This window comes from Trinickia sp., assembly GCF_051953405.1.
In the GTDB taxonomy this organism is placed as follows: Bacteria; Pseudomonadota; Gammaproteobacteria; order Burkholderiales; family Burkholderiaceae; genus Trinickia.
On sequence record NZ_JBQCIV010000055.1, the window covers coordinates 1 to 47,063 of the forward strand.

Annotated in this window: 41 protein-coding genes; 30 read left to right on the forward strand and 11 right to left on the reverse strand. The window is 63.3% G+C overall.

Annotated features, from left to right (window positions below; genetic code table 11):
- Positions 1 to 83: 83 nt before the first annotated feature.
- Complete coding sequence (locus ACTHN9_RS08940) at positions 84 to 653, reverse strand: LysR family transcriptional regulator (protein WP_440536400.1); 570 nt, start codon at positions 651 to 653, stop codon at positions 84 to 86.
- Positions 654 to 774: 121 nt separating this feature from the next.
- On the opposite strand from ACTHN9_RS08940, the gene ACTHN9_RS08945 reads away from it, so the two are divergent.
- Positions 775 to 1,617, forward strand: a complete 843-nt coding sequence (locus ACTHN9_RS08945; RefSeq protein WP_440536401.1) for an NAD(P)H-binding protein — start codon at positions 775 to 777, stop codon at positions 1,615 to 1,617.
- Positions 1,618 to 1,741: 124 nt separating this feature from the next.
- The gene (locus tag ACTHN9_RS08950) at positions 1,742 to 2,410 is read left to right on the forward strand and encodes an HAD-IA family hydrolase (RefSeq protein ID WP_440536402.1); all 669 of its coding nucleotides are present in this window, start codon (positions 1,742 to 1,744) and stop codon (positions 2,408 to 2,410) included.
- Between the two features lie 118 nt (positions 2,411 to 2,528).
- Here ACTHN9_RS08950 and ACTHN9_RS08955 read toward each other — a convergent pair whose 3' ends face one another.
- Entirely contained in the window at positions 2,529 to 2,801 is a 273-nt protein-coding gene (locus ACTHN9_RS08955; RefSeq protein ID WP_440536403.1) for a hypothetical protein, read from the reverse strand.
- Between the two features lie 193 nt (positions 2,802 to 2,994).
- Between ACTHN9_RS08955 and ACTHN9_RS08960 the strand changes: the two genes are divergently transcribed.
- The 9 genes from ACTHN9_RS08960 (at position 2,995) to ACTHN9_RS09000 (ending at position 14,483) form a co-directional block, all read left to right on the forward strand.
- Complete coding sequence (locus ACTHN9_RS08960; protein WP_440536404.1) at positions 2,995 to 3,588, forward strand: recombinase family protein; 594 nt, start codon at positions 2,995 to 2,997, stop codon at positions 3,586 to 3,588.
- Between the two features lie 44 nt (positions 3,589 to 3,632).
- Entirely contained in the window at positions 3,633 to 4,616 is a 984-nt protein-coding gene (locus tag ACTHN9_RS08965; RefSeq protein WP_440536405.1) for a chemotaxis protein CheB, read from the forward strand.
- Between the two features lie 264 nt (positions 4,617 to 4,880).
- Positions 4,881 to 5,447, forward strand: coding sequence for a GNAT family N-acetyltransferase (locus ACTHN9_RS08970; protein ID WP_440536406.1), 567 nt, complete (start codon positions 4,881 to 4,883; stop codon positions 5,445 to 5,447).
- Between the two features lie 81 nt (positions 5,448 to 5,528).
- Positions 5,529 to 6,503: a LysR family transcriptional regulator gene (locus ACTHN9_RS08975; protein WP_440536407.1), complete on the forward strand. Its 975-nt coding sequence runs from the start codon at positions 5,529 to 5,531 to the stop codon at positions 6,501 to 6,503.
- Positions 6,504 to 6,566: 63 nt separating this feature from the next.
- Entirely contained in the window at positions 6,567 to 7,835 is a 1,269-nt protein-coding gene (locus ACTHN9_RS08980; RefSeq protein WP_440536408.1) for a DUF445 domain-containing protein, read from the forward strand.
- Positions 7,836 to 8,256: 421 nt separating this feature from the next.
- Positions 8,257 to 9,429 (forward strand): hypothetical protein, encoded by a 1,173-nt coding sequence (locus ACTHN9_RS08985; protein WP_440536438.1) that lies wholly within the window; start codon positions 8,257 to 8,259, stop codon positions 9,427 to 9,429.
- Positions 9,430 to 10,090: 661 nt separating this feature from the next.
- Entirely contained in the window at positions 10,091 to 11,263 is a 1,173-nt protein-coding gene (locus ACTHN9_RS08990; RefSeq protein WP_440536409.1) for a hypothetical protein, read from the forward strand.
- A gap of 367 nt (positions 11,264 to 11,630) precedes the next feature.
- Positions 11,631 to 12,875, forward strand: coding sequence for an MFS transporter (locus tag ACTHN9_RS08995; protein WP_440536410.1), 1,245 nt, complete (start codon positions 11,631 to 11,633; stop codon positions 12,873 to 12,875).
- Positions 12,876 to 12,989: 114 nt separating this feature from the next.
- Positions 12,990 to 14,483, forward strand: a complete 1,494-nt coding sequence (locus ACTHN9_RS09000) for a DHA2 family efflux MFS transporter permease subunit (RefSeq protein WP_440536411.1) — start codon at positions 12,990 to 12,992, stop codon at positions 14,481 to 14,483.
- Here the strand turns inward: ACTHN9_RS09000 and pbpC are convergent.
- The 4 genes from pbpC to ACTHN9_RS09020 all read right to left on the reverse strand — a co-directional run bounded on the left by pbpC (position 14,477) and on the right by ACTHN9_RS09020 (position 25,431).
- Positions 14,477 to 16,837 (reverse strand): penicillin-binding protein 1C, encoded by a 2,361-nt coding sequence (pbpC, locus tag ACTHN9_RS09005; protein WP_440536412.1) that lies wholly within the window; start codon positions 16,835 to 16,837, stop codon positions 14,477 to 14,479. The two genes, ACTHN9_RS09000 and pbpC, sit on opposite strands and share 7 nt — an antisense overlap.
- A 12-nt stretch (positions 16,838 to 16,849) precedes the next feature.
- Entirely contained in the window at positions 16,850 to 22,888 is a 6,039-nt protein-coding gene (locus ACTHN9_RS09010; protein WP_440536413.1) for an alpha-2-macroglobulin family protein, read from the reverse strand.
- Positions 22,889 to 22,988: 100 nt separating this feature from the next.
- Complete coding sequence (locus ACTHN9_RS09015; protein WP_440536414.1) at positions 22,989 to 24,374, reverse strand: MFS transporter; 1,386 nt, start codon at positions 24,372 to 24,374, stop codon at positions 22,989 to 22,991.
- A gap of 43 nt (positions 24,375 to 24,417) precedes the next feature.
- A complete protein-coding gene (locus ACTHN9_RS09020; protein ID WP_440536415.1) occupies positions 24,418 to 25,431 on the reverse strand; it encodes a succinylglutamate desuccinylase/aspartoacylase family protein in 1,014 nt (337 codons plus the stop codon).
- Between the two features lie 162 nt (positions 25,432 to 25,593).
- Here ACTHN9_RS09020 and ACTHN9_RS09025 point away from each other — a divergent pair, with 162 nt between their 5' ends.
- The 5 genes from ACTHN9_RS09025 (at position 25,594) to ACTHN9_RS09045 (ending at position 29,742) form a co-directional block, all read left to right on the forward strand.
- Positions 25,594 to 26,559: an MBL fold metallo-hydrolase gene (locus tag ACTHN9_RS09025; protein ID WP_440536416.1), complete on the forward strand. Its 966-nt coding sequence runs from the start codon at positions 25,594 to 25,596 to the stop codon at positions 26,557 to 26,559.
- 84 nt (positions 26,560 to 26,643) lie between these two features.
- Positions 26,644 to 27,591, forward strand: coding sequence for a LysR family transcriptional regulator (locus tag ACTHN9_RS09030; protein WP_440536417.1), 948 nt, complete (start codon positions 26,644 to 26,646; stop codon positions 27,589 to 27,591).
- 79 nt (positions 27,592 to 27,670) lie between these two features.
- Complete coding sequence (locus ACTHN9_RS09035) at positions 27,671 to 28,009, forward strand: nucleotidyltransferase domain-containing protein (RefSeq protein ID WP_440536418.1); 339 nt, start codon at positions 27,671 to 27,673, stop codon at positions 28,007 to 28,009.
- Entirely contained in the window at positions 28,006 to 28,413 is a 408-nt protein-coding gene (locus tag ACTHN9_RS09040; RefSeq protein ID WP_440536419.1) for a HEPN domain-containing protein, read from the forward strand. Before ACTHN9_RS09035 ends, ACTHN9_RS09040 begins: the two co-directional genes overlap by 4 nt.
- Positions 28,414 to 28,545: 132 nt before the next feature.
- The gene (locus ACTHN9_RS09045) at positions 28,546 to 29,742 is read left to right on the forward strand and encodes a cytochrome P450 (RefSeq protein WP_440536420.1); all 1,197 of its coding nucleotides are present in this window, start codon (positions 28,546 to 28,548) and stop codon (positions 29,740 to 29,742) included.
- Between the two features lie 14 nt (positions 29,743 to 29,756).
- Here the strand turns inward: ACTHN9_RS09045 and ACTHN9_RS09050 are convergent, their stop codons facing one another.
- Positions 29,757 to 32,132 carry a sensor histidine kinase gene (locus ACTHN9_RS09050; protein ID WP_440536421.1) on the reverse strand — a complete coding sequence of 792 codons (2,376 nt, stop codon included), beginning with the start codon at positions 32,130 to 32,132 and terminating at the stop codon, positions 29,757 to 29,759.
- A complete protein-coding gene (locus ACTHN9_RS09055; RefSeq protein ID WP_440536422.1) occupies positions 32,116 to 32,943 on the reverse strand; it encodes a response regulator in 828 nt (275 codons plus the stop codon). The genes ACTHN9_RS09050 and ACTHN9_RS09055 overlap by 17 nt, the downstream gene beginning before the upstream one ends.
- A 250-nt stretch (positions 32,944 to 33,193) precedes the next feature.
- Between ACTHN9_RS09055 and ACTHN9_RS09060 the strand changes: the two genes are divergently transcribed.
- The 10 genes from ACTHN9_RS09060 to ACTHN9_RS09105 all read left to right on the forward strand — a co-directional run bounded on the left by ACTHN9_RS09060 (position 33,194) and on the right by ACTHN9_RS09105 (position 41,953).
- Positions 33,194 to 33,535, forward strand: coding sequence for a hypothetical protein (locus ACTHN9_RS09060; protein WP_440536423.1), 342 nt, complete (start codon positions 33,194 to 33,196; stop codon positions 33,533 to 33,535).
- 304 nt (positions 33,536 to 33,839) lie between these two features.
- Positions 33,840 to 34,610: a GntR family transcriptional regulator gene (locus tag ACTHN9_RS09065; protein ID WP_440536424.1), complete on the forward strand. Its 771-nt coding sequence runs from the start codon at positions 33,840 to 33,842 to the stop codon at positions 34,608 to 34,610.
- Entirely contained in the window at positions 34,607 to 36,346 is a 1,740-nt protein-coding gene (locus ACTHN9_RS09070) for a fumarate reductase/succinate dehydrogenase flavoprotein subunit (protein ID WP_440536425.1), read from the forward strand. The genes ACTHN9_RS09065 and ACTHN9_RS09070 overlap by 4 nt, the downstream gene beginning before the upstream one ends.
- Positions 36,347 to 36,375: 29 nt before the next feature.
- Positions 36,376 to 36,621 carry a 4Fe-4S dicluster domain-containing protein gene (locus tag ACTHN9_RS09075; protein ID WP_440536426.1) on the forward strand — a complete coding sequence of 82 codons (246 nt, stop codon included), beginning with the start codon at positions 36,376 to 36,378 and terminating at the stop codon, positions 36,619 to 36,621.
- A gap of 51 nt (positions 36,622 to 36,672) precedes the next feature.
- Positions 36,673 to 38,100, forward strand: a complete 1,428-nt coding sequence (locus ACTHN9_RS09080; RefSeq protein ID WP_440536427.1) for an ABC transporter substrate-binding protein — start codon at positions 36,673 to 36,675, stop codon at positions 38,098 to 38,100.
- A gap of 41 nt (positions 38,101 to 38,141) precedes the next feature.
- Positions 38,142 to 39,008, forward strand: a complete 867-nt coding sequence (locus ACTHN9_RS09085) for an ABC transporter permease (protein ID WP_440536428.1) — start codon at positions 38,142 to 38,144, stop codon at positions 39,006 to 39,008.
- Complete coding sequence (locus ACTHN9_RS09090; RefSeq protein ID WP_440536429.1) at positions 39,005 to 39,793, forward strand: ABC transporter ATP-binding protein; 789 nt, start codon at positions 39,005 to 39,007, stop codon at positions 39,791 to 39,793. Before ACTHN9_RS09085 ends, ACTHN9_RS09090 begins: the two co-directional genes overlap by 4 nt.
- Before the next feature lie 55 nt (positions 39,794 to 39,848).
- Positions 39,849 to 40,847 carry a HEAT repeat domain-containing protein gene (locus ACTHN9_RS09095; RefSeq protein WP_440536430.1) on the forward strand — a complete coding sequence of 333 codons (999 nt, stop codon included), beginning with the start codon at positions 39,849 to 39,851 and terminating at the stop codon, positions 40,845 to 40,847.
- On the forward strand, positions 40,844 to 41,134 hold the full coding sequence (locus ACTHN9_RS09100) for a DUF971 domain-containing protein (RefSeq protein WP_440536431.1): 291 nt from the start codon (positions 40,844 to 40,846) through the stop codon (positions 41,132 to 41,134). The genes ACTHN9_RS09095 and ACTHN9_RS09100 overlap by 4 nt, the downstream gene beginning before the upstream one ends.
- Before the next feature lie 114 nt (positions 41,135 to 41,248).
- A complete protein-coding gene (locus tag ACTHN9_RS09105; RefSeq protein ID WP_440536432.1) occupies positions 41,249 to 41,953 on the forward strand; it encodes a glutathione S-transferase N-terminal domain-containing protein in 705 nt (234 codons plus the stop codon).
- Positions 41,954 to 42,055: 102 nt separating this feature from the next.
- On the opposite strand, the gene ACTHN9_RS09110 is transcribed toward ACTHN9_RS09105, so the two are convergent.
- Positions 42,056 to 42,301 (reverse strand): hypothetical protein, encoded by a 246-nt coding sequence (locus tag ACTHN9_RS09110; protein ID WP_440536433.1) that lies wholly within the window; start codon positions 42,299 to 42,301, stop codon positions 42,056 to 42,058.
- A 434-nt stretch (positions 42,302 to 42,735) separates the two neighbouring features.
- On the opposite strand from ACTHN9_RS09110, the gene ACTHN9_RS09115 reads away from it, so the two are divergent.
- The gene (locus tag ACTHN9_RS09115) at positions 42,736 to 43,014 is read left to right on the forward strand and encodes a type II toxin-antitoxin system RelE/ParE family toxin (protein ID WP_440536434.1); all 279 of its coding nucleotides are present in this window, start codon (positions 42,736 to 42,738) and stop codon (positions 43,012 to 43,014) included.
- A 12-nt stretch (positions 43,015 to 43,026) separates the two neighbouring features.
- On the forward strand, positions 43,027 to 43,338 hold the full coding sequence (locus ACTHN9_RS09120; RefSeq protein ID WP_440536435.1) for a HigA family addiction module antitoxin: 312 nt from the start codon (positions 43,027 to 43,029) through the stop codon (positions 43,336 to 43,338).
- Between the two features lie 31 nt (positions 43,339 to 43,369).
- Here ACTHN9_RS09120 and ACTHN9_RS09125 read toward each other — a convergent pair whose 3' ends face one another.
- Complete coding sequence (locus ACTHN9_RS09125) at positions 43,370 to 43,687, reverse strand: YnfA family protein (protein WP_440536436.1); 318 nt, start codon at positions 43,685 to 43,687, stop codon at positions 43,370 to 43,372.
- Positions 43,688 to 43,869: 182 nt separating this feature from the next.
- Between ACTHN9_RS09125 and ACTHN9_RS09130 the strand changes: the two genes are divergently transcribed.
- Positions 43,870 to 44,253, forward strand: a complete 384-nt coding sequence (locus tag ACTHN9_RS09130) for a hypothetical protein (protein WP_440536437.1) — start codon at positions 43,870 to 43,872, stop codon at positions 44,251 to 44,253.
- A gap of 29 nt (positions 44,254 to 44,282) precedes the next feature.
- Here the strand turns inward: ACTHN9_RS09130 and prpR are convergent, their stop codons facing one another.
- On the reverse strand, positions 44,283 to 46,229 hold the full coding sequence (prpR, locus tag ACTHN9_RS09135; RefSeq protein WP_440536439.1) for a propionate catabolism operon regulatory protein PrpR: 1,947 nt from the start codon (positions 46,227 to 46,229) through the stop codon (positions 44,283 to 44,285).
- Positions 46,230 to 46,489: 260 nt separating this feature from the next.
- Here prpR and ACTHN9_RS09140 point away from each other — a divergent pair.
- On the forward strand, positions 46,490 to 47,063 hold a 574-nt coding region (locus ACTHN9_RS09140), incomplete at its 3' end, for an isocitrate lyase/phosphoenolpyruvate mutase family protein (RefSeq protein ID WP_440536440.1).

Here is a 47,063-nt window from a genome sequence, read left to right on the forward strand (position 1 = left end):
GAATTGCGCAGCTACAGCCCCAAAGCTGGTCTGCCCGCGCAGGTATGTCTTGACTACCCGCAGCTTGAATTCCTCGTCGTATTTCAACATGAACAACGCCCCAAAGGTTGGATTGATGTCCAACTTTTGGGGTGCACTTCATACGCGGGGCTCGCATACACCGCTAGCCGAACTTCGAACAACGGCGTGGCGCGCATTGTCGAATCGGCGCCCGGGTCGGGGCGGATTTCGATGTCCGCCGCGATGTCGCCTGTCTTATATTCGCCGCCGAGCAATTGCAACTCCACCCGCACGTCGGGATACCGCGCCAGGAAATCGCCGAGCACCGGCGCCAGAGCGAAACGCGCGAACGGCACCGACGTGGCGACGCGCAGCAACCCGCGCGGCTGCGCGTGCATCGCACCGATCGCCAAATCCGCTTGTTCGGCCTCCTCCAGCATCCGCATGCAACGCTCGAGATAGAGTTCGCCCGCTTCCGTCAGCATGAGACTGCGCGTGGTGCGCTCGATCAGGCGGACGCCCAACCGCGCTTCGAGCCGCGAGAGCGCCCGGCTGACGCTCGATTTCGGCACGCCCAAGCGCTCGGCCGCCACCGTAAAGCTGTGCGCCTCGCAAATCCGCACGAAAAACTGCAACTCGTTTAAGTCGATCACGCTCGCCCTCGCCGATTGTTCCACACAGGCAACAGACTGTTCGATTCCTTCCAATTGTTGCTCATGATAGCCATTCTTTCGGGCGGACGTTCGATCATCCACCACTCGAAGGAGAACAACGATGTATCTGGTAACCGGTGCAAACGGAACCGTGGGCAGTCAAGTCGTAGCGCAATTGCTGGATGCCGGGCATCGAGTACGCGCCTATGTGCGCAGCCCGTCGAAGCTCGCGGCATGGGGGGAACGCGTCGACGTTGCCGTGGGCGACTACGAGACGCCCGACGCGTTTTCGGCCGCGCTCGAAGGCGTGGAAGGCGTCTTTCTGATGAACATCGGCAGTGCCGAGGCGTTCGGGGCGCTCGCCGCTCGCGCTGCGCAGCGGCAGGTGGCACGCGCGGTCATGTTGTCCACCACGATGGTCGAGGTCTTGCCCGACACGATGCTCGGCCGCGTCCATCGGCAAAAGGAAGAGATCCTGACGGCGGCTGGCCTGGACGCGCGATTCGTGCGGCCGACCGGCTTCATGTCGAACAGTTACCTATGGGTACCGAGTATCCGAGCCGACGGGATCGTCCCGAATCCGATGGGCACAGGACGCGCCGCGCCGGTCGCCCCCGAAGACATCGCCGTCGCCGCCGTCCGTGCGCTGATCGATCCCGCCTTGCGAGGACAGGCGCTCACGGTGACCGGCGGCGAGACGATCAGCCTGCCGGAGCAAGTGGCCTTGCTCGCGCAAGCGATCGAGCGGCCCCTGCGCTGCGTCGACATCACGCTCGACGAGGCTGTGGACAATCTGACGCGCGCCGGCGTGCCTCAACCGATCGCCGCTTCCATCGTCAAATCGTACGAAGCGGTGAAGGAAGGCCGCGCCGCGACGAAGACCGACACGGTCGAACGCCTGCTGGGACGACAGCCGCTTCGATTCGAACAATGGCTCGACCTGCATATCGATCGATTCAAATAGATCGGTGTAGAGGCGATGCATGTAACGCAGCTAAATACCGGCGTAAGCAGCGTTTAATCCGCAAAGGCAACGTGCTGCGTAGAATCGATCGTATTCGCAGACATGGCCAACGTAGAGGTTCCCAGTGACGACGGACGTTTCCTCGCCCCCTTCCTATCCGAAAGCCGTTCTTTTCGACTTGCTGACTGCGCTTCTCGATTCATGGACGCTGTGGAATCGCGCGGCCGGCTCCGACGCAATGGGGCGTGCGTGGCGCGCGGCGTACCTTCGGCTGACCTATGGCTGCGGCGGCTATGTCGATTACGAAACGCTCGTGGCTAACGCCGCCGAACAAGTCGGGCTGCCGATAACGGCCGCTCGTACGTTGAACGAAACCTGGCTCGAACTGGCGCCTTGGAGCGGTGCCATCGCCGCATTGGACGCGCTACGGCCGCACTGCAAGCTCGCGGTCGTCACGAACTGCTCCGAGCGGCTCGGCCAGCTTGCGGCGTCGATTCTCCCCGTCAGTTGGGACGTCGTGGTCACAGCCGAACGAGCCGGTACGTATAAGCCCGACCCGCGCCCCTATGCGCTGGCGCTCTTGGAATTGGACGTCGCCGCCAAGGACGCATGCTTCGTCGCGGGATCGAGCTACGACATGTTCGGGACGGCCGCGTGCGGCCTACGCACCTACTGGCACAATCGCGTCGGGCTCGCACCGGTGGCGGGCGCACCAATGGCGCAGTTCGAATCGTCGACACTCGATGCGCTTGCACCCTGGGCCAGCCGGTTCGGCGCTGCTACCCATGCTTGATCCGGTAGCAAAGATGACGCTCGATACGTCATTGGCCATCGTCGGCCCGCAGCACGGAATCGTTGCCTTTCTATGACGCGCACGAGCGGTGGCGTCTACCGCCCGTGTACCCCTCGCTTCACGCTTCGTCGATCGCACCATCCAGTGTCAACAGCGAGCATGCCGTTACCGTCACGTCCAACGGCGCGCCGCTAAGCACGGCAGCGAGATTGGCCAGACTTTCCTCGTCGCAGTCGGCCACATCGACAGTCATGCATTCGTTTCCTGTCGCCGCGTCCACCTTCACCGCCCAACCGTACACGCGCGCGCCGCTTTTCGCGAGAGTTCGCCATACCGCAATGATCTTCAATCGCCCGGCTGGCGCACGAATCGAAAGCCGTTGAACATTCATTTCAGTTGCCCATTGTTATGACTGTCGAGACGCAGGTCGTGGCAACATGCCACGTAACGAAGCGTAAGTCAGACGTAACGCGATGAGTAGGCTCGCCGTTTGTGCGTACCGGCCTATTTACGGACGAACCGCCGCAATGCTAGCTATAAGCGCAAGACGCGAGCCCGATCTCGGTAACCCTGGAGGCGAACGATTGTCGAAGCCGTATTTCTATTTCAATCTGGCGACGAGCGGCGTCCTGCCCGAGCAGGACTTGGCTAGGCTCGATGCAGCCGGCTATACGATCGATCTACGGCGCGTCGTGGTGGAAAGCACCCCCCATTCGACACCGGCCATGGAACGCCCCGCGCTCGTGAACATGCTCCGGCGCATGCGCGCGCAGGACACGCTTGTCGTGTCGAAACTGGTTTTTTTGGGCAGGAGTGTGCGCGACGTACTCTCGACGATCGAGCGGTGCCGAGATGCCGGGCTGCGCGTTCACTGCGAAGAGACCGGTCCCGCGAATCTCGCTAGCGCAGCGGCCCCGATTGCCGTGAAGACGCTGGCGGCCGTCGCCGAGCTGGAACGATACAGCGCGAGCGCGCGAACGCGCGCGTTTCTGAGCCAAGCGCAGGGCGAAGGTCGTCCGCTCGGCAGGCCGCCTTCCCTCACGGCACAACAGCGCGCCCGCGTGCTCGAGCGTCTCGCCCGGGGCGTGGCGGTCAGCGACGTGGCCAGGCAGTTTCATACCTCGCGTCAAACGATCATTCGAATTCGCGACAAAGCACGAGGGCAGTCCGGTTCTTGAGGCGGGCGCGGTTCTTGCGCACTTGGCGCATAAAGGACCGCACAGTGACTACTCGAGATACGATCGTTTTAGGGGCATCCGCGGGCGGTGTCGATGCGCTGACCGCCATTGCCGCCGTCTTCCCGGAGCGGTTCCCCGCCGCCGTTTTCGTCGTACTGCATGCGGGCGCCCACCCAAGCATCCTGCCCGAAATATTGCAGGGCGCCGGCCGATTGCCGGCACACCACGCGCGCAACGGCGAGCGCATTGCGAACGGCAATATCTACGTTGCCCCGTCCGACTTGCATATGGTGATCGAAGGCAACGTCATTCGAACGATTCGAGGTCCAAAACAAAACTTCGCGCGGCCATCGATCGATCCGCTCTTTCGCAGCGCCGCCGTCCAACGCGGTACACGCGTGATCGGGGCCATATTGACGGGGCACCTCGATGATGGAACGGCAGGCCTGGCGGCCGTTCGAGCTTGTGGGGGCATGACGATGGTTCAGGATCCGGCCAACGCACACGCGCCCGACATGCCGCGCAATGCTATGCACGGAACACCGCCCGATTACGTCTTGCCGATCGGCAAACTGGCCTCGACGATCGCAGCGCTGGCGGGCAGCGCCGTTCCGAATTCGGCGGCTGCACACGCCAAGTTAGTGGCCGAAAACGACGTGATGCTGAAGTCGTCCCCAATCGAAGCAATGACGGCGCTCGGCACGCCTACAGGCCTTACTTGTCCGGAATGCGGCGGCGCATTGTGGCGCATCGATCAGCCGCCGCCTGCGCGGTACCGGTGCCACACCGGGCACGCGTTCGGTTCCGAAACGCTCGGCGCGGCCTGCGCTCATGCCATCGACCGCGCGCTTTGGCAAGCGCTGCGCGCGCTACATGAAAAGAAAGCGCTCAATACCGAACGCGCCGAGTATCACATGAGCCGAGGCGAGCAAAAAAACGCGCAGTATTACGCGGCGCGAGCGAACGACGCCCATCAAGCTTCCCAGTCATTGGAGCAGTTGCTATATAAAGCAGACCAATCGCCGTAAGCCGGCCCCCAAAAATCGTCGCACAACGTACTGGCCGCGATTCGCCCGGAACTGCGCATCGGCTTGCGCAAGGCGATTTGCATGGCGCTTAAGGGCCAGCAGCGCGTCGACGTGCCGCCTGTCAGATTCGATCATGAGGGCCGTTCGATTGCGGTATGAGCGATTGCGCGCACCGTCCACGCCCGCAGCGTGACGTCGCCCGCAGCGTTGACGCCGCGTTTGCGGCGAGCTACGCTCTCGCCGCCCCCTCTATGCGCGATCGTCATGACGTCCATTCTCTCGCCGCGGCTCAGCCACCGTCTCGCTACGCAGCGCCTCTCGCTCGAGCCGGTCAGTGTCGATTGCTCGTATCAACTACTCGAGTACCAGCTCGATAATCGCGCGCACCTCCAGCCTTGGGAGCCCCTGCGCCGCAGCGAGTTCTTCACGCTCGACGCGGTGGCGGCTCGCACCCGAACGATGGCGGACAGTATGGCGTCGGGCCAGGCGCTGCATTGGCTGCTGTTCGAAGGCGATACCGTCATCGGCGAGTGCAATTACACGAACATCGTGAGAGGCCCCTTTCTCGCCTGCCATCTTGGCTATTCGATCGATCATCGGCGCCAAGGCCGCGGTTTGATGCGCGAAGCGTTGACGACCTCGATCGAGTATGTCTTCGATCGTGTGGGGCTGCATCGAATCATGGCCAGCTATCGCCCCGAAAACGCACGCAGCGAGCGGCTATTGAATTCGCTCGGATTCGAGCGCGAGGGATTCGCACGCGCCTATTTGAAAATCAACGGCGCATGGGCCGATCACGTGCTGACGGCACTGATTAATCCGGAACTCTGAACGGGCGCATTTCACGAAAGGGCTTGAATCTATCCTAGCGGGCGGACTATGCTTTCCCGTTGGTCATCCGAGGGAGCGAGCATGGACCGCATTCAAGCAATGGAAGTCTTTACCCGCGTCGTCGATGCGAATAGTTTCACGCGCGCGGCCGAGACGCTCGGCATGCCGCGCGCATCGGTCACGACGATCATTCAAAACCTTGAGGCGTTTCTCGGCGTACGGCTCATGCACCGCACGACGCGCCGCCTCTCGCTCACGCCCGACGGCGCAGCGTACTACGAGCATTGCGTCAAGATCATCGGCGAGATCGCCGAAGCCGACGCCAGCTTCCAGGCCGGCAACCGCAAGCCGAACGGTCTGCTGCGCGTGCATATGCCGAGTGCGCTCGGGCGGCGTATCGTCATCCCGGCGTTGTCGACGTTTCACCAGCGCTATCCCGACGTGACGCTCGATCTAGGGCTCTCGGATCGTCCGGTCGATCCGATCGAGGAAGGCGTCGATTGCATGATCCGCGTGGGCCCGCTCGAGGATTCGTCGATGGTGGCGCGCCGCATCGGCATGCTCAAGCGCGTCACTTGCGCGTCGCCGAGTTATCTCGCCAAGCGCGGCGAACCGAAAACGATCGAGGAACTCGCGGGGCACTATGCCGTGAATTTCCGGGCCGCCCACGGCGGCCGCCCGATTCCCTGGGTGTTCATGGTGGACGGTGAGCCGGTCGAGGTCAAGATGGAAAGCTTGCTGACCGTCAACGACGCCGACGCGTATGTAACGTGCGCGATCGAAGGCTTCGGCATGATCCAGCCGACGCTGTTCATGGCGTTGCCCTATCTGATCGACGGCTCGCTCAAGGAAGTCCTCGCGGGATGCAATCCGAAACCGAAGCCGATTTCGATCGTTTATCCGCACAATCGGCATCTTTCGGCGAAGGTTCGCGCGTTCGCCGAATGGATCGCCGAATTGTTCGATTCGATGCCCGCGCTCGAAGATGTCTCTCGCGCGCGCGATGAAGCGGCTGAGAAGCCGGGACGGCCGTGGCGCGATGCGGTAACGGCGTAAGCGTTTTTGAATTGGGGTGGCTAGCGCAAGGCACGGCTCATTTCCGCCTCGGATATCACACGCATGTCGCTCTCATCGCGCCTCTCGTCCCATCCATCAGACGGCAAGCTGCGCGCCTACGCGCGCATGAAGCGTCTCGCCACCGCCTTGCTCGCGGCGATGGCCGGAATCGACGTCGTCTCGCGCCTTTTCGAGCCACGCTACCCCATGCTGGGATTCGTGCGCGCCTCTGCCGAAGCCGCCATGGTCGGCGGCATCGCCGATTGGTTCGCCGTCACCGCCCTATTTCGACATCCGCTGCATTTGCCGCTGCCGCACACGGCCATCATTCCCCGCAACAAGGATCGCATCGGCGAGAACCTGGCGAAGTTCGTCGAAACGAACTTTCTTGCGCCCGAGCTCATCGCCAGCAAGCTAGAACGCGTCGACTTCGCGATTCAGGCCGCGCACTGGCTCGCCGTCCCCGAACGCGGCCGGCAAATCGCTCAATGGACGCTCGATTTTCTGCCGAGCCTGCTCGCAGCCATCGACGACGACGACGTGCGCCGCTTCATCCACCAGAACGTCGCCCAGCGCGTGCGCGACATCGATACTCCGCTCGTCGTCGGCACGATCGCCGATACGCTGCTCGAGGACAACCGCCACCAAGCCGTCGTCACCGAACTGCTCGAACAACTTGCGCGACTTTTCGAGGAACACAAACCGCTCATTCGGCAACGTGTCCGCGACAGCACGGCGTGGATTTGGAAAAAGCTATCGATCGACGAAAAGGTCTCCGACAATCTGATCGCCGTCGTCGACGACACACTCAGAGAACTCAGCGAAAATCCCGATCACGCATGGCGCGTCGGCTTCGACGAAGCGATCCGGCATTTCGTGATTCAGTTGCGGACATCGCCCGACTATCTCGCCAAATGGGAAGCGCTCAAGCATCGCTTCGTCGAGCACCCGGCCCTGAAAGCGTACTTGGCCACGATCTGGCGAGACATCAAGACGAGCATCGAGCAGGACGCCGCCGCCCCTCGCTCCTATATCAAGACGCGTATCGAAGACGCGATCGCCGGCATAGCGAAAGGTTTGCTCGAAGACGCCGCGATGCGCGAAAAACTCAACGCGTGGTTGCGAGAAACCATGCTAGCGGTCGTCGCGGGGCAACGACACGCGATTGCTCGGCTGATTTCGGAAACGGTTCATCATTGGGATGCCGCTACCGTCACGCAAAAAATCGAACTCGAAGTGGGGCGAGACCTTCAGTTCGTTCGCATCAATGGCACGGTGATCGGCGGGATTGTCGGGCTCTTGCTGCATGCGATCGATGTTTTGTTGTTTTAATGGCGCGATCTTCTGTCCGCTCGCGTCAAATGCGTCACCATTGGCGCAATTGTCGGACTCTTGCTGCATAGGATCGACATTTTGCATCTTAATTTATAAGTTGCCACACGCTATCGACGCCGCGCGCACGAATCTTCTATCTCATCTAGAACATTAGATCATGCCTCACCCGCGGCATAACGCCGAGCGCCCCGCCCTCATTTTTTGGCGATTATTTTTCAATCGGCTAAACCAACGTACTTAACATTTGTTTTCCCGCACCCCACTTTTTTTTCGCAAAAAGAACATCGAAGCTACGCCTCGCCGCGCAAGCGATACAGCAAAGCGCTTTTATCAAATCAACTTTCAAGTATTCGAGCGGCGAGACCAATCGGATTTCAATCGATTCGATTCAACGATCAACTATCAGAACACGGGTGATATCTTGCACAAGATCAGTTCGGGATTGCTTGCGATCGGCGCCGCTCTGGCGCTCGCAGGCTGCGGGGGAGGCGGTGGCGGGGGCTCGTCCACCGTCGGAGCGAATAGCAACGCCGCGAGCGCCGCACCGGTTCTCGCCACGGCGACACCGGTGGCCGACGGCGCGCCGCTCGGCGCCGAGAATTGGCAAGCCGGTTCGACCGCAACGGGCGGTCAAGGACAAGCCGTCGGCGGCCTCAACTGCGCCGCGGCCGGCAACACTTACAGCTACACGCACGTGTCCATCTACCAGAACGGCACGCTGCTCGCCCTGCCCGCGAACATCGGCACAATGGCGCCGACTGTGGCGGCGCCCAGAGGCTGCGTCTATCCGCTGAACACCGTCGACGAAAGCGGCAAGATCCGCATGGACACGACGAGCAATGCCTCGTACACGCTCGGCCAATTCTTCGCGATCTGGGGCCAGCCGCTTAGCCCAACGAACGTGGCCGGCTTGCAAGGAACGCCCATCACTGCCTATGTCAACAGCGGCGGGACGCTGTCGAAGTACACGGGCGACCTCGCCAGTCTCGTGCTGCCGCCGCACGGCGAAGTGACGATCATGATCGGCGCGCCGCTCGCGCAAATCCCCACCTACACATGGAGCGATCCGCCGCCCTTCGATCCGAACCCGGTCACGCTGGTCTATCTGGGCTCGGTCGGAACCACGTCGTACTGGCCTGACGGAAACGCCCCGGCAGGCGGCTCCGGTGCGGATGTCGACGGCCTCGCCTGTTCGCCGAATATGGTCACGAACTACCACGTGCACGCACATTTGGCCATTATTTACAACGGACAATGGCTGACGTTGCCGGAGCATATCGGCATGACTTCGTCGTGCTACTACGAAATGCACACGCACGACCACACCGGCATCATCCATATCGAAGCGCCGGACGTGAAGCCCTATACGCTCGGCCAATTCTTCGACATCTGGGGCGAGCCGCTCACGAGCACGAACGTAGCGGGCTTGTCGGGCAACGTGGTGGCCTATATCAACGACAACGGCGAGGCCCGCCGCTATATGGGCGACCTGCGTACGATCGCGCTGACGTCGCATCGCGACATCACGCTGCAAATCGGTACGCCTGCGGTCAGCACATTGGCAACCTATTCTTGGTATGAGCCGCAGTAAGCCGGTTCACCGGTAACGCATCGCCAACGATACTGCCGTCTCTCGGGACTCCGTCGCGATTACGCGATCGCTGCGGAGTCCCGATCGCTTATCTCCTTCTGCTTGACGCACGATTCGTGCGCTTGTCGATCGTCCTTTCCTACTTGCCGGTCAATCGGGCACGTGCGCGCAGATTCAACCCGTTGTATGCGCAAGCATCTGGCACAAGTTGCCGATAACCATACCGGCCGAAATTATTTTCTTTTTTTTCGAACGGGAACGCACCGCTTCGCGCGCCCCATACAATCTCGCCGTTTTATTTTTCTTGCCGCGCAAAAACGTCACCGTTAGGCTTTAGCACGCAAGAGAAACAACGAACGTCTATTCCCTTATCCACCGGCGCTTACGCGTGCGGCGAGACCAATCGTTCCGACGCTAGGCGGCGGGACTTCGAGCGATGCGATCGGCCCGCGCCCGAGAGGCGCGAGAAGCCCGTCGATGCCGGCATGTTCCGCCATTCGATCGGATGGCCTCACACGCCGCGCACATCGCGACGACAACGGCAAGGTCGATCACCGCACGAGTTTGCTAGCCCGTTCGACTTCGGGCTCGGCGATCCCGCGGCCGCCCTTCGCCTTTTCGTTTATTCGATTCAACGATCGATTAACAGGACAGGGGCAATATGTTGCATAAGATCCATTCAGGTTTTCTAGCGATCGGTGTCGTCCTAGCGCTGGCCGGCTGCGGTGGCGGAGGCGGAGGCGGTTCCTCCGGTGCCGGTTCCGGCAGCAGCGCGGGCAGCACCGCGCCGACCTTAGCGGCGGCGTCGCCCGTCGCCGATGGCGCGACGCTCGGTGCCGAAAATTGGCAAGCCGGTTCGACCGCAACGGGCGGTCAAGGGCAAGCCGTCGGCAGCCTCAACTGCGCCACGGCCGGCAACACCTATAGCTACACGCATCTGTCCATCTATCAGAACGGAACGTTGCTCGCCCTGCCCGCCAACATCGGGACCGTGCAACCGACGCTGGCCGCACCGACCGGCTGCGTCTACCCGCTCAATACGGTCGACGAAAGCGGCAAGATTCGCATGGATACGACGAGCAACGCCTCGTACACGCTCGGCCAATTCTTCGCGATCTGGGGCCAGCCGCTTAGCCAAACGAACGTGGCCGGCCTGCAGGGAACGCCGATCACCGTTTATGTGAACGACGGGGGCACGCTGTCGAAGTACACCGGCGACCTTGCCAGTCTCGTGCTGCCGCCGCACGGCGAAGTGACGATCATGATCGGCACGCCGCTCGCGCAAATTCCCACCTATACGTGGAGCGATCCCCCGCCCTTCGATCCGAATCCGATCACGCTCGTCTATTTGGGTACGGTAGGCACAACGTCAGCCTGGCCCGACGGCAGCACCGCGACGGGCGGCTCGGGCGCCGATGTCGACGGGTTGACTTGTTCGCCTAACATGTCGGTCCTCTTCCATGTGCATGCGCATCTGGCCATCGTCAACAATGGGCAATGGCTGCAGTTACCCCAGCACATCGGCATTACATCGTCTTGCGACTATGAAATGCACACGCACGACCACACCGGCATCATCCATATCGAAGCGCCGAACGTGAAGCCCTATACCCTCGGCCAATTCTTCGACATTTGGGGAGAGCCGCTCACGAACTCGAACGTGGCCGGGTTGACGGGCAATGTCGTGGCCTATATCAACGACAACGGCGAGGCCCGTCGATACATGGGCGACCTGCGCGCTATCACGCTGACGTCCCATCGCGACATCACGTTGCAAATCGGTACGCCCGCGGTCAGCACGCTGGCCACCTACTCCTGGTACGAGCCGCAGTAAGCCGGTTCACGTGCGACGATAGAAAGATACGTCGTCCCCCTCGCACTCCTTGGTTACGGCCCGCTCCCGTCACCCGGGAGTGCGAAGCGTTTTGCGGCTCCGCCGCCGTTTTTTGCGATGCCGCATTTCAGCGTGCCGGTCCCCTTCGCCCACTCTCCACCATCCGACCGGCGGCCCTCGAACGCCTTTGTCGACCCCGAAAGCAGGCCGCGCGAATCTGAGCGAAAATCGAGCGACGTAATTAGTCCGCTGCCAGAATTCGTTGCCGGAACCCACCCATGCCTGTCATGCCGCTGGTTCGCCCTCTTGCCCGTCGCGCTGCGCGCTTGCTGTCCGCGGCCGAGCCGAACGCCGCACCGGAGAGCGCATGAGCGAGCGCGCAGTCGGCGTGTTCCGATCGCTCCGGTTCTTCAACTATCGGGTTTGGGCGGCCGGCGCGATCGTCTCCAACATCGGCACCTGGATGCAGCGCACAGCGCAAGACTGGCTCGTCTTGACATCGCTTACGCAACACAGCGCGTCGGCGGTCAGCATCGTCATGTCGCTGCAATTCGGGCCGCAATTGTTACTGCTGCCCGTAAGCGGCTATGCCGCCGATCATCTCGATCGGCGCCGCCTGCTGATGTTCACGCAAGCGGCGCAAGGCGCCCTCGCGCTCGGCCTCGGTATCCTCACGATCGCGGGCCTCGTCAAGCTCTGGCACGTCTACCTGTTCGCCTTCCTCTTCGGATGCGCCACCGCGCTCGACTCCCCGGTGCGTCAAACATTCGTGTCGGAACTCGTCGGCGATCCCGAACTGCCCAATGCCGTCGCCTTGAATTCCACGTCGTTCAATCTCGCACGGATGGTGGGCCCCGCGGTAGCCGGGTTCGTCATCGCATCGGTCGATACGGGGTGGGCTTTCGTATTGAACGGTCTGTCGTTTGCGGCAGTCCTGGTCTCGCTCGGCTTCATGCGCAAGCACGAACTGCGCAGCGGACCTCGCGCCACGCACGTCCGCGGCGGATTCGCCGCCGGTTTTCGCTACGTCTGGGCGCGCCCCGATTTGAAGGCGACCGTGATCATGCTGTTCCTCATCGGGACCTTCGGCCTGAACTTTCCCATCTTCATTTCGACGATGGCCGTCAGCGTCTTTCATGTGGACGCGAGCCGTTACGGTGCACTGTCCTCGATGATGGCCATCGGCACCGTCACTGGCGCCCTCTCCAGCGCCCATGCGGGCCGGCCGCGCTTTCGCTCGCTCTTGATCTCGTCGGCGGTCTTCGGGGCCGGCTGCGCGGTGGCCGCCATCGCGCCGACCTATTGGGCGTTCGGGGCAGCGCTCGTGGCGATCGGCATCGCGACGCTCATGTTCCTGACGACAACCAATAGCCTCATGCAACTTTCGACCGAGCCGGCGATGCGCGGCCGCGTCATGGCGATTCGCCTCGCGGTCGCGCTCGGCGGCACGCCGATCGGTGCGCCGATCGTCGGATGGGTCGCCGATCATGCCGGGCCGCGCTGGGCTATTCTCGTTGCGGCGGCGTCCGGTTTGGCGGCGGCCGTCGTGGCGGCCCGCGCACTGGCGGCGGAACGCGGCCGGGTTAGTCCGGCAGTCGGAACGGAAGAATGAGTTCGCCCACTTGCACGGAATGAAACGATCGATACTCAAGTTGCATACAAAGCAACAATTCTATTAAATGGACATCCGCCCGGTTTTAAAAAGAACGTAAAAGACACCGCCAACATGACCAGCCAACTAGAAACCGACATAGCACGCGATGCGCCTCCGAGAGCGGCGCACCCACCACGCGGCGAAACGCCTTCCCAGCACGGCGGTCCGGCCGGCAAGCGCTCGCTTGGCCCGCTGCCGTACGTCGTGGCAGCGACCTTCTTCATGGAGTACCTCGACACGACCATCATCGCGACGGCTTTGCCGCAGATGGCGCACGCCTTTGCGATAAGTCCGAACGCGCTGAGCCTCGGCATGAGCGCCTATATGATCGCGCTGGCCATCTTCATTCCGGCCAGCGGCTGGGTGGCCGATCGCTTCGGGTCGCGCAGCGTCTTTTTTTCCGCGATCGTTACGTTCACGATCGCCTCCGTCCTGTGCGGGCTTTCGCAAAACGTCGTCGAGTTCACGGCGGCGCGTGTGCTGCAGGGCATGGGCGGTGCGCTGATGGTGCCCGTCGGCCGCCTGATCGTCGTGCGCAGCACCGAAAAAAGCCGCCTCATGCAAGCGATCTCGACGATCACCTGGCCCGGCATCGTGGCGCCCGTCATCGGCCCGCCGCTCGGCGGATTCATCACCACCTACGCGTCATGGCGCTGGATCTTTCTGTTGAACGTACCGGTTTGTCTTGCTGTGCTATGCGCGGTCTTTGCGTGGGTACCGAATCTTCGCGGCGAACAGCGCAAGCCGCTCGATCTCGTGGGCCTGGCTCTGAGCGGATTGACGCTCACCGCGATCCTGTATGGTGCGGATTGGGCGAGCCAGCCCGGGACGAACCCGCTCGTCGGACTGTCGCTCGTCGCAGTGGGCGTGGCCGTCGGCGTCCTTGCGTTTCGGCACGCACGGAAGCATCGACATCCGTTGATCGATATTTCGACGCTGAAAATCCCCACGTTTTCGGTCACGGTCGTCACCGGCTCGATCACGCGGATCGGCATCGGCGCGGTGCCCTACCTCATGCCGCTGCTGTTTCAGATCGGCTTCGGGCTGTCGGCCTTTCAATCCGGTTTGCTGCTGCTCGCGAGCGCGGTCGGCAATCTCGGCATGAAGGCGCTCACCACGTCGATCTTGCAACGCTTCGGGTTCAAGCGCGTGGCGATCATCGATTGCACGATCTGCGCAGCGGCGACGATCGCATGCGGGCTGCTGACGCCCGCCGTTCCGCTCGCGTGGACGCTGTTCGTCGTCCTTGTGTACGGGATCACGCGCTCGATGCAGTTCTCCACGATGGCGACGCTCGCTTACGCGGATGTACCTTCGCCGCAAATGAGCGCGGCCAATACGCTATGGAATGCGGGCGCGCAAATGGCCACCGGGCTCGGCATCGCGTTCGGCGCACTGGCGTTGCGCGCCGCCGCGGCACTGAACGGCGAGATGGCCTCCCACCCGTTCACGCTCGGCGATTTCCGTCTAGCGTTTCTGAGCGCGGGCCTCTTGACCCTCGTCTCGATCGGCGGATACGTCGGCTTGGCGAGCAATGCGGGCGACAAGCTTCGTACCGCTCACTGATTCGAACCGGAACCTGCCGCACGTGCCGACCCATGTGCCGGCGATTTCGCCGGCCGCTCGTGTGCCGCCTGTTTGACGGGCGAACCGGGAGGCGCACCAGCGGGTGCGGCGGCGGTACGCGCCGTCGCGCCGCGCACTTCGAAACGCACGGTAGCGACGCTCGCGCCCTGCGCATCCGCGAGTTCGAGTACGTGATGCCCCGGCCACGGCAACCACAGCACGCGCTCGTCATGCCCGAGCGGCTTGCCGTCCAAACGCCACTCGGTGCGTGTCGAGGCCCCGCCCGCGCGCTCGAATACGATGCGTTGGCGGGCCGCGGGAATGTCCGGGTCCAGCGCAAATACCGTCCCGTCCGTGGGCGAGCCGATGCCCGGGGCCGCGCTTGCGACGTTTTGCGCATGGGGCGGCGCGTAGGCCGTCGCACGTGCCGATGCGCCGTTCGCATCCGCCGCGAGGTGCACCGTCGGCATCTCGGTGCCCTTGAGGAACCACTCGTTGCGCGCGGGCTCGACGTTCCCGTCGAACGCGACCCGCGTTTCGACGACACCGGGCGGCATCGCGGGCGGCACGCTCGGCACGTGTCGATGCAGATACTCGACGATGGATGCCCAGATCGGCGACGCCCCCGTCACGCCCGAGACGTCCCACATCGCGTCGCCTTCCGCATTGCCCACCCATACGCCAACCGTGTAGCGCGACGTGAAACCGATCGTCCAGTTGTCGCGCATATCGTTGCTCGTACCCGTCTTCACCGCCGAGAAAAAGCGCGTGGCCAGCGGGCTGTCGAAGCCGAAGGTGCGCGTTCTGGCATTGTTGTCGGATAGGACGGTCGTAATGATGTACGTGGCTGCGGCACTGAATACGCGGTGCGAGGCATTCGCATCGGCATGGCCAGCCGTACCGGCCGGGCGCGGCAGATCGTGCGTCGCGGTGGCGACGCCGCCGTTGGCCAACGCGCGGTAAGCATTCGTCAGCGACAGCAGCGTGATGTCCGGGCTGCCCAGCGCAAGCGAATAGCCGTAGTAATCGCCGTTTTGCGCAAGCGGCAAACCGAGGGCCTTCAACGTTTTCGCGAATCGGTGCGGCGTTACGAGCACGACCGTGCGCACCGCGGGCACGTTCAGCGAAGAGCCTAGTGCCGTGCGCACGCTGACCCAGCCCTTGAAATCCTTGTCGTAATTCTGCGGAATATAGAGCCCGCCGCCGGCCTGGAGATCCAGCGGAGCATCGTCGAGCAGCGATGCCGTCGTCAGGCGCCGCTCGTCGATGGCTTGCGCGTAGAGGAACGGCTTGAGCGTCGAACCTGGCTGTCGGCGTGCCAGCACCGCATCGACTTCGCCGGCACTCGACAGGCCGCCCGACGAACCCACCCAGGCAAGGACGTCGCCCGTCGCGTTGTCGAGCACGACCACGGCGCCGTCATGCACGTTGCGCGCATGCGCCGGGGCGTTCAGCTCCGCTAGCGTGCGCCTGAGCGTATCGGTCGCGAACCGTTGCAGCTTCGCGTCGAGCGTCGTGACCACGCGCGTGCCGGCCGTGGGATGCGTCTCGGCCGCGATACGTCGCGCGAAATGCGGTGCCAGCGATTCGGGGTCGGGCGAGACGGTCAAAATCGCCGGCGCGGGCCGCGCGAAGGCCAGTTGAACGTAGCTGTCGAGGTTTTCGCATCGTTCAGGGGCCTTCATGTCGCGCAAGATGCGACAGGCTCGTTCGCTCACCTTCTCGTACGATGCATTCGGCGCGCGGATCAACGCGGCCGCGATCGCCGACTCGCGCTCGTCGAGCCCCGACGGCGCCTTGCCGAATAGCGTCAGCGACAATGCCGACAGGCCGATGGTTTCCCCGCGGAACGGCACCAGATTCAGATAGGCTTCGAGAATCTGGTCCTTGCGCCACGACCGCTCGAGCCAAAGCGCACTGACCGCTTGGCCCGCCTTCTCCACGATCGACCGCCGCCCCGACCGTTCGTCGCTTAGGAGTCCTGTCAATTGCATCGTGACGGTGGAGGCGCCGCGCGTGCGCGTATTCCACAGGTTGGCCCAAGCCGCTGCCGCCGCGCCGTGCCAATCCACGCCACTGTGGGCATAAAAACGCTTGTCTTCGGAGACGACGATTGCCTCGCGCAACGCCGGCGAGACATCGGCGAGCGCGATCCAATCCCCGCGACGTTCCCGTTTGTCGATGCGCGTACGTTCGAGCGGGACGCCGTCGCGCGAAAGCAGCACCCAATCCGAACTGCGCCACTCGTCTCGAACTTGCGCGAACGTCGGCAGCGCGTGAGCGCACGGCGCCGCCGCGAACAGCACCGCGCAGAGCACGGCGCGCACCTGCACCGCGCCTCGCTTCGATTGCATCTGCACTCCTTCCTATTGCTTCGTCGCCGCCGGCATTTGCACGACGATATTCGCATTCGGCAATACGCCGTACGTCGACGGGGCATACATTGCCTCGACGCGCGTCGGCGGCAAGCCGAACGAACCCGCATTGTTCAACCGGATCGTATATTCGATCGACAGTTTGCCCTTCGGCAAGAAGTCGTAGTACGCGCGATATCCGTCGAAGCTACGCTCGACGAAGGTCGGCCATGCGCCGTCGTCCGACTTCTCGCCCGCGGTCGCCGCCTGCGAATCGCGGCCGAGCCCCGAGCCGAGAATCGTCGCGCCCGCCGGCACCGGATCGTCCACAACGACCCACGTCATGTCCGATTGCGCATCGATATCGAGGTGAACGCGCACGATGTCGCCGCGCGTATAAGCGCCCTTCACCGCCGGCTCGATCGGCGTGATCGTCTTCGTGATTCGGTACCCGGCCGAGAACGGCGCCTTGAGGGCCACCGCGGCCAGGCTCTCGATCGTGGCCCACGGTTTGCCGGTGCCTTGCTGCGTGAGCGTCAACGGAACCGGCCCGCTACGCGTCTCGCTCGGCCACGGCAGCAGCTCGCTGCGCGTGTTCGCCGTCTTCGTCACCGGGGTAGCCGACGCGGCGCTCGGGCTAGTCGCCGCCGGTTGGCTCCATGAGACCGTCTTCGACGTCGCCCCGAAATCGAGCTTCGTCTGCCCGGTCACGGGCGTACTCTCGAACGTGTGCGAGAACGCCGCCACAGCCAATTCGCCCCAGAGATTGGAGGTGGTCGTCGACCACGCGCCGTCGGTTTGCAACGCCAGCAAGCCGGCGACGAGACGCGGCATCTCCTCCTTCCAGCCCGGCACATCGACGAACGTCAACAGCGTGCGCGCCGCATTCGATTCCGAATCGGTCATCAGCCACCACAGATCGTCGCCCTCGGCCGTCGAGAACGTCAAACGCGTGCCTTGATACGTCAAGCGAGCACGGATGATCTGCTCCGTCTGCGCCAGCTTCGCGTCTCGTTCGGGGATGTCCTTCACGCGCGCGAGGATCGAGTAGTAGTCGAGCACCGCGGAGGTCGGCCATTGGTTCGGCGCGATCGCGATCGATTCGAGCATGCTCGGACGCGCGGCGCCGTAGCGCGACAACGCCTCGATCGCGGCAAGCTTGCGCAAGTCCAGATCTTGGCGCGGCGCCCAGACCTTGCGCGTAAGCTTGCCCTCGACGAAATTCACGAGACCGCCTTCGAGCTTGGCGCGCAAATCGTCGGGCAGCGCGAAGCGCGCATCGACCTTCGCGGCTTCGTCCGTGACCGAGAGCAAGTATGCGGACAGCGTCGTGCTGCCCGTATTGCCGCTGTCGTCGCTCGGCGGGAAATAGTTCGCCAGGCCGTCATGGTCGAGATACACGGGCATGCGTGCGAGCACCGCTTGCCATTGCGCCACGTCGTTCATCCCCAGCGCGCGCGAGCTCAGCTGCTCGAGGCAGCCGAAGGGGTAATGCGCGAACCAGCGGCGCACGCCCGGCAAACCGTCGGACAGCTTCGGCTGCAGCGACACCGCGATGCCGCCGCGCACCGTGCCGGCCTGCGTGGCCGTCGCATTCGCCGGCGCGGCCACGGGCAACGCATACGACCCGTCGACTTGCACGATCGTCGCTTGTTGGACAGTCACAGGCACGGCCGCGGCCACGCGCTGCACGACCTTGAGCGCGTCGCTGGCATGCGACCCGCCTTGCTCGGCCGCCGCAACGCTCCACGGCAACGCCGGCGGCGTCGCATCCGACAAACCATCCGGCGGAGTCACCGTCCACGCGAGTTCGCGCGCCGAATCGGCTGCAATCTCGACCGTTTGCGGCTGCAGCGGCACGCCGGGCACGTTCGGTGTGACGACGACTTTCATCGCCCGCGCCGTCGTATTGCGCACCGTGAACTGCGCCCGGAATCGATCGCCTTCGCGCACGAGCGGCGGCAGCCCGGAGATCAGTTGCAGATCCTGCGTGCTGCGGATCGTCGTGCTGCCGGTGCCGAAGGTGCCGTCGCCCACCGCCGCGATGGCGACGATGCGGAAGCTAGTCAGCGAATCGTTCAGCGGGACGTCGACCGTCGCTTCGCCGTTCGCGTCGAGCGTCACACGCGGATTCCACAGCAACAGTGTGTCGAACAACTCGCGCGTGGGGCTATGCCCGCCCCCGCCGCCGGCCGGCACGGCCTTGCGCCCGAAATGCCGGCGCCCGACGATTTCCATTTGCGCCGTCGATGTCTCCACGCCATAGGCCCGCTGTTGCAGCATCGCATCGAGCAGGTCCCAACTGTCGTTCGGAAGCAATTCCAGCAACGCCTCGTCCACGGCCGCCAAGGCGATTTGCGTGCCCGCCGGCGCGCTCTTGCCGTTCGGCATCTGCACGCGCAACTTGACGTGCGCCTTGCCCCGCACCGTATAGGTCTTCGCATCGGGCGCCACCGTCACGCCGAGCTTGTGGTCCGCCGTGCCCACCTTGATCTGCGCCAACCCATAGCGATAGGCCGGCTTGGAGAGATCGACAAGCGGAGTGGGCGCCTCGTAGTGCCGGCCTTCGTACCAGAACGCTCGCACCCATTCGAGCGGCGCCTTCCATCCCCAAGTGAAGAACGAGTACCACGGGACCTCGTGAATCCGCCCGCGCAAGGCCAACACCGAGACATAGACGTTCGGCCCCCAGCCCGGCTCCACCTTTAGAGAAACCGTCGGATCCTTGCCGTCCAGCTTCACGACGTGCGTTTCGATGACGCCCTCGCGCTCCACCGCTACCAGCGCGGTGGCGAAGCGGAACGGCATGCGAACTTGGAAACGCGCCGTCTCGCCGGGTTGATAGGCGGATTTTTCGGGCAATACGTCGATGCGGTCGGTGTCCTCGCCGCCGAACCAGAGTTCGTCCTCGCGCGTGACCCACACGGAAGTCGCGGCCGTCGATGGGTTACCGTCGCCGTCCTTTGCCGTTACGACCAAGTCGACATTGCCGGCTTCCTTGAGCTTCGCGTCGCAGCGCAACAGCCCATGATCGTCGCTCTTGCCGCTGCAAAGCGTCCCGAGGTCCTTCGTTTCGGTACGGTTGTCGTAGGCATAGAAGCCGCCGACCATCCGCTTGCGCGTCGAGATCGTGATGCGGGCGACTCCTCGCACCTCGAGCGGTACCCCCGCGCGCGGCTTGCCTTGCAAGTCCACCGCGAGCGCTTGGACCGGTACCGTATGGCCGACCGACACCCATTGCCCCGACTTCACGCCCGCCACGACGGCCGACGGCCACAGCGTCGCGTTGCCGCCGATCGTCTGCACTTCGCCGTTAGGATCGGCGAAGGTCGCTTCGAGTTGAAGCCGCTTCGGCGCATCGACGTGCGGCAAGTCTTTCAGCACGACGGCGCCGGACCCGTTGCGATCGAGCGTCACGGGCACTTTGTCGGCGATCAGCTTGGACGAATCGCTGTCGGCCTGCTGTTCCGTCTGCGCTTCGTCGTCGGAAGGCGACGAAGTGGCCCCGTCTTTCGGCTTCACGTACGGTTCGAAGCTGAAATCGGAATAGGTATCGGCGAACGAGGGCGACGCCGTCGTCATCAATGCCGAGACCTGCACCGGCAAGCTTGCGGCGCCGCCGCCGGACGTGTAGTCGATCTGCAGCGCGAGCGGCGCTTGGCTTGCCGCGACGAGCGGATGCGCCTTCTCGTCGCGCACGCCGATGCTGCCTTTGAATACCGGCAAGCGGAATGCTTCGACGCGGAAGCTGCCCGAGTCGTAGCTGTGGGCCGGCGAATCGTCCGCGTCGGCGCTGTCGCTGCTCGATGCCGAGCTGCCGGGCTTGCCGTCGTCGAGCGAGACGTCGTACTCGCCAAGCTTGGCGGAGGCAGGAATCGCAAACGTCGAATCGGCCGTGTGATCCGCCGCCCAGGTCAGCGGGAAATGCCAGGTTTGCCCACTGCCGAGATGGCGAATCGTCAAACGCGTCGGATAGGTTTTCGGAAAAGCGAGCCCGTGCAGCGTCTCGACGCGCAAGAAGTGCTTCATCGAAACCGTCTCACCGGCACGCAGCAGCGTCCGATCGAAGACGGTATGCGCGCGAACCGTCTTGTCCTCGCTCGTATCGGTCGGCACATTGAAGCGCCACGATTCGATGCCGCGATTCCAATCCGAGCGGACGAACGCCATATCGGGGCCGGTCTTCGGATCGTCGACGCGTGCCGAGACGAAGATGCCGTAGAAGCCGTTGTCGCGGCACGTGGACGGCGAAGCGAGATGTCCGTCGATCGTCAGCAGGCCGTGCGCATCGGTTTTCCCCGACGCGAGTTGCGTGCCGTTGCAATCGCTCGCGCGCACGGCCGCATTCGGCACCGGTTCGCCCTTGTCGAGCGTCGTGACCCACACGAGGCTATTCTCGCGCCCGAGTTTCAGATGAACGCCGAGGTTCGTGACAAGCACCGCCGTGCGCACGTACATCGGCGCCTTCTTGCCGAGCAACGAAGCGCCGAGCGCGGGCGACGACAGCTCGATCACATAAAAGCCGGGCTTGGCGATCGGCACCCCGACCACCTCGAACGGGCGCAACGTCTTCGGATCGGCCTTCGGCAGCGTCAGCGCTTGCACGCCCGGCTGGCCCGCGAGCAGCGACAACGAACGCACGTCGATCGCCGGATCCTTCGCTTCTTGCTGCGTGGCGCCGTCGACAGGCACGATCACCGGATGCGGGTTGTGCCGCAGCAGCCCAGGCGAATGCTTCTCGATCTCGCTGCGCCTTAGCGTATAAGCGTCGAATAATTCGACGTCGTGCATCCAGCGCACGATGTTCTCGTCGGCATCGACGCGCAGCGTGGTGAATTTGGACGTGCCCGCATTGAGGCCCTGAATGTGCAAGTCGGCCTCGACGTTGCGCAGGGTCACGGGCACGAGCGCGGGCATGCCCGGTTCGGCGAAGCGCTCGATGATGCCGAACGTCCCCGACGAAAACTTCGCGAGCGGCGGCAGCGCCGCCGTGGCGGTCTTCAGCGGGAACAGATCGGCATTCGCGAGCGCTCGCCCGCTGACGTCCTTCAAATTCGACGGCAGCACGATCGTCAGGTCGGCGCGTTCGGGCAAGGGCGCGGCGAATTCGACCTTGTCCGTTTGCGGATCTTTATCGTCATCGGAGAAGGTCGGCTTGATCTTGCCGTCCGGACCCTCGATGCGGATCTTTTCGGCATCCTCGCGCGAGATCGGCGCGTTGAACTGAAGCCGCAACGGAAGCAACGGCGTGCATGGGGCCTTGGCGTTTTCGCGTTCGCAGGAGAACTCGACCGAAAACGGATCGCGCACGGAAAAGTTAAAGCGCCGCTCGACGTCGTTCGCAATGCCGCTCGGGCTGGCCACGCCTTTGCCATAAACGAGCTGCGCCTTGGTTCCGGAAGGCAACGCCTGCTGGCACTGAAGCGTCAGCACACGCGCCGCTTCCTTTTGCAGATCGAAGCGCTTGAGCAGCGCCTTGCGCGTATCGGCGTCCACATCCTGAATCGGGATACGGTTACCGAGCGCACTCGATTCGCACCAAACGTGCGAGAGGACCGAGGCATCCGTGGCCGGCCCGTTCAGACGCAACACGAACGCTTGATGCTCCTCGATCGTCGTGTCGTCCGGCTCGATGCTTTCGACGAACGGGCCGCCCGTTTGGAACGCATAATGCGTCGGGCCGGCCAAGGCCGTGCCCGCGGACGATTTCAGTCCGCCTTTTAAATCGACAGAACAGGCCACCCCCGGCGGGAGATCGGAGGTGAAATCCCAAGCCCAGGTTTTATTGTCGATCCAGCGCGATTGGCCCGCGCTGGCGTGGGGGTCGCTGCATTTGACCGCGGCGGGCGCCGCCAGATTGGGCGCGCCGAAGGCAACCATCGATTCGTCGAACTTCACGACGACCTGACGAACCTGCGTCACGGTGCCTTGCGGCGAGACCTGCACGATGCGCGCGGCGTCGGCACGCCATGTGGTTGCCGCCAACACACCCAACGCCGCAACGGCTGCGGCACCCCATTTGATTGTTCGTTCAATCGTGCCGCGTCGCATGGCGCACGCTCCCAGAATTAATTGTTCTTACAAATTTGGGGGCGATTCTAACCGACTTGGGCGACAGTTCGTATAAAGAACCGATAACGGTTCGCCAATATTAGGAATCCGTCGAGTATGCACGCCGGGCCATCCGCGTCGCGACATGGTAAAGCCCCGCGCTGGCCAACGCAGCCAGCGCGCCAACCGCCGCGAGCGACCAGGCGAGCCCCGAGGCTCCCGCCGCGAACCGGTCGGCAAGCACGCCGACGGCAAACGGGCCCAGGCCGCCCGCGACCGTATTCGTCAGGAATACGAGAATGGCGATCGCGCGCCCCCGCATCCGATTGGGCAGGGCCACTTGCACAGGGACCGGGGCCAGTGCCATGACGATGCTGGCAGCGAATGCACACAGGCCATACGAAATCAGCGCCGCCCGAAGATCGCCGAGCAACGGCGCCGCCACCGCCAACGGCACCGCCGCGCACGCCGCGAACGTGGCGATACTCAGCGTCTTGACGAGCGTATTCTTATCCGTCGCCCGTGCTGCCAGCGCGCTGGCGCTCATGACGCCCGCCATGCCCCCGATCATATAGATCGGGCCGGCCATGCGCCCCACCTCGCCCGCCCCGAGCGCGAACTTGCGCATCAACAATGTCGGAAACCAAGCGGAAGTCGCATAGAACAACAAAATCAATGCGGTGTAGCCCAGGAAATAGGGAATGCAAAAGCGATGCGTCACCGTCAGTTCGCGCAACACCGCCATCATGCTCGGCGTATCGTCGAGATCGCCATTCGCCCGATCGGCGCCATGCGTGTCGGCCGGGCGGGCGATATCTCGACGGCGTTCGGGTTCGCGGATCGTCGCGGCGACAAGCGCGGCGAGCAGCAAGCCCGGCAAACCGACGGCGACGAATGCCAACTGCCACGGGGCGAGCCCCAACCCGACGAATACCTGCCCCCGGCTCGAGTGCGCTGTCCACTCCAGCAGTGTGCCGCCGCCGACGAGCGCCACCCCGCCGCCGATATACGGCCCGAGCATGAACGCGCTCGTCGCCCGAGAGACTTTGCGTGGCGCAAAGAGATCGCTGAAAATCGACAATGCCGCGGGGCTCAGCGCTGCCTCCGACATCGCCGTGCCCGCGCGCCAGAACAACAGCTCCGCGAACGTATGGGCCGTCGCGCACATCGCGGTCGATACCGCCCAGATCGCCACGCATATCGCAATGAGTCTCACTCGGTTCGATCGATCGACGAGCTTGGCGACGAACACGCCCGCCGTCGCATAGCAGAGCGTGAAGGCCAAGCCCTGCAGCAAGCCGATCCGAGCGTCGGACAAGTGCAGCGCGGCTTCGAGCGGCTGCACCAAGATGCTGACGATCTGTCGATCGACGTAGGAGAAAACGAAACAAAGGAAGAACACGAAAACGACATACGCACTGCGCGGTGCGGCTATCGGCAAAGGGGGGCTCAACGTCGTGTTCGACACGCTGGGAAGGGGGGCCATCGCGATGTCTCCGTGATTGTCTTTGTCTTTTTATCGAACTCGGCTATGCCCAGTTCGCCTCGCTCGCCAACAACGCAATGCAATCGCCGGGTTCGACGCCGGTATACGAACGAATGCACACGACCATTCCCTCGGATTCGAACCGCAACAGTTGCGGCGGCTGCCAAGGCGCATGAGGATCGAAGAGCCGCCCCGCAGGCTGGCCCGCTTGGACGCGATCGCCCAATTGGAACATCGGCTCGAATACGCCGTGCGCGGGCGCGAACAGGTAGTGCTTCGCGCCGCTCACGCGGACAAGACGCGTACCGCTACTGTGCGGGACCTCGGGCGCATCCGTCAGTCCAGCCGCATGCAGCAACCGCGCCAACCCATGCTCGACGATCGACAACCCTTGCACATTGCACGTACCGAAGCCGCCGAACTCGCCGCACACGAATAGCTTGCCGTGCCGTTCGACCGCCGCGCCATAGGTGCGATCCTCGCCCAACAGGTCCATGAGCATCGTGTGCGGCGCACCAAAGGCATCGATCAGACGAATGTACTCGTCATGCCGGCGCACATCGGCAGGGAGCGCGGCGAGCACCATCGGCAGATGATTGAACGACGCGCCGCCCGCGTGAAGATCGACCACGATATCGGCGATCGGAAAGAGTTCGGTGTCGGCGTAGTGCGCAATCATTTCGGAGACCGACCCATTGCGGTTCCCCGGAAAGATCCGATTCAAATTGAGCCCGTCGATCGGCGAAGTACGCTTGCCCTGTAAAAACGCCGGGAAATTGAGCGCGGGAATGACGATCAAACGTCCGCGTATCGACATATTCGGCAAGCGCTGCAGCAGCTTCATCAGTGCCAGCGGACCTTCGAACTCGTCGCCGTGATTGCCGCCCGTCAGCAGTACCGTGGGGCCAGGCGAGCCGTTCAGCACGGCGACGGGAATCGGGATGCGGCCGTACGCGGAACGGTCGTGCGAGTAAGGCACATTGAGCGTACCGACTTGCAAACCAGGCCGATCGAAATCGACAGTGGATTGAATCAAGCTGCGCGGCTGGGCGGTCATGAGCGTCTCCTGGAAATCGGGCATGCGTTGCACTGCCCTGTCGAACACGACTATCGGCGAGGCCGCTCGATATTTCCAATGCCGAAGCATGTCCAGCTCGATGCCCGATCGGCATCGGACCGAGCGATGCCGATTAGGCATCGATAACGGCATCGAAACGCATTGGACGGCATCTTCGAAATCCGGCACAGTATCGTCACGTGCCGAGGCATCCAAGCGGATGCGAGCGGCCTGCCTTGGGAGCCAGTCATGTCGATCCAGTCCACCACTTATCGAGTCGGCGCGGCCACTGTCACACGCGTGACCGAGCAAACGTTCGGTATCGATGCCGCCCGCCTCTTCCCCGACCTCGATCCGTCGGTATGGCAAGCGAATGCGTCCTGGCTCGTGCCGGACCACGCGGAGCCGACGCTCGCCAGCGCCCAGTTGAGCGTGCACACGTGGGTCGTTCGCCACAATGGCCGCATCATCCTCGTCGACACCGCGTGCGGCAACGGCAAGGATCGGCCCTTCGGTGCGATCTTCCATCAGCTCGATACGCCTTATCTGGCGCGCCTGGCCGCAGCCGGCGTGCAGCCCGAGGAGGTCGACGTCGTGCTCATTACCCATCTGCACGTCGATCACGTGGGTTGGAATACGCGCCTCGTCGACGGCGAGTGGGTCCCCACGTTTCCGAACGCCCGCTACGTGTTCGCGCGCGCCGAACGCGCGTACTACGACACGCCCGCCGCGGCGAATCGAATGATGGTGTTCGAAGACAGCGTACTGCCCGTCATCCGCGCCGGCTTAGCCGACGAAATCGACGACGAGGGCGGGGAGTATCTGCCCGGCATCCGCTTTATTCCCACGCCGGGCCACTGCGTCGGCCATATGTCGATCGAGATCGCGTCCGAAGGCTCGCGTGCCTTGTTCTGGGGCGATGTCGTTCATCATCCGATCCAGGTACTTCGGCCCGAATGGAGTTCGTCCTTCTGCGCCGACCGCGATCGAGCCGCGGTGTCGCGCCGCCGCATCTTCGAGTACGCCGCCGATCATGACGTCGACGTGTTCACGTCGCATTTCTCGGGATCGTCGGCGGGACGAATCGAACGCGATGGGAAAGGCGGCTTCGTTTGGCGGTTCGCTTAAGCGCGGGAGCGCGCGCCAGATCGGCTACGAGCGGCCGGAGGGCCTTAGAATGCAGCCAACCTCCTTTCTAACGGAACTGCCGCCATGCTAGAGAGCGTCGGCGAATCGCTCGACACCGGCCCGAGCAGCGCATACGTCGAACTGCGCCATTTGCGTTACTTCATCGCCGTGGCGGAATCGGGCAGCTTTCGCTTGGCTTCGGAGCGCATCAACATTACGCAGCCTGCGATCACGCGGCAGATTCACGACTTGGAGTCGGTGCTCGGCGCGACGCTCTTGAAGCGCACCGTGCGCGGCGTCGAGCTGACACCCGTCGGCGAGGTCTATTTGCGCGAGGCGCGCAAGGCGCTGGCGGCCGTGTACGCCGCCTCGACCGCGGTCAAACGCTTCGTGAACGGCGAAGCGGGCCGCCTCCGGCTAGGCGTCAACGACAACGCGAGTTGGGAAGGGCCCGTACCGGACGCGCTGCGTTCGCTGCAACGCGATTATCCCGACTTGGCGATTCAAGTGTCGTCGCTCAATACGCCGCAGCAGTACGAAGCGCTGCTCGCGGGGGCGCTGGACGGCGGCTTCGTATACACGTTCGGCGACACGCCAGCCGGCATCCGCACGATCGTGCTGGCCCAACACGAGGTGGTCTTGGCGGTGCCGAACGATTGGGCATTGGCCAAGCGCCGTTCGGTTTCGCCGAGCGAGCTGCGCGACGTGCCGATCGTGGCGTTCCCTCGGGCGGTGTACCCCGCTTACTACGACACGCTGATCGCGGCATGCCGCGAAGGCGGCTTGACGCTGCGCGTTACGCAAGAAGAGCATACGGAATCGGCCATCCTCTCGCTTGTGTCGGCGGGTATCGGCGCCGCGCTCGTCAATTCGGCGAACCGTTCGCGCGCCCCCGTGCGGGTGACGTTCGTTCCGGTGAAGCCGTTTGGGGTCCGGTTACCGCTTTCGTTCGCCTATCTGCCGCAAAACGAGAATCCGGCGCTCGCGCGGTTGATCCGTGTGCTCGAGGCCGGGCGCGGCGGCGTTAGGTAAGCTGCCTTGACACCCCCGTCCCAACCGGGGTATTTATGGCGGCACGGAATCAGCCCCTATGGAATTGGAGTAGACCCGTATGAATGGCCTCGACCCGGGCACCGAACAGGCTGCACGCCGATTTTTAAGTTTGATTTCGAGTCGCTACGAAATGGCTGGCGCCATTGTCTACGGCAGCCGTGCGCGCGGAACTCATCGCCCGGACAGCGATGTCGACGTCGCGGTACTGTTGCGCGGTCAGCACCAGCGCTTCCTGGCTGCGAAGCTCGATATGGCCGATGTCGCGTTCGATGTTTTGCTCGAAACCGGTATCCTTATTTCGCCGCTTCCGATTTGGCTGGACGAATGGGAGCACCCCGAGAACTACTCCAACCCTGCCTTGCTTCGCAATATCGACCGCGAGGGAGTTCGCCTTTGAGCCAGCTCCCATTTGCACCGGAAGCGCTGATGTCGAAAGCGGCCACGGCATGTCGCTCAGCACGCGCGTTACTCGACCTCGGCGATATGGACGGCGCGGTAAATCGAGCCTATTACGGGATGTTCGACGCCGCACGCGCGGCACTGCTGTCGTCGGATGCACCGGTCCGACCCGATATCGGCCGTACGCATAGCGGTCTAATCGCGGCATTCGGTAATCATCTTGTGAAGAGCGGTCGTGTATCGAAGGATGTGGGACGCCTGCTCAATCGAGCCCATGAAGCCCGCTTGGTGGCCGACTATAACGGGCAATCCGTCGAGTACGACGAAGCAAAGGAGATCGTGGAACAAGCCGAACTCTTCGTGGAGAGCATGCGGGCTAGCTTCATGCCCCCAGAAGAATAGGTGGACGACTAATCCGCGACGCGCGTAACCCCGCGACGTGACCCGCCCGCCCTCCACGTTTCACCTCACGCTGAACCGTGACGGGACACCCGCGTCGTACACTGCCTCGACCTAACCGTCACCGAGGCACCTATGACGCAGTCCTATCCGGCCCATCCCGCCGATCCGCTGCAAGCCGTCACCCACCCGGATCCCTACCCGTACTACGCGACGCTGCGTCAACGCCCGCCTCTCGTGCGCGACGACACCCTGAAACTCTGGATTGCCGCACGCGCGTCGACCGTGCGCGTCGTGCTCGAAGACGAAAGGCTGACAGTGCGCCCCGCCAGCGAACCCGTGCCGCGCACGATTGCCGGCGAACCTGCCGGCGCGGTGTTCGGCCAACTCGCTCGGATGAACGAAGGCGAGCCGCATCGCGTCGCGCGCCGCGCGCTGATCGCAGGGCTCGGCTCGGTAGACGTCGAACACGTGTTCCGATCGGCTCACGCGCGTGCGGCCGAGGCCATCGCTCGCACCGAGGCAAGCGACCAGCGGTTGCTCGAGGTATTGGCATTCGCCCTGCCGGTGCAGCTGATCGCGTCGCTCGTCGGCCTGCCGGCGGATGACGGGCTCGAAGCCACGGTACGGCAATTCGTAGCCTGCCTGTCCCCCTTGTCGAACGCGCAAGCCCTATACGACGCGCACGACGCGGCGTCGCGGCTGCAAGCGCAATTGCACACGCTGACGCAAGACGACACGCGCGTGTCGGCACTGGTGGAACGCATCGTGGCAGGCGGTCTCGAGCGAGGCACGGCGACACCCAACGTGCTCGTATCGAACTTGCTGGGGTTGTTTTCGCAAACGTTCGAAGCGACGGCCGGCCTTGTCGGCAACAGCATCGTCACGCTAACCCGACACGCGCGGACAGCGACGCACCTGCGCGAATCGCCTACCGCCATCCATGCATTCGTGCGGGAAGTGGCTCGCTTCGATCCCGCCGTTCACAACACGCGCCGCTTCGTACGCGAACCGGTGCGTATCGAAGGCGTCGACCTGCAGTCCGGCGATGTCGTACTCGTCTTGCTGGCCGCCGCCAGTCGCGACGAAGCCGCGTTCGAAGACGCGGAGCATTTCATGCCCGCACGCGCACAGCAACCGCTCCCAGGCTTCGGCGCCGCGCGCCACGCGTGCCCGGGCGAATCGATCGCGCTGGCGATCACAGCCGGCATCGTCCAAGCGATCGTCGAAAGCGGATTCGATTTCGACGATCCCGCGCTGCAGTGGAGCTACCGACCTTCGTTGAACGGCCGAATCCCGCACTTCGCTTTTAGCGATCGAGGGCGTCCGTGATCGCCGTCGTCGACCTATCGACCCGCGGTCGAGTCAACCGCGTCGTCCTCGGTGCGAGCGAGCGCCTCTATCCCGGCGAAATCCAGCGCCTCGAGGCGGCGACGAAACTCGGCTAGAAACGCTTCGTAGCCAGGTTCCTTGCCGACGGCGTGCCCCCATCGTTCGAGATCGGTCAAGCGCCCGTCTCTTGCCAGCGCGGCCATGTGCCGACGATCGGGTTCGGGTGGAACGGCGAAACGGCGCATACCGCTGCGGCGTAGCCGGCCCTCGCCGGATACCCCCAAGGACGAGTACGGCACCTGCTCGAATGCGTGCCCTTCCGTGGCATCCGCAACCGGCGCGACGATCTCGAACGAGAACGACGTGCCGCGCCCCGGTTCGCTCTGCACGCGCAATTCGCCGCCCATCGTACCGACGATACGTTGCGCGATGAACAAGCCGAGACCCGTGGCGCCGTTCACCGTTTGCATTTGCCGAAGGGCGGAAAACAGATTTGCCTGACGGTCGATATCGATCCCGATGCCCGTATCGGCGACTTCGAATCCCAGATGCCAATGGCCTTCCCGCACGCGCGCACGCACGGTCATCATGACGACGCCCTCACGCGTGAATTTCGACGCGTTCGACAACAGATTGAGCAGCACCTGCTGCAACCGCCGTCCATCGAGCGTCAGCCGGCGCGGCAACGAAGTCAACGGCTGATAGAAGAACCGGTTGTTCAGTTGTGCGCACAACGCGACCGAATATTCGGCGATGTCGTTCAAGAGCGCAGGCAGATCGGTGACGGCCGGCGAGATATCGAGCGGCGCGAGTTCGGACTTCGCATAGCCGACCAATTCGTCGATGAGGCCGAGCTGATAGCTCACGCTCCGCTCGATCGCGAGGATCAGCGACGCCTGCTTCGAATCGGCCCGCTCTTGCAGCAGCTTGGCATAGCTTGCAATCGTCGCCAGCGGCGCGCGCAGATCGTGACTGACGAAGCCGAGCGTCTCGACCTTTTGCCGGTTCTTCTCTTGCGCATCGGCCAAGGCCTCGTTCAACTCGAACGTACGCCGCGCTACTTCGTCGCGCAGTCGTTCCTGCTCGCTCGTTTGCCATTCGGCGAGGGCTTCTCGAGCCTCCTGCCGCTGCTTGCCGACATGGTTGATCCATGCCGCCAGTACCACAAGATTCGTGGCCAACCCGGTGATCGAGACGATCGGGTTCGGATGGATGTCGGAATTGAGCCAATCTGGGCCCGCCTTGAGCCATCCGAACGTTTCGATCAAGTGCAGCGCGAAGTTGAACAACCCGAAGCTGACCGTCACGAGCATGAGCCGCGCCGTAGGCGTAGCCCGGCGCGAGAGCGCAACGGCAATGCAGACTTCGACGATCCCCACCGCGGCGCTGATATAAAGGGCGGCTTGATCGAAGAAATAAACGCTGCCGAACGCCGCACCGGCTGCCGAGATACCCTCCAGGACCGCCAAACCCAGTAAAATTCGGCGCGCGGGGACGTTGGTTCGCTCTCCTCGCGCGATGCGCAGAATGAAGAGAAGGAACAGCACCGCGCTGATACAACCGAACACCGGAATACTGCGCACGCTCCATTGGACGGCATGCGGCCACAGATAGAGTTTGGTGTAGCCGCGAATCGCGGCTTCGTACAGTGCAGTCGTGACGCAAAGCGCGGCCAGTACGAGGAATGCCGTGCTGCGAGAGAAGTACGCTACGAGCAGCGCGCACCAGCCGAGCGCTAACATACCGCCGATCAACACGCCGCCCCACAGTGCGTCGCGCCGCTCCAGCGCAGCAAAATCGGCTGATGTGCGCAGCGTCGGCTCCAGCGTAAGCGCGGTATCGCCCGCCACTCGGATCAGCACGGAGACCTGCTCGCCGGGTGCTAGCGTGAGCCGAATCAGCGGGTAGCGCGACAACGAAGAGCCGGTCGCCGCACCCGAAGTCGAATCGGCCCTATCGTGCACCCACTGACGGCCATGCCCCAGGTAGAAATCCACGTATTCCAAGCGCGGCTCGGGCAACGCAAGCACATAGATGGCTGCCGCCGCGCCGCGATTGCGCACGACCGCGCGCAGCCACCAGGCCGAACGGGAGAAACCCGGCTTCGTCCCGCTCGCGCCGAGCGGGACGAAGCCGCCCGAGCGCCCCGTCGGCAACGAGAGGATGTCGTCGAGCCGCATCCGCGCCGACACGTCTTCGAATACTTGAACCTGCTCGAGCGCCGCCGGCACCGGCACTGGCCTCATCGATTGCTCGGCGCGATCGGGCGCGACCGCGAACGCCTCGACCGCCCACCCGGTCCGGCACAGCGCCAAGCCAAGGCCCAGACATAGCAAGAGTAACCAGCGACCGAGCGAGTTCGTCACGGTGCGGTCACTGGGGATCGACATAACGCTGCTCGCTTTGCCCAGCGTCGGGCGCGCCTAGTTCGCCGCCTTGCTGCCCCGCCTGCCGATAAGCGGACGGACTGATTGCGAACCGCTCCCGAAACGCCGTGGCGAAATTCGCGGCACTCGAGAAGCCGATCTCTTCGGCGATATGCGCGATGCTCAGCGGCGTGCCGGTCAGCAGTTGCTGAGCGATCCGCAGGCGTTCGCCCCGGAGATATTCGAATACCGTCTGCCCCAATTCCTCCCGGAATGCGCGCGATAACCGCTTTTCATGGGTACCGAGCAGCCGGGCCAGCTCTTCGACCGTGGGCGGCGCGCTCAAGCGCGCAGACAGATGCCGGACCGCGGCGCGGACAATGGCACCATTGCCGGTCGTATCCGGGGCGCCCGTGCTAGCCGCCCGATCTTGCCGGCCGCCTGCGCGGCTCAGGTGAACACGAATCCGCGCCAGCACTTCGGCCGGCTCGAACGGCTTCGATACATAGTCGACCGCGCCGATGTCCAAGCCTTCCAGCCGCTCGTGCAGTTCATCGGCGGCAGTCAAAAAAATGATCGGAATCGTTCGGGTAGCCGGCGTGTCCGCCAGCAGGCGGCACGCCGCGAACCCATCCATGCGCGGCATCCGAACGTCCATCACGATCAAATCGGGCGCAATCGCCAAGGCGCGCTGGTACGCCTGCGCCCCATCGAACGCAATGCTGATCCGGCACCCAGCCTGGCGCAGCACGTCGATCAGCAAGCGCAACTGATCGGGCTGATCGTCGACGACGAGGATGTGCGCATCGTCAAGGACTGAGCGGCTGTGCAGCATGGGGGATCGTTGCAAATCGGATACGGCATTTTGCCAGGGAATTCCCTAATTCGTACTTTTTCCGCCGATCAAACGCATTTGGCGCTCCGTCAAAGGCCAATTGTGACGTTGCGTTACAACAATGCGCCCGAATACCGGTAAACCCGGTATTCGGATCGGCGAGCTGGCCGATGGCGGTCGGCCAGCGAATCGAGGCCGCGCCGCGGTTGCGCGATCGGCTGGGCGATACGAATTCGGGGGAGAAGAAGCGATGACCACAAACGGACGAAGCCAGGCACTCGGACCGGCCGCGGATGCGCGACGGATCGTGCGGGGGCTTGGGGAGCAGACAGCACGAGCCGGCGCGCATCCGCGCGCGACGCTCTTCAGGTCGCGCACGTGGGTAGCCCTATTGGCAGCGTTTCTGCTGCTGCCGGCCGGGCAGGCGTCTACCGAGAACTATGCCGCTGCATACGGCGATTACGGCGCCGCCAGCATCGACGGGGGCGCGCTCCCCGCGACGGCGAGCGCGCACGGCACCCAGTTCAACGAAGCGTTCGGCCTGAATGCGATGGCCAAGGGTGGGGCGGCATCGCCGTCTCCCTTTCGTTGATCGCGGATACCTCTGCCCGAAAAACGATTGCGGTAGGCATCGGTTCGTGCCGCAATTCAAGCCAGCGCGCGGCCCCATTCGATTTTTCCGCGCGAGCTGGCCGGAAAATCAAAGCACGCAGGCGCGCGAGGAAGACCCCCGAGGGTGTTGCGACCGGCAACGAGACGCGTTGCTCGTGGTCGCGGGGGTGCGAGGATAGCCAGGCGCGCTATCCCCGCCATGTGCAATAGATAGAAAAAATCGTTCGTTCGCGGCGTATCTGCGCATCACTACACTGGGCTCGTCTTGTCATAACAAGCCCAGTATGTCCGCCACCGCCCTCGTTCATCTATCGCCGCAGCCGCTGTACGCGAAAATCAAGGACGCGCTGCGAGCGCGCATCTTAGATGGTACGTACGCGCCGCACAGCCAAATGCCGTCGGAGCACGAGCTATGCGCCGCGTTCGGCGTCAGCCGGATTACGGTTCGCCAGGCGCTCGGCGATCTACAAAAGGAAGGGCTGATTTTTCGCTTGCACGGCAAAGGCACGTTCGTCGCCAAACCCAAGGCATTCCAGAACGTGACGTCGCTGCAAGGATTCGCCGAAGCGATGTCGTCCATGGGATACGAGATCGTGAATCAGCTGCGCCGGTTTCGGGTGGTGAAAGCCGATCGCCGTCAGGCCTCGCGTCTCCAATTGCCCGAAGGCACCCCCTTGGTCGAAATTCATCGCGTACGACGACTCAATCGGGAACCCGTCTCGCTCGAGTGCACGTGGATACCTGAATCGATCGGCAAGCGGTTGGCAAGCGCGGACCTCGCCACGCGCGACATTTTCCTGATCCTTGAAAACGACTGCGGCGTGCCGCTCGGTCATGCCGATGTGACCGTGGACGCCATTCTCGCCGACGACGAGATCGTCGCGGCGCTGGGCACCGAAGAAGGCGGCCCTGTCCTGCGCATCGAACGCCTCACGCACGATACGACGGGCCGCCCTGTCGACTACGAATTCCTCTATTTCCGCGGCGATGCGTTCCAGTACCGGCTACGTATCGACCGAGACAAACCGAACCCGCACACCAGGACTCAGTCATGACAACCGAAGTGCTCGAATACGACATCGTCGTGGTCGGCGGCGGCACCGCCGGGCCGATGGCGGCCATCAAGGCCAAAGAGCGTAACCCCCATCTCAAGGTTCTGCTGCTCGAAAAGGCCAACGTCAAACGCAGCGGCGCGATTTCGATGGGCATGGACGGTCTGAACAACGCGATCGTTCCGGGGCACGCCACGCCCGAGCAATACACGCGCGAAATCACGATCGCAAACGATGGGATCGTCGACCAAAGCACAGTCCACGCCTATGCGATGCACAGCTTTAAGACGATCGAACAACTCGATCGCTGGGGCGTCAAGTTCGAGAAGGACGGCAATGGCGACTTCGCGGTCAAGAAGGTTCACCACATGGGTGCCTATGTTTTGCCGATGCCTGAAGGTCACGACATCAAAAAGATTCTCTATCGCCAATTGAAGCGCGGGCGCATCGAGATCACGAACCGGATCGTCGTTACGCGCGTGCTGACCGACGCACAAGGCCATGCGGCCGGCGTCCTGGGCTTCGATTGCCGGACGGCACAGTTCTATGCGATTCGAGCCAAGGCCGTCATCCTGTGCTGCGGCGCCGCAGGCCGCCTAGGGCTGCCGGCCTCGGGTTATCTGATGGGCACGTACGAGAACCCGACCAACGCCGGCGACGGTTACGCGATGGCTTATCACGCGGGCGCTGCACTCGCCAATCTGGAGTGCTTTCAGATCAACCCGTTGATCAAGGACTACAACGGCCCCGCTTGCGCCTACGTGACGGGCCCGCTGGGCGGCTTCACGGCGAACGGCAAAGGCGAGCGATTCATCGAGTGCGATTACTGGAGCGGCCAAATGATGTGGGAGTTCTATCAAGAACTCCAAGGCGGCAACGGCCCCGTCTTTCTGAAACTCGATCATTTGGCCGAAGAAACGATTCAAACGATCGAGCAGATCTTGCATACGAACGAACGTCCGAGCCGCGGCCGCTTCCATGCGGGCCGCGGTACCGACTATCGCACGCAGATGGTGGAAATGCACATTTCCGAGATCGGCTTTTGCAGCGGCCACAGTGCGTCGGGCGTTCATGTGAATACGGATGCGCGCACCACGGTTCCAGGCCTTTACGCGGCCGGCGACATGGCCGCTGTTCCGCACAACTACATGCTCGGTGCGTTCACTTACGGCTGGTTCGCCGGCGAGCATGCCGCGCAGTATGTCGCCGGCCGCGAGCACGCACGGTTAGATACCGGCCAGGTGCAGGCCGAACGCACGCGCGCACTGGCACCGCTTGAGCGCGAACGCGGGTTGGCGCCGGCTCAAGTCGAGTACAAGCTGCGCCGGTTCGTCAACGATTACCTACAGCCGCCGAAAGTCACACGCAAGATGGAAATCGGCCTGCAGCGATTCGCCGAAATTGCCGAGGACATCGCGGCGATCAAAGCGCACAACCCGCATGAACTGATGCGCGCGGCCGAAGTCAGCGTCATCCGCGATTGTGCGGAGATGGCCGCACGTGCCTCGCTGTTTCGCACCGAGAGCCGCTGGGGGCTGTACCACCATCGGGTCGATTATCCCGATCGCAACGATGCCGAGTGGTTCTGCCACACGCATCTCTTCAAAGATGCCAACGGCGACATGGCCAGCGAGAAGCGCGCCGTCGAGCCGTATATCGTACCGCTCGCGCAAAGCGAGCGCGGCGCCTACGACGCATTGCGCATCCGCGAGCGAACCGCGGTTGCGGAAACGGTTTGAGCGAGATCGAACGCAAGGAGCTTCCGACTATGTCCTACACACCGCACGACATCTTTCAGCGCAGCAGCGCGCCCGTGACGATCGACGAATCGCGATGCATCGCGGATAAGGGTTGCACCGTTTGCGTCGATGTCTGCCCGCTGGATCTGCTCGCCATCGACCTGACGAAAGGCAAGGCGTACATGCAGTTCGACGAATGCTGGTATTGCATGCCGTGCGAGCGCGACTGTCCGACCGGCGCCGTGAAGGTCGACATTCCGTATCTGCTGCGTTGAGCGAACCACCATCTTTCGACTCGCCCCTATCGTTTGCTTTGTTGAATCGACATGAACCTTCGAATCCACGCTCTTCGTCTATTGATCCCGCTTGTCGTCGGCACATCGGCCGCGCTCGCGCACGCTGAAACCATCCGTGTAGCCATCGGCACGCAGGATACGACGATCAACTGCGCAACCGGAGGCTTGCTGATCCGAGAACTCCACCTGCTCGACAAATACTTGCCCCATACCGGCAAATACAAGGACGTCACGTACGACGTGCAATGGAAAGACTTTACTTCCGGCGCGCCGCTCACGAACGAGATGGTTGCGGGCAGGCTCGATTTCGGTGCGATGGCGGACTTCCCGGGCGCCTTGAATGGCGCCGCCTTTCAAAAGGCCGGCAAGCGCAGCGTCTTCATTACGGTGCTGTCCGGCAGCATCGACGGCAGCGGCAACGGCATCGTCGTCCCGATGAATTCGCCGCTGCATTCGATCGCCGACTTGAAAGGCAAAACGATTTCCGTCCCGTTCGCCTCGACTTCGCACGGCATGCTGTTGCGCGCGATCAAGGCGCAGGGGTGGGATCCCGACACCGATGTCAATATCATCACGCAAGCACCGGAGGTGGCGGGCAGCGCACTGAAGGCCGGCAAAATCGATGCGCACGCGGATTTTGTGCCGTTCGCCGATCTGTTCCCCTATCGCGGCATCGCCCGCAAGATCTATGACGGCGCACAGAGCCATGCACCGACGTTTCATGGCGCGCTCGTCGATGCGGCGTACGCACAGAAGTACCCGGAGATCGTCGTCGCTTATCTGCGCGCCGCGATCGATGCGAACCGGTTGATGAACGAAGACCCGGAGAAGTACAGCCTGCTAATCGAAAAGGTAGCGGGCATCGAAGCGCCGGTGGACTACCTCTATCATGGGCCGCTCGGCATTCAAACGCGCGACCTAACGTGGAAACCCGAGTATCGTCAGGCCGTGGCCACCGCCATCGACACATTGAAGCTGCTGAAGAAAACCGACGTCGCACTCGATCCCAAGACGTTCATCGACGATCGCTATATCCGCGAAGCGTTCAAGGAATCGCACCTCGATTACGACGCCGCGCTCGCGGACTATTCCAAGTTCGCATTGACGGCGAACGACGCGGCGACGGGCAAGCCGATTCATAACGACCGCGACGTCGCGCAAATCTGGCTGACGAACGAAGCGCACGTACGCAACTATGCGAACCCGGCCGAGGCGTTCGCCGCGTTGGACAAGCTACGGCACGGCGGCGAAACGGCGCGTGTCGTCTATGTGCGCGATCACGCAAGCGGCTTAAAACTTTTCGCCAAGCAAGCGTGGTACGTCAAGGATCGAACCGGCGCGATCGCCGCCTTCTTGCTTCGCTCCAACGCAGCCACCTATGCCCAGCAGGTCTCAGGCAACGTCGACGACTACGCCGCGATCTCGAAGCGAGCCGAATCTTCGCTCGCCGCGCGCTAATCGATCTCATCGTTCATTTCGTCAAACGGAGTGTGATCCGCATGGCCGTCACGTTTGAATTACCCGAACTGCGCTCGCGCAAAGCGCCCAAGCATCGGTCGTCGGTCCTCTCGGGGGCGGGCGCGGCAGCCACGGTTCGGCGCCGCGCGGTGCAATTGGCTTCGATCGCGGCCTGCGTCGCGATGTGGCAGCTCGTCGTGCATTACCGGCTCTCGCTGGGTATCGTCACGTTCGCCAACGTGCCAGCACCGGCCGACGTGGCGCGCGCGTTTTGGGCGCAATTGCACTCTCCCAAACTGCCGATGCATCTGGCCGCAAGCACGTTTCGCGTACTCACGGGATTTTTCGCAGCGGCCGTGGTGGGCGTCACGCTTGGGCTCGCTATCGGCCGTCATCGTCTGCTCGAAGATGCGGTTCTGCCGCCGCTCGAAGTCTTGCGACCGATCCCGGCCGTCGCCTGGATCCCGCTGGCGATCTTGATGTTTCCCTCCTCCGAGGCGAGCATGATTTTCATCACGTTCATCGGGGCGCTGTTTCCCATTTTGCTCAACACGATCCATGGCGTGGAGGCCATCGATCCTCGTCTCGTTGCAACGGCACGCGGCCTCGGTGCCGGGCCGCTAAGGCTTTATGCCGAAGTGATCGTGCCGGGTGCCGCGCCCGCGTTGTTCACCGGACTTTCGATCGGGATGGGCACGGCGTGGTTCTGCCTGGTCACGGCCGAGATGATCGCGGGACAATTCGGGATCGGCTATTTCACGTGGGAGTCGTACACGTTGCAGAACTATGCGGACATCATTGTCGGCATGGGGCTGATCGGCGTACTCGGCATGGCGAGCAGCCTGATCGTCAAACGCATCGGCCTTGCCTCGACGCCTTGGTATCGACTACGCGGGGCAAAGCAATGAACGCGCTAAGCACCGCCCAACCACGCGCAGGCCATGTCAGCTTGCGCGGGCTCAGCGTCGATGTCGGCCCCGCTCATGCGCGCGCAACCGCACTGCACCGGATCGATCTGGACGTGGCGGCAGGCGAGCTTCTGTGCGTACTTGGCCCATCCGGCTGCGGTAAGTCGACCTTGCTCGGCGCGATCGCGGGTCATGTCTCGCCCAAGGATGGACAACTCGAACTGGACGGCGCACGCATCGATCGGCCCCACCCCGAACGCGGTTTAGTCTTTCAGCAGCACACCTTGTTTCCGTGGAAACGCATCGTCGAGAACGTCGCGTTCGGGCTCAAGATGCAAGGGGTCGACGCCGCCGCGCGCAAGCGCGAAGCCATCGCGCTGCTCGAACTCGTCGGTCTAGGCGGATACGAATCGCACTATCCCGCGCAACTGTCCGGCGGCATGCAACAGCGTGTCGAGATCGCCCGCGTGCTCATCAATCGTCCGCGCGTTCTCTTGATGGATGAACCATTCGGCGCGCTCGATGCGCAGACTCGCCGCCATATGCAAACGCTGTTGCTGGATGTGTTGGCCACGCTCCAGACCACGGTGATCTTCGTCACGCACGACATCGACGAAGCCATTTTTCTTGGCGATCGCATCGTCATCCTCTCGCGGCAACCGGCGCGGATCGTCGATGACATCCAGATCCCGCTTGCGCGCCCGCGTAACGACGACACTACGCTCGATCCTGCCTTCATCGACATCAAGCGGCGTTGCCTCGAAGCGCTGCGCGAAGCGGCGTAACGCCATCGAGAGCCGTTGTGCCGCACCGCTCGTTTCATTAACCACTCAGGACACCATGACCGCTTCGTTCGATACTCCCCAGCGCGCCGATACGCACTCGGCAGTCGAGCGTCTTCAGGACGCCGACGCAAACGTGCGCCGCGTGGCACTGTTGGAACTCGCCGATCTCGGCGACCCTGACTTCGTCGAGCCTATCGTCGCGGCGCTCAACGACGATCGATCGCCTGCCGTACGCCAGGAGGCTGCGCGCCTGCTTGCGGAATGGGAGCGCGATGATGTCGTCGAGAGCCTGTGCGCCGCACTGCTCGATGCCGATGCGACCGTGCGCGGAACCGCCGCGCAGAGCCTGTCCGAACTGAAGCGTCCCGAATCCGCCCACGTGCTGCTCGCATGGGCCGACCGGCCCGATCCGTTTTTGCGCGCCGCCGTGTTGCGCGGCCTGCGCGAACTGCGGTGCCCCGACGCGTTCGCGCTCGCTCATCGCGCCTTGGGCGACGACACGCCGGCCGTGCGACTGGAAGCGATCGGGGTGCTCGGATGGCTGAAGGATGCGCGGGCCCTGGCATCGCTTGCGCATCTGTGCGCCTTCGACGTCGAGCCCGACTTGCGGCGCGCCGCGGCCGGCGCGCTCGGTTTCGCGCCAGCCAACGACGGTGCCGTGGTTTCCGCCCTGCTCAGCGCTTTGGCCGATCCGTCATGGCGCGTACGAGAGCAGGCGGCCAACACGCTCGGCAAGCTCGCTGTGGCGAGCGCCGCCGCCCCGCTGATGGCCGCGCTCGACGACGACTACTGGCAAGTGCGCGTCAATGCGGTGCGGGCGCTCGGGCGGTTGCGAGAGCCTCGCGCGGCGGCCGCCATCGCAGCCTTGCTGCGGCATACGGTCAGCAACTTGCGCAAGGAAGCCGCGCTCGCGCTCGGCGAGCTTGGCCTACCGGATACCCTGGCCGCTTTACACGATGCCCTGCATGACGGCGATCCCGAAGTGCGGAAATCGGCGCGCATCGCCATCGCACAGATCGAGCCAAGCCGCCGAGCCGAGAAGGCCTCACGATGAGTGCCCCCAGCGAGATTCAAGTGGACCGGGCCGCTCGCACGGTGACGCTCGTATGGCCAAGCGGTGAGCGCCAACCGCTCGCCGCCGCCCAATTGCGGCGGCTGTGTCCCTGCGCCGAATGCCGGCGCAAGCGCATGATGAGCGAGGGCATCGAAGCTGACGCTCAGCTCGAACTCGGCGAATTGCATCCGATGGGCTATGGCGTGCAGATCGAATTCAGCGACGGCCACGCGCGCGGGATCTATCCGTGGGTCTATTTGTCGCAACTGGCCGGCGAAGGGGGCTAATGCGGGTCCCGGCGCGTCACGCGCGCCCTGCCGCCCTGCCGCCGACCCGACGGCTTTAAACCACCTGGTATATCATCGCCGGCTGTCATCTCCCTTTCCCGAGGACACCGCTCGATGAACGCCCTTTCCGCTTTTCCTATTACGCGCAAATGGCCGGCACAGCACCCCGACCGGATTCAGCTTTATTCGCTGCCCACGCCGAACGGCGTCAAGGTGTCGATCATGCTCGAGGAAACGGGATTGCCCTACGAGCCGCATCTCGTGCGCTTCGATACGAACGATCAGATGTCGCCGGAGTTTCGCTCGCTGAATCCGAACAACAAGATTCCGGCGATCATCGACCCGCACGGCCCCGGTGAAAAGCCGCTCGCGCTATTCGAGTCGGGCGCCATTCTGATTTATTTAGCCGACAAGAGCCGCAAACTCATTGCGCAGGACGAAGCGCTTCGCTACGAAACGATTCAATGGCTCATGTTCCAAATGGGCGGTATCGGCCCGATGTTCGGACAGGTGGGTTTCTTCAATAAGTTCGCGGGCAAGGATTACGAAGACAAACGTCCTCGCGATCGCTATGTGGCCGAAGCACGGCGTTTGCTTGGCGTGCTCAACGATCGCTTGTGCGAGCGCCAGTGGATCATGGGCGAGGATTACAGCATTGCCGATATCGCCACCTTCCCGTGGGTTCGCAATCTGATTGGGTTCTACGAGGCGGAAGCGCTCGTCGGCTTTGCCGATTTCCCGCACGTGAAGCGCGCGCTCGACGTGTTCGTTGCGCGGCCGGCCGTGATCCGCGGGCTCGATACTCCCAGCCGCGGTTGATGGCGTAGGGGCGAGCGGCGCTCGCACCTCTTGTGCGTACTAGCGCGTCGGCCCGTGGGGCGGCGGGGCGTTATCGCCCGCGCCCCAGCCGAGGCTCGCTCCTTACTGCGGTTGCGCTTGCGCTGCCTTGAGCTGCGCCGCCTTCTTCTCTTGCGCTTGCTTCTTCGCCAGGTGGTGGCCGACGATGCATCCGCCTACGGCACCCACCACCGCATGGTGCCCCGCGTAGTGCCCGGCTACACCGCCGACGACAGCCCCTTTCAGACAACCTGCCGCATTGGCGGTACCGGCCGTAGCGAGCGCGAGCAGCGCGGACAGGACAAGTGCTGACTTACGATTTGATTTCACGGTAATACCTCGTTGTTGAGTCGCCTGGAGTTGGGGGCCCGAATCGCGGTTTCAAGCTAGCACAAACGCGGTGGCCGAAGCACCTTTGAAGCGACCGGAAGACGCCAGACACTGCCGATACGCAAAGCCTTCAGCCACAGATTGAGCAACGTTGGCGCCTCTGTTCAACGTTGAGAAGGACGCCGCGCCGTGCTAGCCCTCGGTGTCGGGGCACCGATTGGGGTCATAACCGCAACCTAAGCAAAATAGAATGACTATTTAGGGGCGACGAGGCCATAGCGAAGCCGTCAGCGCCCGGTCTGCGAGCCGGATTGGGTCCTAGATTTTCGCAGCCTTCGCCTATCAGACCCGACCTTCGGTATGTTTCAGCCCGCAGCGTCGCAGCGCCTGTTGGCACCGCTTGCCGCTTATCGATAAACGATATAGACTATTTCATGATCCAGTCGTTCAAATGTTCGGATACTCAAGCCCTGTACGAAGGACACCGTCCCAGACGGTTCGGAAATATCCACGCTACCGTGGAACGGAAGCTGCAGATGTTGGACTCGGCGGCATCTCTTTCGGCGCTTCGCTCGCCGCCGGGAAACAGGCTAGAGGCACTGAATGGCGATCGCGCCGGCCAGTACAGCATTCGTGTGAACGACCGATGGCGCATTTGTTTCATCTGGACCCCAGACGGCCCCGAGGCCGTAGAGATTGTCGACTATCACTAAGGGACACACTTCATGGCACGCTTTCAAAACAAGATGCGTCCTGTCCATCCAGGCGAGATTTTGCGCGAGGAATATCTCGTGCCCTTGGGAATGACGGCAAACGCTTTGGCCACCGCATTACATGTCACCCCCGCTCGGATCAACGACATCGTGCGTGAGCGACGCGGCATCACGCCGGATACGGCCCTGCGCTTGGCGCGCTATTTCGGTGGAGACGCGCAAACCTGGCTGAATTTGCAGCAGGCCTTCGACCTGAAAACAGCAGCGGCCGCGCACGGCAAAGACATCGACAGGGAAGTGACGCCGCGCAAATTAGCCGCCTAGCCTCTCTTCCACGAAATTTAAGCCTACCGGCTTAGCGCGGCTGAAACGCGATCACGCCCATACCGATCAACGCCAGCACCACGCCCGCGCAATCCCACCGGGTGGGCACGATGCCCTGCACCCACCACAGCCAAATCAGCGCGACGGAAACATAGACGCCGCCATACGCGGCATAGACCCGCCCCGCCGCAGCCGGATGCAGTGTCAGCAGCCACGCGAAGAGCGCGAGCGAAATCGCCGCCGGCACGAGAAGCCACACGCTCGCCTGCTCCTTGAGCCACAGATACGGCAGGTAGCAGCCCACAATTTCCGCGACCGCGGTCGCGACGTAGAGAAAAAGCGTCTTCATGCACTGAAGCGGAACGAATGGAGTCGGGGAACCCCGGCATGCTAACTCAGCACGGAAGGCCAGAACCCGAACGACGCCGCACAAGCGCTCACACCCTTCACGGCCAGGCGCCATTGCACGGCCCGGTGCCGGCGGCACCCCAATCAGCAATAGTCTGACTATAGAGCACAAATTCTACGCGAATGAAAACGATTTCATTCACTCAAATCCCACACTGCCTGGCAGAATTCGTCGTACTGCTTTTTGCCGAGATTCGCCCAGGTTCACCCGATTCACCAGGAGCTGCGATGTCCACCCCGGCCACACCCGCTGTCAAGCTGACTCGTCCCATGGTTCATGGCGAAGCCCTTTGGTTCGCCGCGTATGAATTCGGTTGGGGATATCGCGCATTCGCGCTGCCCGCCGACCTCGCGCAGCGCGAACTCGGCGCACTCGATGGGAGCGAGCGTCAGCTCACCCTGGCTTTCGAGCTGGGTCGCCAACGTATTGCGGGAGCAGTCGCGCCGATGAGTTCGGAATACGAAGGCAAGCGCATTTCGCTAAAAACGGGCGATCTTCGTTCGTAATCCAGCACGCGGGGCGCCGCTATCGGCGCTTATCGCACTGCATTGAGCTTTCGCCACAGCGTGGTCTTGCTGATCCCCAGCGCTCGGCAAGCCGCATCGCGATCGCCCTTGCACGCCGCGAGCGCCGCTCGAATCTGATCGGCTTCGACGTGGCGGCTTCGCTCGCGCAGTGTTTTTGCGTCCGCGCGGCGATCTCTCGTATTCACGCCGCCCACGAACAGCTCGGGCGCGATCGTCCGCATCGTTCCAATATCGAGTGGCGCGCCGTCGCCGCTCGACGTCTCGCTATCCGCCAACTCAACAGCGATCCGCTCGATCACATTCTGCAATTCGCGCACGTTGCCGGGCCACGGATAGCCGCACAACGCCTCCTCCACGCCCGCGAGTACCTGCGCCCCAAGCTCGCTGTTCCGAATGCGGGCCGTCAGCCTGGGCTCACGCCGCACCGCTTGCATAAAGAGCGCGACGGCCAGCGGCATCATGTCGTCGATGCGTTCGCGCAGCGGCGGCAATGCCATGCTCAAAATATTCAAGCGATAGTACAAATCCGCGCGAAAGGTCCCCGCGGCGATTCGTTCGGTCAATGCCCCGTGCGTCGCCGCGACAACGCGGATATCGACACGCGTCGGCTCCGTCGATCCGAGCCGCACCACCTCTCGCTCTTGCAGCACACGCAGCAGCCGACTTTGCAGCGGCAGCGGCATTTCGCCGATTTCGTCGAGAAACAACGTCCCGCGGTGCGCCGCTTCGATCAGGCCCGCCTTGCCGCCTTTACGCGCGCCGGTAAACGCCCCCTCCTCATAGCCGAACAACTCGCTTTCGAGCAACGCTTCGGGAAAAGCCCCGCAATTGATGGCGACGAAAGGAAACTCACGGCGAGCACTCAATCGATGAATACTTTGCGCGACCATCTCCTTGCCGGTACCGCTCTCGCCGAGCACGAGCACCGTCGCATCGGATTTCGCGTAGCGCTTCGCGAGCATCTTTACGCGCTGAATCGATGCACTCGCGCCCACCAGATCGTCGAGCCGATAGCGCGCGGAAAACTGGTGCGTCAACTGCTTCGAGCGCAATGTGCGATCGAGCCGCTCCACCGCGCGCGACTCTTGAAACGTCAACACCACGCCGTCCTCCCCGCCATCGCCGACGAGCGGCCCACGATGCACGAGATAGCTGACGCCGCGAATCGAGGCGAGCACATCGCCGTCGGTCTCGGGCAATGCGCGCGCAAGGTCGGGCACCAGCTCCGATAGCAGCCGCCCGACGGCACGCCCCGCGTCGATATCGAGCGCATCGGCCAGGCGACGGTTGATCGCCTCCACGCGGCCGCTCGCGTCGAGTGCGACCACCCCGTCGCGCAAATGCTGAAGCAGATTGTCGATGTGCTGACGGCGCTTGGCCTCCGCCCGCGTCGCCTCTGCCAAATCCAACGCCGTCTCGAACCCGCGTCGGATCGACGCATGCGAGTAAAGGAACACCGTATCGATCCCGGCCGCCTCCGCCAGATCGGCAATGAGCCCCGGGCCGACGATGGCGCCGACCCCGCGCGCTCGCAGCGCCTGCACGCACGCATCCGCCTCCTCGGCCGAGCGATACGACGCAAAGACGACATCGAGCCCGTACGCCGACACGAAATCGCGCACTTCCTGCGGCGTTTCGCCCGGCATGACGAGCGCCACTTGACGCTCGCCTTGACGACGCGCCCGCGCGAGCGACTGCATCACGTCGAAGCCCGTTGGATTGATCTGCACGACGGGCACCGACAGCCGTGTCTTCAGATAGGCGGCGTTGGACCCGCCTGCGACGATGACGTCCGGGCGCCGCGCGCCAGCCATCTCCACCTCGCGCACCGCATCGTCGTAAGCTCGGGAAATCACACGCAGGTCGGCCCTTTCGTCGTATTCGCCCGCGATTTCGAACAGGAGATCGCGCAGCCGGCTGATACCGAAGGCCCAAATCCGCGGACGTGGCGGCATATCGACTAACCGATCGGAAGGGAAATGGCTCACAGGGCACACTCTGTTGTGGAACAGCGCAAGGACGCGCAGGCGTATTATGCTTGCTTCGTTTCTATTCTGAAACGATCGATTTCACTTGTGAAATGAACCGGACAGATCGGACGTCAGGCACGCGATAAAAATCAAGCAGTTACCCGACATCGACGCGCCTGGTCCGTACCTTGCTCTATCGGTTCACCTTTCTGGGAGCTAACGTGGAAACAGGTAATCAGCAACCGATGCGTGCCGGCGCGGCCTTCCGCGCGGCCGTCGCGAACGAACAGCCGCTGCAGGTCGTAGGCGCGATCACCGCTTACGCCGCCAAGATGGCACAGGCCACCGGCTTCAAGGCCGTCTACTTGTCGGGCGGCGGCGTGGCCGCCAACTCGCTCGGCATTCCCGATCTGGGCATCAGCACCATGGAAGACGTGCTCATCGACGCCCGCCGCATCACCGACGCCTGCTCGCTGCCGCTGCTCGTCGATATCGACACGGGCTGGGGCGGCGCATTCAACATCGCGCGCACCGTGCGCTCGTTCATCAAGGCCGGCGTCGCGGCCGTGCACATCGAAGACCAGGTCGGGCAGAAGCGCTGCGGCCATCGCCCGGGCAAGGAAGTCGTGCCGAAGGGCGAAATGGTCGATCGCGTGAAGGCGGCCGTCGACGCGCGCACCGATCCTGCGTTCGTGATCATGGCGCGTACCGACGCCGCCGCGGTCGAAGGCATCGATGTGGCGGTCGAGCGTGCGGTCGCCTATGTCGAGGCGGGCGCCGACATGATCTTCCCCGAAGCGATGAAGACGCTCGAGGACT

Bases quoted from the DNA above. Each gene is read 5' to 3' on its own strand.
- ACTHN9_RS09065 (WP_440536424.1), top strand. From the start codon at position 33,840: ATGTCCGCCACCGCCCTCGTTCATCTATCGCCGCAGCCGCTGTACGCG.
- ACTHN9_RS09050 (WP_440536421.1), bottom strand. From the start codon at position 32,132: ATGTCGATCCCCAGTGACCGCACCGTGACGAACTCGCTCGGTCGCTGG.
- ACTHN9_RS09115 (WP_440536434.1), top strand. From the start codon at position 42,736: ATGATCCAGTCGTTCAAATGTTCGGATACTCAAGCCCTGTACGAAGGA.
- ACTHN9_RS08995 (WP_440536410.1), top strand. From the start codon at position 11,631: ATGAGCGAGCGCGCAGTCGGCGTGTTCCGATCGCTCCGGTTCTTCAAC.
- ACTHN9_RS09085 (WP_440536428.1), top strand. From the start codon at position 38,142: ATGGCCGTCACGTTTGAATTACCCGAACTGCGCTCGCGCAAAGCGCCC.
- ACTHN9_RS09075 (WP_440536426.1), top strand. From the start codon at position 36,376: ATGTCCTACACACCGCACGACATCTTTCAGCGCAGCAGCGCGCCCGTG.
- ACTHN9_RS09100 (WP_440536431.1), top strand. From the start codon at position 40,844: ATGAGTGCCCCCAGCGAGATTCAAGTGGACCGGGCCGCTCGCACGGTG.
- ACTHN9_RS09105 (WP_440536432.1), top strand. From the start codon at position 41,249: ATGAACGCCCTTTCCGCTTTTCCTATTACGCGCAAATGGCCGGCACAG.
- ACTHN9_RS09080 (WP_440536427.1), top strand. From the start codon at position 36,673: ATGAACCTTCGAATCCACGCTCTTCGTCTATTGATCCCGCTTGTCGTC.
- ACTHN9_RS09070 (WP_440536425.1), top strand. From the start codon at position 34,607: ATGACAACCGAAGTGCTCGAATACGACATCGTCGTGGTCGGCGGCGGC.
- ACTHN9_RS09000 (WP_440536411.1), top strand. From the start codon at position 12,990: ATGACCAGCCAACTAGAAACCGACATAGCACGCGATGCGCCTCCGAGA.
- ACTHN9_RS09120 (WP_440536435.1), top strand. From the start codon at position 43,027: ATGGCACGCTTTCAAAACAAGATGCGTCCTGTCCATCCAGGCGAGATT.
- ACTHN9_RS08990 (WP_440536409.1), top strand. From the start codon at position 10,091: ATGTTGCATAAGATCCATTCAGGTTTTCTAGCGATCGGTGTCGTCCTA.
- ACTHN9_RS09045 (WP_440536420.1), top strand. From the start codon at position 28,546: ATGACGCAGTCCTATCCGGCCCATCCCGCCGATCCGCTGCAAGCCGTC.
- ACTHN9_RS09030 (WP_440536417.1), top strand. From the start codon at position 26,644: ATGCTAGAGAGCGTCGGCGAATCGCTCGACACCGGCCCGAGCAGCGCA.
- ACTHN9_RS09015 (WP_440536414.1), bottom strand. From the start codon at position 24,374: ATGGCCCCCCTTCCCAGCGTGTCGAACACGACGTTGAGCCCCCCTTTG.
- ACTHN9_RS09055 (WP_440536422.1), bottom strand. From the start codon at position 32,943: ATGCTGCACAGCCGCTCAGTCCTTGACGATGCGCACATCCTCGTCGTC.
- ACTHN9_RS09130 (WP_440536437.1), top strand. From the start codon at position 43,870: ATGAAAACGATTTCATTCACTCAAATCCCACACTGCCTGGCAGAATTC.
- ACTHN9_RS09095 (WP_440536430.1), top strand. From the start codon at position 39,849: ATGACCGCTTCGTTCGATACTCCCCAGCGCGCCGATACGCACTCGGCA.
- ACTHN9_RS08945 (WP_440536401.1), top strand. From the start codon at position 775: ATGTATCTGGTAACCGGTGCAAACGGAACCGTGGGCAGTCAAGTCGTA.
- prpR (WP_440536439.1), bottom strand. From the start codon at position 46,229: ATGCCGCCACGTCCGCGGATTTGGGCCTTCGGTATCAGCCGGCTGCGC.
- ACTHN9_RS08980 (WP_440536408.1), top strand. From the start codon at position 6,567: ATGTCGCTCTCATCGCGCCTCTCGTCCCATCCATCAGACGGCAAGCTG.
- ACTHN9_RS09060 (WP_440536423.1), top strand. From the start codon at position 33,194: ATGACCACAAACGGACGAAGCCAGGCACTCGGACCGGCCGCGGATGCG.
- ACTHN9_RS09035 (WP_440536418.1), top strand. From the start codon at position 27,671: ATGAATGGCCTCGACCCGGGCACCGAACAGGCTGCACGCCGATTTTTA.
- ACTHN9_RS08955 (WP_440536403.1), bottom strand. From the start codon at position 2,801: ATGAATGTTCAACGGCTTTCGATTCGTGCGCCAGCCGGGCGATTGAAG.
- ACTHN9_RS09010 (WP_440536413.1), bottom strand. From the start codon at position 22,888: ATGCGACGCGGCACGATTGAACGAACAATCAAATGGGGTGCCGCAGCC.
- ACTHN9_RS09090 (WP_440536429.1), top strand. From the start codon at position 39,005: ATGAACGCGCTAAGCACCGCCCAACCACGCGCAGGCCATGTCAGCTTG.
- ACTHN9_RS08975 (WP_440536407.1), top strand. From the start codon at position 5,529: ATGGACCGCATTCAAGCAATGGAAGTCTTTACCCGCGTCGTCGATGCG.
- pbpC (WP_440536412.1), bottom strand. From the start codon at position 16,837: ATGCAATCGAAGCGAGGCGCGGTGCAGGTGCGCGCCGTGCTCTGCGCG.
- ACTHN9_RS08970 (WP_440536406.1), top strand. From the start codon at position 4,881: ATGACGTCCATTCTCTCGCCGCGGCTCAGCCACCGTCTCGCTACGCAG.
- ACTHN9_RS09020 (WP_440536415.1), bottom strand. From the start codon at position 25,431: ATGACCGCCCAGCCGCGCAGCTTGATTCAATCCACTGTCGATTTCGAT.
- ACTHN9_RS09125 (WP_440536436.1), bottom strand. From the start codon at position 43,687: ATGAAGACGCTTTTTCTCTACGTCGCGACCGCGGTCGCGGAAATTGTG.